Source organism: Flavobacterium sp. SOK18b (assembly GCF_014156605.1).
Classification (GTDB): Bacteria; Bacteroidota; Bacteroidia; order Flavobacteriales; family Flavobacteriaceae; genus Flavobacterium; species Flavobacterium tiangeerense.
This window is the reverse complement of record NZ_QKNZ01000062.1, coordinates 1-44918: the sequence shown is the minus strand read 5'-3', so window position 1 is coordinate 44918 and position 44918 is coordinate 1. Positions and strand designations below refer to the sequence as shown.

Genomic DNA, 44918 nt, shown 5'->3' with positions numbered 1-44918 from the left:
AACATATTATTAATATAAGTTGTATTGTAGATTAATTTAAAAAACTGTAATCTCCTGAATTTAAATATTTTAATTCACTTAATTTCTCTGTATAAAATATCTGTGTCATCATAAAATTTAAAGAATTAAAATGCCTAAATTTAAAATTTTCCATTTCTTTAATACTTTCCTCTACATCAAATAAGATGTTTTTAATAATACCTTCTGTCCAACTCTCTTTTTCACCATCAAGTAACACTGTTAATACTATATTCTGATCTTTTTTATCTTCAAATTGTGGCAAGTATGTAATTATTACTACAGCTTTTTTACTATTTATGGAAGCTTCGTAAACTTCAACAAACCCATTTTCATATTGACCTCTATCTGTAATTTTATTCCAAGTATAATTCATATTTATTTTTTTTAAAAAATTTATTTCTTTTTAAACCAATTTACCATCAAATGCTTTTTTCAATATACTCTGCCTCAATGCCTCGGCTTGTTGCAGACTTTGAGTAATACTTTCCTCCATTTTATCTGCTACACTCAAACGGCTTTCAATTTCTTGAACGATTTGGTGTTGTTCTTCGAAAGGAGCAAGAGGAATATTTACTTTTTCTAGAATATCAACATTTATATTTTTTTGTGCAGTTGCTGGCGCTAATTCTTCTAACTTTTGCTTAAAAGAAATAAAGAAATAATTAAGGTATTTATTAAATAGAATATTTTTTTTTGAAAGTAAACCAACAACACTATCAGGGAAACAAGCATCAAAATTTAATATAGCTGTTTCTCCAATATTGGCGGCAATAGTAATACATAAAGTGCCTTTAGGCCAAAGCTTACTTTGAGCTAACCCTATTTCACTGTAAGTTTGAGAATACTTTTTGATATAGCCACCATTTGCATTTCTAATATCTCCCGTTTGTATAAAAGGATAATTTCCACCATATAATTCCGGAGCGTTTCTAGGTCTATTTTTTGATTTTCCTCTTTTGACTTCACAAACTTCTTTTAAGCTTACATTCTCCCACCCCTTCGGCAACACTCCATCCTTAACTTTCTCATTCGTCAATTTCCCTTCAAAAGCCCATTTTAACACACTTTGTCTGTAAGTTTTAAGTTGTAGTTGCGCGGTTTTTAAATCTTCAATGCCTTTGTCTAACTCGCTAAACAATTCTTCTATTTTAGAGATAATGGCTCGTTGGGTTTCGAGTGGGGGAAGAGGTATTTCATAGTTCAAAATAAATTTTGTAGAAACCCTTGGAAGATTTACCCCTGAGGTGTTATCCGACATTTTATTGACAAAAGTTGTACTAAACATAATAGGATGCAGATATTTTCCTATGCATTCTTCAGATAATTTTAAAACTAAAATATCTGTAGAGCAAACACCTTCTTCTTTTGATAAATATACTTTATTTAAGTTTGGCCTTAATTTACCATAAAGTATATCACCCTTAGAAAATTTATTTTTAATTGTTATAATTTTCTCTAAACCTACTTTTGAAGTTAATTTTCCGGTATGCTTTTCAATATGTTCAAGTCCAATGTAAAAAATGTCTTCTGGCTTAACAGGAGCATGTTTTTGAGTAGATAATGTTACAATATCTCCTAGTTTCACCCATTTCCAATCCTTCGGTAATTTATTTTGTGACATAATTAGTTTAGCAAGATATATTTAAGAATAACTCCCAACAAAATAGTAACTCCATAACTCGCCATCGTGCCCAGTAATACATATTCGCTCCTAACACCTTCATTTTTGGCCGAAAAACGAATGATACTTTTTCCGGTGATTAAAAATCCAATGGCTTCGTATTGTTCCAATAAAACAAAAGTCAAGATGATGATGCGCTCAAAAATCCCTATCCATAAGCCGTTTCTGTCGCTCTTGGGTTCTGTGTTTTGTTCTGGATTAGTGATGTTATCGTCAGGCGTTTGGGTTTGTATTTTTTTGGTCGCCAGTCCTATTAGATAACCTAAAGGTGTCGTTACAAGTAGGTAGCCCATAAGGATGACGCTCCAATTGTATTGTAAAAAAGGAAGTTGCAGGGTTTGCAGTACTTCGGCAAAAAGGTTTTGGTTCATCGTCCAAACAAGCACGATAGTCACAAAGTGAACGCCTTGATCGGCAAGATACAAATAGGTTTCTTTAATTTTTGCGGTCTTTTTTAGACTAATCTTTATGCCATCTGTCACATAATGTAAAAAGGTCAAAAGTAGTGCTAATTTCCAATTTGCCGTGAAGGCTATGGTCAAGATAAAAACAATTCCAATATGCTGCATCATTGCTTTGGAAAGCCATTCTTTATTTTTCACCATTTTTTTAGTTTGGAATATAAAATCGGCCAATAAATGGGCAACAATAAGGCGTACCAATAAATTACCTTCAGTGGCGGTGAACAATTCAATACTATTCATTTGCATATAATTTTTCAAAAAAGTTAGTATATTCGGTTATGACAGACCAGTTTGCCGCATTTGAATGTTGGTTTATAGTAGATTGTGAAAGTCGAAGCTTTTCGGCTATTTCGTTTTCGGTTAAATCTAAAAGTTTATAAAACAACACGATACTTTGCATAGCAGTCATTTTATCTATAAAAACATCCAGCATACGACTTTCAATTTTTAAAAATTCTTTATTCTTATCATTGCTATCAATACTAAAGGTCTGTTTTGTTTTTTTAATAGTTTCTAAACCTCTTCCCGAAAGATGATAGGCTTCTCCATCAGATTCAGCCATTGTTTCTTCTTCAAAATCTTCTTCGCCTATTCCTATCGACATTCTAATGTCATATTTTTGTTTGCTTGTATTGTAATCTATTGACTTTACCCAAAGTTTAATTAGTAATCCAATTATACAGGCTTCCTTAATTTTAGTGATTTTCATTTGAAATTCATCTCCTCTATTTCTTTCAAAATTAAAGTCAAAAGAGCTTTGAATAAATTTGATTCCTTCCGTTATATTTTTGTACAAATTCAATCTTTCTGTTGCTTCTTTTTTAGAAGAAAGAATAACATCTGCTGTAATGATAGCTACTTTAGTTTTCATATCAAAAAGGTTTTAAAGCTCAAATATCGGTAAAAAAGCCGATAAATAAAAAATATCGGTAAAAAAACCAATAAAACCAAATTATTGGTAAAAAAGCCGATAAATGGTTAAGCAGCTAACACTTCATTTAATTCATTAATAATTGCGTCCGTTTCTTCACCAAACAACTGCCACATTTTGCTTAATCCGCCTTCTGCATTAAAAGGGCTTAAATCAAAATCGTCTCTGTCTATACTAAAACTATTGGCTACATAGTCTTTCATCATACGTAACCATTGCATTTGCGCTTCAGTAAACTTTAAGGTTCCCGCTTGTTTCTTGAACACCCAATCCTGAAAATTCTTGTCTACTGTTTTGTCATAGCTAGTTACCATACTGTCTATACCCACCACACGGCGTATCAGGGAAACCAAAGCAATCAATTCACTTTTGGTCGAGCCATTGGTTTTTTCTAGTTGTTCATAAGCACGCCAAACGGCTAATGGTGCCAACAAGGGTTTTTCGGTTTTTAGTTTTTCGCTTAGATCTTTTATCATTTTATAGGTAAAAGTACGGTGGCGGTAGTCTTGGGCATAGAAAATTTGCAAAGCCGTGATTTCATCTTTGTTGCCTTCTATCCAGTTCTTAAAATCGGTTATGGTGGTAGTTGCCGCTTCGTCTTGGTCTTTTACCCAACCTATATTACTAATCGTATCCATATTGACCACATCAATAATCTGGTCGTATTGTTTGCGGATATCCACAATGAAATCACGCAAATCAGGATTATGAAAAACAGCAACCGCATCATCAATCAGCTGCTTTTTGCCTTTGGCTATAGCCGCATCAATTTCTACAGGAGGAAATCCTCGCATAGCGCCTTTGGTTGTTTGTTCTACTTTTTCAATTGTATCTGGATCATAGGCATGAAGCAATTGTTTTACAATATGATTGATTGTAAAACCATTGGCTTGCTCAGCAAACTTGAGTTTGTCTTTTTCGGATAGTTGGCGTTCCAAACGAATCAGTCGATTGGCAAGGGTAGTCAACATATCCTCGGAAGTGTTTCCCATTGCCACATTGGCCAAAACATCCTTCAACGAAACACCGGGCGCTTTTTCTAATGGTCGGCTATCGGTTTTTTGAGAATTTTCGACACCAATGGCATCAATAATCACAAAATGGTCTTTACTAAATTTTGCCGAAGGGGTTCCCTTGGCTTTCAATTCTTCTACAGAACAGGTTCTGGTCCCACGGCCTTTCATTTGTTCGTAATAAGAACGGCTTTTTACATCTCGCATAAACAGCAACACTTCAAGCGGTCTTATATCCGTTCCGGTAGCAATCATATCTACCGTTACCGCAATACGAGGGTAATAATCGTTACGAAATTGCTGCAAGACTGATTTAGGGTCTTCCTCACTTTTATAGGTTATCTTTTTACAGAATTTATTTTCTTCTCCAAATTCCTCCCGAACCATTTCGATAATGTCTTCGGCATGGGAATCGGTTTTGGCAAATACCAATAGTTTAGGCACTTCAAAGACACCATTTTCATCCACACGATCGGGAAACATAGCGGGTAAATTGTCTTTGACTGCTCTTATAATGGTGCGAATGGTACTTGGGTTTACAATGTCATTGTCTAATTGTTTGCCTGAATAAACTTCGTCTTCATCTATGGCTTCCCAGAATTTCTTGCGGGTAAGTCTTTTTCGTTTGTCTACTTTTTCACCCAGTTTGATGACGCTGCCTTCTTTGGTAATTTGAGTTTCAACCGTAAATACATTGTAGGGCACTAAAACACCATCAATCACCGCTTTTTCATAACCATAATCACAAACCAAGTTTTGGTTGAAATAACCAAAGGTTCTGTTGTCTGGCGTTGCCGTTAAACCTATTTGAAATACATCAAAATAGTCCAAGACTTGTTTCCACAAATTATAAATACTACGGTGGCATTCGTCAATCACTACAAAGTCAAAGAACTCAATAGGCACTTTTTCGTTGTAACCAACAGGAACAGCCGTTTTGGTTTCAAAAGTTCTTTCGTTAGGATTTTCTTCTTCGGCACTTTCGTCTAAGTCAGTTTCTTTCAAAATAGAATACATCCTTTGAATGGTACTGATATAAACCTGACTGTCGTTAGGAATAAACGAACTACTCAAACGGGTTACACCATACAATTCTGTAAACAAACGGTTGTCTTCACTGGCAGTATAGGAGCGGAATTCGCCTTCGGCTTGTTCGCCTAAGTTTTTGGTATCCACCAAAAAGAGAATGCGTTTGGCTTTGGCATATTTCAGTAAGCGATACACAAATGATATTGCGGTAAAGGTTTTACCGGAACCCGTTGCCATTTGAATCAAGGCTTTTGGTTTTTGCTCTGTGAAAGATTGCTCTAAATTGGTGATAGCAGTAATTTGACAATCACGCAAACCATCAACAGGCAAAACAGGAAGGTCATGTAAACGCGCTCGAAGTGTTTTGGCTTCTTTCGACCATTGCTGAAATGTTTCTGGACGGTGAAAGGTAAATACATTTCGAGAACGAGGTTTTGGATCTCTATAATCGGTAAAACGAGTCACTTCACCTGTGCTTTCATACACAAAAGGCAAAGGATCGTTGTTTAATAATCGGAGTTTTGCGTTGGCATATTGAGACGATTGTTCTTCAACAGAAGTCAAATGAATGCCTTCTTCTTCTCGTTTGGCTTCAATAATTCCAACTGCATTTTTATCAACAAATAAAACGTAATCAGCTGGGCCAATATCCGTTTGATATTCCCTGATGGCAATTCCCAAACCAGCGGCTAAGTTGATTCTTTTCTTATCCTGAATAATCCACCCGCAAGCGATCAACTGTTTGTCGATATTATCTCTGGCAATTTGTTCGGGGTTTTGGTTGATCATTAAATTGGTTAGAATGTTAATCTGGTTTAAAGATAAAAAAAATGTTGGTTTATGAATTATAAACTGTCTTTAAAAGTACGAATATTCATTAAAGCAATAATACTATACATTGTTAAATACCCTTCATGTGAAACCGTAAACTGATAAATTATCGTAATTACATTGTGCAAAATTTAATTTATTTAGAAGTGTTTTAAGCAAATAAACGATTTTTTGTACATTTTTACCATACCCACTTTTAGTGATATTAAGTCACAGCTTTTAGTCTCAAAAAAACTGAAACTAAATCATAACAAGATGAATATTAGTTATTTGATTAATGAAAATGAGAATTAATCCTAAAACAGATAATTTTTTTATCTGTTTTTTCAAATTAGGAATTCTATATTTGAAGTACAACAGATTTATAATTGCACAAATCACTAGCTGCTCTATTGAAAACTGGAAACCAAAAAGTATCTAATTATTGAACCATCAAAATAATTTGAGGTGTTATTTTTACAAAAAAATGCATTCAAACATTAAATCTGATTATCTTTGTAAGCAGAAAAACAAGTTGAAATTATTACTAATTTTTGTTTTGATACTGAACACGAAATTGAACACGATTTTATAAAAAACATATGGTTTTATGGCTCGCAAGCCCAGTAAATACGTTGGAATTTTACGGTCTGCGCAATTCATAACCCTGAGGTCCCGAGTTCAAATCTCGGTCTCGCTACCAAAGCAAAAACCCTAACATCAACATGTTAGGTTTTTTTGTTGGAACTATATTTCGAAAATACAGACTTTAAAACTCTCAAGTGAGGAAAGGGAGTGAGGAATTTTAGAAAAAAATAACTAAATATTATAATCTAGTAAACAGAAAAGGTGTAAATGAAAGTAGTCTTCCTTTATACCTTTTTAACTTTAGTTAAATTACTTTGTATTATGCATCTATTGAAGAATTTAACAATCAAATTAATTACAAAAATGTACCTTAACTTAAACTGCAGGTTTTTTTGCATATCCTGTTTTTAACAACCAAGTTAACTTCAAAAGGAAAAGCTAATTCTTCTATAGTTTGATTTCCCATAAATTGGTTGCCAGTTTTACCTTGCATTCGGAATTAAATTCTTGTGCAGAATTTTCTAATGAAATTATTTCGGGTGGATTGAGCATTTAGAGTTTAATATTTATCTCAAAAATATCTTGTTTTTTTACCGATAAAAAGAAATTTTTCCATTTTTTGGAAATAATTATCAACGCTGAGTAAGTTAAAAACCTAACAATAAAGCCTTTACAACAAAGGCACGTGAATTGATTTCAAGATTTTTATAAAATTATAAATTATGAAAAAAAATCTATTTATTTTAATAGGCCTAATTTTAGGAGTAACTAATATGTATGCGACTGGCGAACCATCCACGTATTTTCAAATTTATGTATCACCTAATAATGATCCCGTAAAAAGAGATGTCTGTCTTATTGTTACCGCCATTTATGATGATACTCAATTTGAAATTATTGATGATGGTGCTGATGGAGATACTGATGACAGTAAAACAGGTACATTGAAAGCTGGTCAAAGCTACATTCTATATATCAAGGACAATGGTATAAACGACGATGCTCGATATGCCTCGGGTGGTGTCCTTAAATGGGATGGAGACTACTTTATTATAAAGACAAACAAGCTGGTTTATGCTTCGCAAAGTACAAACAGTGACTGGCAACACGATTGGGTTCCTAGCGTTGATAAAAGTTCTATAGGTCAAAAATTCATTGTTTATGCTCCAATGATCAGTTCTTCAAATAGGGATATTAATGTATTTGCGTATCAAGACAACACGGTGGTACAATTTCATAAAATATCGACTCAAGCAAAAATTAATACCGGTTTTACCGATGTAGATTCCGAAAATCCAACTTTAATTTTTGATAAAACATTAAACATTGGTCAAGATTTAATTTACAGTTCTGCACTAGGAAGAAATGTTATGATATCTGGCGAAACTTATGTAATTACTTCCAACAAGCCTATAACGGTTCAGTACGGTGCTTTGTTTGGCAACGAAAGAGATGGTGGTGGTTATGTTCCTACTTCAAATGGAAGTTCGTCGGGTGATTTAATGTATTTTGGTGTTCCTTATCAATCGGGAGGTGAACAGGAAATTAGGATTGTGAGCTGGGATGATACCAATACCGTGAAACTAGACCGATACCTCAACGGAAGTTGGGTTCCAGTAAAGAACTTTACTTTAAACAAATCAAAAGCGGGAGATTGGGTTGGTAAAAATGACGGAAATGTTTCCTATAGTACTGTTTTCAGAATTAGCTGTGGTTCCGGTAAAAAAGTTTCTGTTTTTGAAGGCAATTGGTTTGAAACTGGAGCACCAGGAACTTCAGATATGGCAACTATGGTGTCGTCAGATAACGGAACATCGGCAGGAAAAAACTTTTTAACTTATATTCCACCTCCAGGAAATGAAGCAAATGCCGTGAATCCTTTTACAAAATTAAATTTTGCAGGTCAATTTTCACACCTTTATTTATTTTCTAAAAATGGAGCAACAGTTACAGTAAAAGATGCCAACAGCAGCGGGTTAAAGTTCAACAAAACCTATACAATCCAAGCGGGACGTTATGTGGATTGCACTATAAGTTTGGCAGAATGGAAAGCTATCTATAATGGAACAGGTACAAATGTTGGCCCAGACAAACCTTATTTATCGGTGACTAGTGATGCCGATATTTCAGTGATGAATAGCAATTTTAATGATAATTGGATGTGCTATTCAGGTAGTTCCTTGGGACATTCTTTTACGCAAACTAGCACCATCAATGATGATTCGCTAATTCCTGCAGAAAAAGCAACTGTTATTTCTACAATAAAAACCAGCGACGAAGTAACGGAGCCTTCGATAGAGGTTATCGTCCAAGATGGATTAAAAGTTATTGAATCTAAAATTATTGATTCTGACCAAAAAGCCATAGAAGGCAAAATTCAGGAACTTGCAGACAAAACCACTGTAGTTTTCAACGATTTGGCTACACTGAAACCCAACTCGGAGTATAGAGTAGTGACAACTGTAGTTGCAACGGTTGGTGCCAATGATGGTGAGATTTTAAATCAAACCTTAAATTCAACTATTGAAACGATAATTACAGGGAAAGTTAACGGGGAAATTCAACAATCTACGATAGCAAAATCAGTTTCTGTAAACACGAAAAACACGACTAATTTAATCTTCTCCCATTTTGAAGATGCGGTTTTCAATCAAAACACGACCAATTCCTGGACAATCAGTTGGGTTGACATCAACTCCGACGGCTGGGACGATTTGTTTGTCACCGACATGGGATTAACAGTTCCAAATTCTATTTTCATGAACAACAAAAAAGGCGGTTTTACTGCTGGTCAAGTTTTGCCAGAAGCTGGAATTTCGATGAGCAATACTTGGGCAGATGGTGACAATGATGGTGACCCAGATTTATTGGTATTAAACAATACAAGAACTCCAAACAGTTTTTATAGAAATGATAATGGAACCTTGGTTTTAGACGCTTCAAAATCATTTTCTAAAGAGGTTTCCTATTATCACGGTGGTGCTTTTGCAGATTACGACAACGACAATAAAGTCGATTTATTAATGTGTAATTATTTTCCAACGAGATATAATGAATTGCATAAAAACGGAACCAACGGTTTTACCAAAGAAACGGCAACTGCAATTCCGTTAGAAGCGAATTCTTCATTAGGACCAACATGGGCCGATTATGACAAAGACGGATTCATGGATTTATTTGTGCCAAATGGTATTGGAAAAAACAATTCCCTATTTCATAATGACGGAAACGGAACTTTCTCAAAAGCAGATAACATCGTAAATTCTGAGGGAGGAAAATCTGTTGGAAGTTGCTGGGGTGACATAGATAATGACGGTGATTTAGATTTATTTGTAACCAATTCAAACACTTCTAAAAACTTTTTATACAAAAACGTAGGAAATGGAACTTTTGAAAAAATCACGAATTCTATCGTAAATCAAGGCGGAAGCTCACACGGTTGCAGTTTTGCAGACATTGACAATGATGGTGATTTAGATTTATTTGTAACCAATGACCGAATTAGGAAATTCCTATATTTGAATGATGGACTGGGGAATTTTACCGAAAACAGAGACGAAATGGTGACCTACAATTTTGGATTGTCATTTGGTCATTCTTGGAGTGATTTTGACCACGATGGTGATTTGGATTTGGCAGTAGCCACACATTCGAATCAAAAAAATCATATTTTCATCAATAATGGAAATTCAAAAAAATGGTTGGAAGTAAAGTTAAAGGCTACTGTTAGCAATGGTTCTGCTATTGGAGCAAAAATTACTGTTTGGGCCAATAACAAACTTCAATTTAGAGAAGTAAACAGCCAAAGCGGTTTTGGTGGACAAAGCAGTTATACCCAACATTTTGGAATGGATGCTGCAACAATAATCGATTCTTTGGAAATAAAATGGCCAAGCGGAATTGTTCAAATCATCAAAAATGTAGCCTTGAATCAAATTTTGGAAATTTTAGAACCACAGCAAATCAAAGTAAATGGAGTAGTCTATTTCGATGCGAATAATGACGGAATAAAGCAAACTGATGAAACTGTTATTTCTAGGGCTGCAGTCAAAGTATTGCCAAATGAGATGAAAACATTTACAAATACTGAAGGAAAATTTAGTTTTTATACTTCAGAAAACAACATGCAATTAGCCGTTTTAGCCGAAAACGGATTAACAGCTAGTGTTGCGCCATTGAACTTGGATGTTACAACTTATAAAGTTTCAGATGTTCTTGAAATTGCAGCAATTCCAGTTTGTAATGGGACTGACTTGAAATTAAGCATGGGCGGAACTGCTATTAGAAAAGGATACAACAATGGTCAATTTAGAATTGTAGCCACGAATCAATCCCGAAATGTGGCGGAGAACTTCACGATAAATTTTGTTGTTCCAGCGCAAATAACAATTCTAAATCCTTCAATTCCATTAACACAACAACAGTCTTTCGTTGAAAACGGAAAAACTTACATCAAATACACTTGGTCAATAGCCTCCTTAAATCCATTCGAAAATAAGGTGATTACATTCTCGCACGGCAACGATGCTACGGTACTAATAGGAGATTTATTTACCTTCAAAGGAGAAATACTAGCTAATAATCAAGATTGTACACCATTAGACAATACTCTTGAGCAGACCTATTTAGTGTATGGAGCAATCGATCCAAATGACATTTTGGTTTCGCCAAAAGGGTATGGAGAAGAAGGATACATTTTGCCAACGCAAGCATTGACTTATACCATTCGTTTTGAAAATTTTGGTAACTTTCCCGCCCAAAAAGTAGTTGTTATTGATGATTTGGCACGTGAACTAGACATCAATTCCTTTAAACTAATTTCGTCAAGCCACGAAAATGTAAAAACCGAAATCGAAGGACGTACCATAAAATTTGTTTGGGAGGATATGTTTTTAGTGCCATCAAATGACAATGCAATAGACAGTCAAGGATATGTTAGCTTTTCAGTTTCGCCTATTGCAGGTATTAATGCGGAGACAAAGATTGTCAATAATGCTACAATTCAGTTTGATACGTACTTGCCAATAGCTACAAATTCAGTTTTAAATACAATTCAATCTAAATCAGAGGAAATCGAGATGGTGGAATTGCGAACTTTTCCTAACCCGGTTAATGACGTAGTTTACATCAGTTTAAATCATAAAATGGGAGATGAATTCACAAGAAAATTAATTACTAAAGCTGAAATAATATCTTTGCAGGGAATAATCGTTTTAGAAAAACAATTCGATAAACAAGAAGAAATTCGAATAGATTTACCTACTGCTTTACGAGGCATTTATCTAATTAAAATCACAGATAGTGATGATAAAATTTACATCAAAAAAATTATAATAAAAGCCAGGCTCTAAGGCTTGAACTTCTCCATTAAAAAGGGCGCTATTTTAAAAATAGCGCCCTTTTTTGAATTTAAATTAAAACTTTACAATTAGAAATTAAAAAACTTAATATAAGCTTTATTTTTGTTGTACATTGGTAGTCATTAGTGTAAACTTCTCAAACACAAACAACTTATGACCTCCTTAAAAATTTTCTTGATTGAAGACGATCCTTTTTTTGGAGAAGCTTTAAAATACCATTTGAAGCTAAATCCTGATTTTGATATACATCTTTTTAAAACTGGAAAAGAATGTTTGAGTAATTTGTATTTAAAACCGGATATTATCTGTTTGGATTTCGGTTTACCAGACATTACAGGGGATAAACTGCTAAAAAAGATTCAGGAAACAAATAACAAAATCCCAATTATTATCATAAGTGGTCAAGAGGAGATTGAAGTTGCTGTCGACTTTTTGAAATCAGGTGCCAAAGATTATATTATCAAAAATGAACACACCAAAGACATTCTTTGGAATTCTATTCTTAAAATTAGAGAAAATCTTGAATTAGTTCACGAGGTAGCCGATTTAAAAGAACAACTGGAACAAAAATTTAGTTTCGAAAAAACAATCATCGGGCAAAGTGAAGCTATAAAAAATGTATTCAACAAAATAAACAAATCCATTAATACCAACATCAATGTTTCGATAACCGGAGAAACAGGAACGGGTAAAGAAGTAGTTGCCAAAGCCATTCATTATAATTCCGAAAGAAAGAATAAACCTTTCATAGCCATAAATATGGCTGCTATCCCCAAAGATTTAATGGAAAGTGATTTTTTTGGTCACGAAGCCGGGGCATTTACGGGAGCCAATACCCGAAATATTGGAAAATTTGAACAAGCCAATAGTGGAACCATCTTTCTGGATGAAATTGCCGAATTAGATTTGAATCTTCAAAGTAAATTGTTGCGGGTTTTACAAGAAAGAGAAGTAGTTCGTTTAGGCGGAACAACTAAAATTAAATTCGATGCTCGATTGATAATTGCTACCCACAAAGATTTAGCCCAAGAAGTAAAAAATGGAACTTTTAGAGAAGATTTATATTATAGAATTATAGGGCTACCTATTGAATTACCTCCCTTGAGAGAACGTGGTAATGACACCTTGTTGTTGACTAAACATTTTATGGATTTGTTCATAAAAGACAATAAAATGAAACCAATTGCTTTATCAAAAGAAGCAAAAGACAAGTTGTTAAAATATCCTTTTCCTGGAAATATTCGAGAATTAAAATCGGTTATGGATTTAGCTTGTGTAATGTGCGAAAACAACGAGATTTTGCCAGATGACCTTACTTTTAACAGTATCAATAACACCGATTTTTTCCTGTCTGAAGAAAAAACTTTAAAAGAATATACCGCTGAAATCATCTTGCATTATCTAAAAAAGAATCGAAATGACGTTTTAAAAACGGCAAAAAAACTAGACATTGGCAAGTCAACCATCTACAATTTAATTCAATCCTCCGAGATTAGTAAAAAACTTCCATGAAAACAATATCTACCTTATATAAAGACCAATCGTTTTGCAAGGAAAAGAATGAAGAAAATTTGAATTTCGAAGAAGCCCAATTAGTAATTGGATTTGGTTCAAGCTCTTTAGTGTCTCACGAAAAATCATTTTCCGACATAAAAAAAAGATTTCCAAATGCCAATATTGCACTTTGTTCCTCGGCTGGTGAGATTTATGAAAACGAAGTTGTAGACGACACCATTTCACTTGTGGCAATCCAGTTTGAATCAACTACCATGAAAACTTCTGAAATAAGTATTGAGGATTTTGACTCTAGTTATGAAGCGGGAAAAACCTTGGTACAACATCTGCTCCAAGAAAATTTAAAATTAATTTTTGTACTCTCGGACGGCGGAAAAGTAAATGGTAGCGAACTTGTAAAAGGAATGAATTTTTCAAAAAGGAAGGATGTGCTCATCACGGGCGGCTTGGCCGGTGACGGTAAGAATTTCGAAAAAACTTTTGTAGGTTTAAATAAAGTTCCAGAATCGGGAAAAATAATTGCCATTGGTTTTTATGGTGATAAATTAGTCTTATCGCATGGATCGGTTGGCGGCTGGGAATCCTTTGGAATGGAGCGTACAGTTACAAAAGCAGAAGGAAATATATTGTTTGAGATAGATAATAAAAACGTACTTACTTTATACAAAACGTATTTGGGGAAATATGCCAATGAACTGCCGGGTTCAGCACTGCTTTTTCCTTTGTCAATAACACTGGATGACAACAAAGAACCTATCGTCAGGACGATTCTTTCCATTGACAATGAAAAGCAATCCATAACCTTTGCAGGAGATATTCCAACAGGAAGTAAAATCCGATTTATGAAGGCTAATTTTGACCGATTGATTGATGCCGCAAGCGATGCTGCAAATTCCTGTTTAGAAATGGAGAAAAACAAACCAAAACTAGCCTTTTTGATTAGCTGTGTGGGTAGAAAACTAATTATGCCCAACAGAATTGATGAAGAAGTTGAAGCTATTTCAGAGGTATTCGGCAATGGCACAATGCTCTCCGGTTTTTATTCGTATGGCGAAATTTCTCCGCTTAATCCAATGGGCAATTGCGAGCTCCAAAACCAAACAATGACCATAACCGGTATAAATGAAATTGTATAACTATGGATTATCATAAACTTTTACAAAAACAAGTAAAAAAACATTTAACAACCGACCAAATTGAAAACCCTTCATTTAAGGCTTTTTTTCAATCATTAAACACTTCTTATTTGGCTTTTGAAAGAGATAAGGGAATAATGGAACACACTTTTAAAGAAAGCGAAAAAGAGTATAACGAAATAAATGACCAATTAAAAAAAGAAATTGAACTTAAACAATTAGCTTTTAATAATTTATACAAAAGCATAAATGAGGACGATTTAAATATTGATATAAGTTACGAACATAACGATGATTTGCTATTTGTTTCTGAGTATTTACGAGCTCAAATTAGCCAAAGAAAAGAAATCGAGGATCAACTTTATCAAAATAATGAATTACTAAAAACACTGCTTTCCAATTTACAATCGGGAATAATGGTCGAGGACGTAAATCGAAAAATAATCTTTATTAATCAACTATTTTGTGATTTGCGTAATATAGAACGCTCTCCTGATGAACTGATGGGAACCGATTGTATCCATTTATTGAATGAAACTAAATCGTTTTTCAAAAACTCAGAACATTTTGTTAAAGTAAAAAATAAAACATTACAAAACCAAAAAATTGTTCTGGGGGAACTCCTAGAAACAGTAGATAATAGATTGATTGAAAGAGATTTTATACCTATTCTCATTAACAATCAAAATAAAGGAAATCTATGGAAATATACCGATGTAACCTCGAAAATACAAACACAAAAATTATTGCAACAAAGCGAGGAACACAATCGTTTAATAATGAACGCTTCCTTAAACGCCATTGTAACAATAGATATTAATGGACTAGTTACGTTTTGGAACGATCAGGCGGAAATTATTTTTGGATGGAAAAAAGAAGAGGTTTTAGGAAAAGAATTGTCTGAAATAATAATTCCCCATCGGTATGTCGAAGCTCATCATAGAGGAATGAAACATTATCTCAGAACAGGTGAAGGACCGGTGCTTAACAAACCTTTAGACATGATGGCTCTCAATAGAAAAGGTGTTGAATTTCCAGTAGAAATGTCAATAATTCCTGTCAATGAAAATGATCAAGTTTTTTTCTGTGCCTTTATCCAAGATGTTTCAGAAAAAAAAGAAGCAGAAAACAGTCGCAAAATTCAAGAAGAAAAATACCAAAATGTAATTGCCAATATGAATCTTGGATTGCTTGAAATCGATAATGAAGAAATTATTCAATATGTAAATCAGAGTTTTGCTTCTATGTCTGGTTATGAAAGAAGCGAACTCATAGGTAAAAACCCATCTGAACTCTTTGTTTTTGGTGAAAATTTTGAAACTATTCAATCTAAAAACGACTTAAGAAAACAAGGTGTCTCAGATATTTATCAACTCCCAATAAAAAACAAAAGAGGAGAACTAAAATGGTGGACTATAAGTGGCGCTCCCAATTATGATAACAAAGGAAATGTAATAGGTTCAATTGGAATCCATTTAGACATTACAGGACAAAAACAATTAGAAATTGATCTTGAAAAAGAAAAAACAAATGCATTAGAATCATCAAAAGCCAAAGAAATATTCTTAGCCAATATGAGTCACGAAATTAGAACACCTCTCAATGCAATTATTGGTTTTTTAAGAGAATTAGAGAAACAAGAACTCACCGAAATTCAAAAAAAACACATCGTTAATAGCTCCATTGCTTCGAAACATTTGTTAGCCATTATCAACAATATTTTAGATATTTCAAAAATTGAAGCCGGTGAAATGTCACTTGAAAATGAAGATTTTGCATTAGAAAAATCAATTATAAATGTGACAAAGGTACTTCAACCAATGTTAGAACAAAAGGGACTGAATTTTAACATTACAATCTCAAAAGAAGTTGCAAAAGTATTAAAAGGGGATAAGCTAAGACTACAGCAAATTTTATTCAACCTAGTTGGAAATGCTATAAAATTTACAGACCACGGTAGCATTTCTATAAATTGTGAAGTTGTAAATGACACGCCAGTTTCTCAGGAATTGAAAATTTCAATATCCGATACAGGAATAGGAATGGAAAATAGTTTTATTGAGAGTGTATTTAATAAATTTTCGCAAGAAGATAAAGAAATAACCCGAAAATATGGAGGAACAGGCTTAGGATTGTCTATCACCAAAGAATTAGTAAAATTAATGAACGGTCGAATAGAAATTGAAAGCGAAAAAAATTTTGGAACAACAATTTCTATTTACCTCAGTTATCCTAAGGGAAGCAAAGAGTTTATTGAAGAACTTGATATTAACAAACCCATCACCCGACTAGACAACATCTCAATTCTTCTGGTAGAAGACAACTATTTAAACCGAATGGTGGCTCAAAATTCTCTACAGTATTATAATTGCGAAGTTGCCGAAGCTGAAAATGGTCTGCAAGCTATTGAAATACTAAAAAATCAAAAATTTGACCTTATTCTTATGGACATTCAAATGCCAGAAATGGGAGGTATCGAAGCAACCGAAATTATTAGAAAAGAACTCAATCTTACAACACCCATAATTGCACTTACTGCCAATGCCTTTAAAACAGAAATTGATAAATGTAAAAAAGCAGGTATGGATGACTATGTTACCAAACCTTTTGATGAAGATATTTTAATAGAAACCATTGCAAAGCATACCGTAAACAAAAAGATATCCCCTCCAAAACTTAAATTTTCAAAAAAATCTTCAATAGAAAAACTCTATAATTTGACTTCTTTACAAAATTTAAGCAGAGGGGACAATGAATTTATAGTTAAAATGATTTCAATTTTTATCGAGCAAACAACAGATGTTATCAAAGAAATAAGAGAAGCCATTCTTTTAGATGATTTTTTAGAAGTAAACCGTTTGATTCATAAAATTAAACCAAGCGTAGAAAGTCTAGGAATTACATCGATAATTTCAGAAATAAAACTTCTTGAAAAAGCAGATGATAAAGAACAAATTAGGATACTTTTTGCAAAAGTAAAAGAAGTTTTAGAACAAACTGTGTTGCAACTTTTAGATTATATCAAAAAGGATTAATTCAGATTTATCAAATTGTGTTTTGGAAATCTTTTCCAAATTTTGGAAAAAACAAATAACAAAATAAAACTTAAATTACTGTAAATCAATAATTTATTTTTTTGGCTTGACTTTAGAATATCCATTTGAAAAAAATATAAAATAGTATGGAAAATCAAAATCAATTCAAATTTTTTATCGTTGACGACGATAATTATTGTGCTACAATGCACGAACAGTTCTTAACAAATATGGGATATAATGACATTAGCTATTTTAGTAATGGAGCAGATTGTTTGAGCAATCTAAATCAAAATCCAGATATCATTTTTTTAGACCACAACATGGATGATATTTCAGGATTTGAAGTATTAAAAAAAATAAAACGCTTTAATCCAAACATCTATGTAGTTATGGTTTCTGGCCAAGAAACAATAAAAACTGCTGTTGATGCCCTGAAATATGGTGCCTTTGATTATGTTATCAAAGACAATAGCGTAGAAGAAAAGATGAATCTTATCATAAATAAAATTATTATGGTAAAAGAAGAGCTTAAAAAATCAAATCCAAACTTTTTACAACGATTACTGTTCTTATTTTAATTTTTTTTAAAAGTCCCTAAACAACAAAATGAAAACAATTTTAAAATTCCTGCTCATCATTATTCTTTTTGCTTCTTGTAAAAGTCAAAACATATACGAAAGTAAAGTTGAAACCCATGATAATTCAACTTTTAAGTATGATGCCAATTATCAATATAGAATAAGAAAAGATGATAAAATATCTATTTCAGTTTGGGGCGAAGACAATTTGAGTGTAGGCTCGACATATGGTATTTATAATTCTAATGAAGTCTATGGAAAATGGCTGATGGTAGATGCCTACGGGAATATTGAAGTTCCTAAAATAGGAACAAAAAACGTTTTGAATAAAACAGTTCCAGAACTAAAAGAAGAACTTAAAACTGATCTAAAAAAATGGTTGGTTAACCCTGTTCTTGATATCAAAGTGCTCAATAAGGAAATTACCATTCTTGGTGAAGTAAAATCTCCAAATTCAATTAAAATTGATACTGACAATGTAACGCTTCTACAAGTAATTAGCAAAGCTGGAGGTTTTGATTCGTATGCCAATATAAAATCTGTAAAAGTCTTAAGACAAGAAGGTGAAAATGTTCACGTTACTAATCTAGATTTGACCACTGATGCTACTATTTTGACCACTAATATTATGCTTCATCCCGGTGATGTAGTCATTGTTCCGTCAAAAAAGAATAAAGAATTCGATAAAAGAATATCTGTAATAATCCCTTTTACCACAGCAATAAGTGCCGCTGCAATTATCATTGGATTATTCTAAATAAGTACCATTATGAATGAAAACCTTAGATTACTCAAACCCTTTTTTAGAGGATTTCCCATTATCATTTTGGTTATGTTTTTGGCCGTTTTGTCAGCCAAAAAATACTTGAATTATGTAACTCCTATGTATGAAAGTACCGCAAAACTAAAATTAGCAGATACAGAAGAAGGTGTTCCGAGTGCCAATTTATTCAAAGATTTAGATGTTTTTGCTACGGCAAATAAAATAGCCACCGAAATTGAGGTTTTAAAATCTTCTAAATTGATGGGGAAAACCATTGCCGAGTTGCCATTCAATAAAGAAATATATAGAAAAGGCGATATGCTAACGGTAGAATTATTTGGAAATTCGCCCATTACAATCGAAGGTACTTTCCAATCCGAAAAGGCTTTAGACAAACGTTATGGTTTGGATGTAATTTCGAAAAAGGAGTACCAATTTTTTTATCCAGATTCAAAAACTGGCATTTCAGGAAAATTTGGAAAACCTCTAAAAATAAAAGAAGGAACGCTATTAATTGGTTTAAACGAACCTTATCTTGAATCCAAAAATGATGCTAAAATCATTGATAAATATGAGTTTGAATTTCTAAGCAATCAAAAAATACTAGCTAAAATTGATAAAGATCTTGACATTGTTTCAGTTGATAAAGATGTTCCAGTCATTCGAATCAATTTGAAAAGTAATGTTCCAGAAAAAGCGGCTCTTTTTGTCAATAAACTGGCCGAGATGTACATAAAAGATTATATCGAAAGCAAATTTAAAGCGGCAAATACAACTGTTGATTTTCTAAAAGAGGAAATAAACAATTCCAATAAAAAACTTTCGGCCTCAGAAAATAATATTCAAGATTTCAGGGATACGAAAAAAATTGTCAACATTAGACAAGAAACCGAAACTGATTTGCGAAAAATTTCACAGTTGAAAATTGAGCAAACCAATATAAAAATGAATCTTGACGCTATAAAAGAGTTGAATAGATACATCGCTTCTGGGAAGAAAAACTATCTTGATTTGGCTCCTAATTTCGAGGCATTTACGGATTTGCTTTCGACTGAAATGGTCAAAAACATGAAGAAATTACAAGCTGATAAAAAGGATTTATTACTAACCTACACTCCTGAAGAAGAAAAAGTAAAAATTATAGATGCTAAGTTGAAAGACTTGATTGACTACCAAATAGAAAGTATCAAAAACACTGAAAAGAGTTTACAAACAAAGTACAATGGACTTTCTAATGACATTACTGAGTTCGAAAAAGTATTTATTGGTTTGCCCGAAAAAGAAAAAGAACTGACAATTTTGAATAGAGAATTCAATCTTTATGAAACGAATTATAACTTTTTGAATAGTAAAAGAATCGATGCAGAGATAGCTAGATCCGCAAAAATTGCTTTTCACAAAATAATTACGCCCGCAGAAATTTCAAAAACACCAGTATCTCCAATTCGTTCGATTATAATTGTTGTGGCAGCAATTTTAGGAATGTTCGGCTCTATAATTTTAATTTATTTGGTTCACTTTGCTAAAGCAAAAGTAAATGATGAATTTACCATCGAAAAAAATAGTACGATTCCTATTGCATTAACAACACCGTTTATCAAACTAAAAGAAAAAACAAAAGACAATTTTTTAAAAGAAGCCATTCAAATGGAGCTGAAAGGAATGATACAAGAAAAAGCCATTCTTGTCATTAGTTCTTATGATAAAGCGGCAGACCATTTATTTCATTCCAAAAATTTAGCGAATGCCTTCAAGAATCAAGGACGAAAAGTATTAGTGATTGATGCCACAACACAACTAGAAGGCGATTTCGATACTCAAGATTATCTTAACTTTGCGCATCCAAAATACTTGAGTCATACTAAATCTGTTTTTCAAAATGAAATTCAGGAAAAAATGAAAAACTACGATTTGTGTGTCATTCACAATCAATCCATAAAAGAGGATAAATTGGCTTTACTTTTTATGAGTTTGGCAACACAAAATTTAATTGTTTTAGACAGTAGAAAAACGGCTGAAAAAACAATTATCAACATGGAATTGATCAAAGACGAATTCCAATTACCTAATGTTTGGTTCGTATTAAACAAAGCAGGTTACAACCCAAGCGTATTTGCTGAAATTAAAAACCTTTGGAACAAATACATCAATAAAACAAATTCTTAGAAATGAAGGCCATAAAAAAAATAGTGTCTTCACCTTCAGTTCTGGTTCTTTTTGACCAAGCTGTCTTTAGTGGAACAAACTTTTTACTGACACTGTTTTTAGCTCAAAAATTGGACATTAAAGACTTTGGATTGTTTTCAAGTAGTATTCTTTTTACGTATTTAGGAATGAGTATTACAAACGCATTAATAATCCAGCCTTTTCAAGTTTCTATTGGAAAAGTTTCACAAAAGAAAGAATATTACGTTTTTTTATTTTTGGGACAAATTGCTTTGCTGTTTATTTTGATTCTATTAGTCAAATTGATGGTGTTATTTATACCAATACCGATAGATTATAATGAACTGATCAACAAATTTTTGTGTTTTATAGTTGGCTATCTTGTGCAAGATTTTTTTAGAAAATTACTATTGGGAATTGGTCAAATACTTCATGTAATCCTTATTGATATTTTGTTTTTGGTATTAATTATAGTCTTCTTTTATTTTCTAGCTGACAAAATCTCACTGACTAATACTCTTTGGATTATAGGGATTTCAAATCTCGTTTCATCATTTGTGGGTTTGTTTTTTATTGTCAAAAATTACCAAAAACCAGTTTCTTGGAAAGGGTTTGCGCAAAATCATATTCTCCAAGGAAAATGGTTACTTAGCACAGCTGTTTTACAATGGTCATCTAGCAATTTTTTTGTTTTGGTTTCGGGAATATACTTGGGAATTGAAGCATTAGGAGCACTGCGATTGGTTCAATCTTTTTTCGGTGTAATCAATATTGCATTGGCAACAGTTGAGAATTATTTTTTACCAAAAGTAGCCTTGTTGTATAATGAAAATGTCGCTCAAGCAAAAAAATACCTTCTGGAAATTACATTATTTGGAGCAGTATTTTTCGGGGTTTTGCTTTCGATATTATTCCTTTTTTCAACAGAAATCATTGTGCTGGCAGGTGGAGAAAAATATCAAAATTATGATTATGTAGTGAAAATAATTTCAGTATTATATTTCTTTATATTTCTAAGTTACCCAATTAGGATTGCAGTGAGAGTGCTAGTTCTAAATAAAATATTCTTTATTGGTTACCTGCTTTCATTTGTATTTTCGATCCTTTCTTTTCATTTCTTATTGAAATATTCGGGGCTTTATGGAGCTGTTTCTGGACTTATCATGAATCAAATAATTATGATCTTATATTGGCAAAGTCAACTGAAAAAAAATCAATTTCAATTATGGAAATAATTCATATTGTTCTCGGAAAAGCCAATCCTGAAAGAATGAATGGCGTGAATAAAGTAGTCTATCAATTGGCCACAAAACAAGTCGATTTCGCACTAAAAGTGTCTGTTTGGGGTATTACAAAAGATAAAGAAAACAATTATGGTAAACGTAATTTTGAAACACAATTGTTTTTAAAGCAGCGCAATCCTTTTGGTATTTCAGAAGAATTAAAAATGGCTATAATCAGAAAGAAAGATAAAGCTGTTTTTCATCTTCACGGAGGTTGGATTCCTGTTTTTTATTCGATAGCAAAGTTGATGCATAGATACCAAATTCATTACGTTTTAACGCCTCACGGTGCCTACAATACCATTGCAATGAGACGAAGTTCTTGGAGCAAGAAATTCTATTTTTTGCTATTTGAAAAAAAAATACTCAATAGTACTTCTAAAATTCATTGCATCGGCAAAAGTGAGGTGAATGGACTAAAGAAAATTTTTGAAAACAAAAAATCAGTTTTATTGCCTTACGGATACGAAAATGATAAAGTAACTATTATTGAGAAAACCGCTAATCCAACTATCGTTTTCGGATTTATTGGACGATTGGATATTTACACAAAGGGACTAGACACTTTACTAAAAGCTTTTGCCAAATTCACAAAAAATCAACCCGAAGCACAGCTTTGGATTGTGGGTGACAGCAAAGAAAAAATCATTTTGGAACAACAAATTAAAGCCAAATCTTTAGAGAAAAACATTATACTTTTTGGAAGTAAATTTGGCGTGGAAAAAGAAGCATTATTGCAAAAAATGGATGTTTTCGTTCATCCTTCACGAAATGAAGGATTACCATTGTCTGTTATAGAAGCGGCTAGTTTTGGCAAGCCTTGTATTGTAACCGATGCGACTAATATAGGTTCTCAAATAATGAATAGCAATGCTGGAATTACGATTTATTCCCAAAGCAGTACCCAACTTTACGAAGCAATGCAAAAATTGTTTTCAGTTTGGGAAAATCCTATTGAATTTAAAGAATTACAAGAAAATGCCATCAAAATGGTAAGTGAAAATTACAACTGGAAAAAATTAATTGCACAGTTTAACACCGATTTATATACTATATAATGAATCTAATAACCCCTAATCATGATGCGTTTTTAAAAAAAATAGACAATTATATGTTTATTATTTTACTGTTGATGGTGGCTTGTTTTTTTACTTGGAGTGAAAATATCAACATCACAAGAGCGATTAAAGTGGTGGGTAGAATGGGTTTAATGCTGTCTTCTATTGGGATTTATTACAAAATAATTCGGTATGGTGCAGCTAATACTATGGGTTACAAAAACATATTTTCACCTTTATTTTATTTAGTTTATATGGGTTTAGGGTTTATTTCTTTTACTTGGAGCACTAATCCTGGATTTAGTAGTTTACAGTGGTTTATGACTTTTCAAAGTTTAGTTTTTGCCTATTTTTTCATCAAAAGCATCAAGCTTTTAGATAGTTTTTTTGAAGGACACAACATTCGATTGTATCATTTATTAGGAAATTCGGTTTTTGTATTACAACTAATATTTGTGCTTGGCATGTGGATTGATCCCGACACTTTTTTTCGATTGACAAATGGCGGAGAAGAAGCGCGTTTGGGTGGAGTGATGATGAACCCCAATGAACTCGGAATGCTAGCTGGTGTTGGTGTAGCTTGTTTGATTTTTGATTTATACAGAAAGCAAAACAAAGCTTGGACGGTTATCAAAATCCTTGTTATTTTTTATGCCTTATTTATGACCGGATCACGATCCTCCTTAATTGGAGTCTTATTAATTATCTTTTTTCATATTAACCAAACCAAAAAGCAAGGATTAAAATTAGCAATTATGGGTTGCGTTTTATTGGTAATTCCCTTTGCAATTAACCAAATCATACTCAAAGGCGGCGATAAAGAACGAATGGAAGAAATTTTGACCTTGACCGGAAGATTGCCTTTTTGGCAAGCACTTATTACTGAAGGATTACCACGGGAACCGCTACTGGGTTTTGGATATATGAGAATTGATTACAAAGAATTTTTTCAAAGTGTGCATACGTATCCTGGCAAAATGACGCACAATACTTTTATGCAGGTCTTGATGAATTTGGGTTTTATAGGATTGTGCGTGGCCATTTTTCAGATGTTTTTTACTTTCCACGCCTTTTTCTCGGAGAGCAAGGAAACAAGGCTAATGTTGATTGGAATAGTCATTCCGGTTTTTATTAATTCATTTACCGAATTTGGTATTTTTGGCGAAAGTAACTATGGAATTTTGTTCTATCAAATGATTATTTTCTCCGTTTCATTTAAGAATACGACACATTTAACGTCTGTCCAAAAACTACATTTAAAGAAAAGAAGACCAGAACTCTCGGTTTAAAATCGTTCCAAAATTCAGCAATATTCCATAATATGGAATAAAATATAATTCAGATATACCGTAACAAACTGATAATCAGTTAAAAGTTAATTTGGCACGATTGTGTAAATAGGAAAAGAAAAATAAAACCTTTTCCTATGGAAAATATTTTCGCCAAAATAGGCTTTTCACTATTCTCAATAAAAAATAATTCGACCGATATTGTTTTTGATATGCTTTTTATTAAAAATCCCGATGGTTCGCCACGATGGATTTGGAATGCCAATTGTGACACTCCCCTATTTCTAAAATTTTATAACATTGGAAGTTTTAAAGCTTGGATATTTGCCACGGCCATCAAAACAGTTTTTATTTTTAGATTACAAAAAATCGTTTTCAGCAAAAAAACAGTATTCGCCACAAAAAATGACAATACAGTTCTAGATTACAAAAAGGATTGGGCATTATTTACGGGAACTATTGGTCCAAATAATAAAGCGATTTTATATGCCAATAACTCTTTTTACAAAATAGCGACAACTCCAAATGCCCAAGAATTAATAAACCGAGAACATTCTATCTTAGAAAAAATAAATAGTAATCAAAATTTGTTCATTACACCAAAATCGAAACAAATTTCGAATGAAATTATTCAATTATCGGATGTTTCAGAAAACGGAACAAGATCAAAATCAATAACTACGAGTCATTTAAACGCATTGCTGGAAATGAGGAACCTTGAACCACAAACCATTAAAGTTAGCGAATGGAACTTACTAAATTCCTTTAAACAGGATTTAAATAGCATTGATGACAGCAGAATTCCAAGCAATATGCTTCGAAAAATCAAAACCCTGATTGGAAACATTTCGGCGAATGAGAAGGTCAATCTTTCACTTTCCCAAGGCGATTTCACGCAGTGGAATATGTACGAAAGAAACGGAAAAATTGCTTTGTACGACTGGGAATTGGCGAGTTTCGATAAACCAATAGGATTTGATTATTTCCATTTTATTATACAACAAGGCGTTTTGGTGGATCATAAATGTTGGAAAACCATTTATACATATATTAAAGAGGAATGTAACGGTAACTTTGGAAAACAACTCTTTAACAATGATTTAGATAAATTAAATGACTATTTAAAATGGTATTTAATCACTAATTGCATCCATTATTTAAAGATTTATTCAAACCAACCCAAATGGCATGTTCAAATAGATTGGCTGTTGCAAGTTTGGAATGAAGGCTTGAATATGTTTATGGTAGAAGAAAAAACTTCAAGAGAATTAGTTATAATGGATGTGCTCGATTTATTACAAAATCAAGAATATGCAGCATTAAAATTCAAGAATGAATTTCCAGAAAAACTTAGTATCAATTCCGATATTGATTTGATTATTAATGAAAAAGAAAACCAATTGATTGTTTCCTTTTTGAAAAACCACGCACTGGTTTCGAAAATTACATCAAATAAAAAATCATTTATGAATTCCATTCAATTATTTCTGAATGATGGAAGTGTATTATCGTTGGATTTGATTTGGCAATTAAAAATAAAAACCCTAGAAATTTTAGACGCAAATCAGATAATTGCATCCAATATTTTAAATAATTATGGTGTGAAAAATGCTTCTTCGGTAGATACAGCACGATTTATCGCCCTTTTTTATACCCTAAACAATTCCGAAATTCCTGCTAAATATTTAGATTATAAAAATGCCATTCAAAACTCGAATGAGCCCTTGGATTTAATTCTCAAAAATCATTTTAGAAATACTAAAATTAGCGAGGCAAACTTGCTCAATATGATAAAACAGAACCCGGAAAACAAAGGTATTTCAAAAATCAAAAACACATTAAGGTATTACATAGACACGATGAGGAATAGCCACAAAAGCAGAGGATTTATTATCACTTTCAGCGGAGTTGATGGTGCAGGAAAATCGACAGTTATAGAGAATATTGCTACAAGAATCGAAAAACAACTCAGAAAACCAGTTGTGGTTTTAAGACACAGACCATCAATTTTACCTATTTTGAGTGTGTGGTCAAAAGGAAAAGAACAAGCACATCTCGATGTAATTGAAGGTTTGCCAAGACAAGGAAAAAACAAAAGTTTGTTGTCTTCGATTATTCGATTTTCATATTACTATTTCGATTATCTTTTTGGACAATTTGTAGTTTATTTCAAATATATCTTGAGAGGAAAAGTAGTTATTTATGATCGTTATTATTTTGATTTCATCAATGATGGTAAGAGAAGTAACATCATTTTACCAAAAAAAATCACTTCTTTTTTCTATACATTTCTTTTGAAACCGGAATTTAATTTTTTCCTTTTTGCAGATGCTAACATCATTTTAAAAAGAAAAGAAGAGCTGAGCAAAGCCACAATCGAAAAATTAACAGCCGATTACCACGGTCTCTTTGAATCACTTCAATCCAAAAGTAAGGCTTCGGTTTATCAGTCTATCAACAATATTGAACTTGAAGTAACACTAAATCAAGTGGTAAAAACCATCTTACTTTCGAAATAATGAAAAAAGCAATTGTCAAAATTATCCAATTACGGAATCCATCATTTGAATTTGATGAAGCGCTGAATATGGCAGCTTTATTTCAGTTTGTTTGTATACAAATCAGTTGTTTGATACGAGGTTTCAGGGTGTGTTTTTGTTTTAGAAAACCAAAAGGAATGATGCTGGGAAAGGGTGTTAGCTTGTTTAATATTTCTAAAATCGAATGGGGAAAATTTCTCCGATTGGGTAATCAGGTTTATGTTTCAGCCTTAAGCAAAAACGGAATTCATTTTGGAGATAACGTCAGTATTGGAGCATTTAGCAGAGTAATTGTATCTACTTCACTGAATAATATTGGAAATAAAATCGTGATTGGAAACAATGTTGGAATAGGAGAATTCGCTTATTTAGGAGGTGCTGGTGGATTAGAAATTGGGGACGAATGCATCGTTGGACAATATTTTAGCTGCCATCCCGAAAATCATAATTATGACGATTTAGAAATATCCATCAGACATCAAGGCGTTACTAGAAAAGGAATAACAATTGGAAAAAATTGCTGGATTGGAAGCAAAGCCACTATTCTAGATGGAGTTATAATTGGCAATGGAAGTATCATTGCTGCTGGAAGCGTGGTTACAAAATCATTTCCTGAAAACAGTATTATTGGAGGCATTCCCGCTAAAATTATAAAAAACAGAAAAAATGACTAACAAAACTATTTTAGCGACCTGTTATGCAGTGAACCCTTATAAAGGTTCAGAAGATGCAATGGGGTGGAATTTTGTATATCAAATTGCACGTTTCAACAAAGTTTTTGCAGTTACTAGAGAAAACAACAAAACCGCAATTGAAAAATATATGGCTCAAAATCCTGACTCCATCTATAATAACATCACATTTTTGTATTTTGATTTACCCTATTGGATGCGTTTTTGGAAAAAAGGTGGCCGTGGTGCAATGCTGTATTACTTCATGTGGCAACGAGGAATTGTGAATTTTGTGCGAAAACGAAATCTAAATTTTGACATTACCCACAATGTAAATTTTCATAACGATTGGACTCCAAGTTTTCTATGGAAATTAAACAAACCAATGGTTTGGGGACCTGTTGGCCATCATCCACAAATTCCTAAACAGTATTTAAAACCCTATTCTTGGAAATATTTATGGAAAGATAGAGCCACATGGATGGTAAAAAATTATTTTTGGAACTGTTCTTTTTCTTTAAATAAAACGGTAAAAAAAGCTGCTCATATTTGGTGTATGAATTCGGGAGTTCCTTCAAAATTAAAACTAAAAGGGCAATCGTTTTCTGTTTTACCATCGGTTGCTACTGAAGATTTCGCCATTAATGCTAGACCTGAAAATAAAAACTTTAATATCATAAGTGTAGGTCGTTTTGTACCTCTTAAAGGGTTCGATTTAACGCTACTTTCTTTCATAAAATTCATCCACTCCTTACCTATTCACGAAAGAGAAAATTGTAAACTTACTCTAGTGGGGTCCGGTCCAGAAAAAGAATTGTATAAACAAATAATTTATGAAAATGATGTGGAATCTTATGTGGAAATTATAGAATGGATTGACCGAAAAGATTTGATGAAAATCTATGAAAAATCATCCATTTTTCTTTTTCCATCGCACGAAGGAGCAGGTATGGTGGTTGCCGAAGCGTTGTCTTTTGGTTTGCCCGTGGTTTGTTTAGATAATGAAGGTCCTGGGCAATATATTAATCCCAATTGCGGCATTACAATTCCTAAATCTAGTTATGAAAATACAGTAAATGAATTGGGTGATGCACTTATAAAACAATATTCTGATAACACTTTTTTGCGTCAATTGAGCTTTGGAGCCAGAAAGCACTATGAAGAAAAATTTACCTGGAATAGTCGTGGCGAACATTTGAAGAATATTTATAACCAATTGTAATTATGAGAGTTTTTGCCATACATTTATTAAACGATTATAGTGGAAGCCCGAAAGTTTTGATGCAACTACTCAAAGGTTGGACTAAAAATAATATCGAAACCCATTTATTTACAAGTGGTGGAAAAGAAGGTTTTTTATCAGATATACCTAAAGTTCAGCATCATTTCTATTGGTATCGTTTTATAGAAAATAAGTTTCTGAGATTACTTTTTTTATTCGCAAGCCAGTTTATATTGGCTATGCAATTGTTGTTTATTCTAAAAAAAGATGATGTTGTCTATGTAAACACCGTTTTGCCTTTCGGAGCAGGAATTATTGGAAAATTAAGAGGTTGCAAAGTGATTTATCACATTCACGAAACCTCAATGAAACCCAAAATATTAAAACAATTTCTTTTTCGCATTGTAAAATGGTCTGCTACAGAAGTCGTTTATGTTTCGAATTTTTTAGCAGCTCAAGAGCCATTAAACATTAGAAAAAATATCCTTTATAATGTTTTAGAAGAAAATTTTGTAAAACAATCCCAGTTGCATCTGAATACGAAAAAAAATGCTAAAATTGTTTTGATGATATGCTCTTTAAAAGCCTATAAAGGAGTAAACGAATTTGTAAAACTGGCTCAGATGAATCCAAAATTCACATTTAAACTAGTTGTAAATGCCTCTCAAATTGAAATCGAAACGTATTTCAAAGAAGAAATATTACCATCAAATTTAATACTATTTCCAACTCAAAAAAATACACATCCTTTTTATCAAGAAGCAAGTGTGGTTTTAAATTTATCTGATACAAAACTTTGGGTAGAAACATTTGGATTGACTGTTCTTGAAGCAATGGCTTATGGTTTGCCTACGATTGTTCCTCCTGTTGGAGGTGTGATTGAGCTGGTCGAAGAAGGCAAAAACGGATTCTTGATCGACAGTAAAAACGTAAATTTAATCTCTGAAAAATTGATTCTGATACTCCAAAATGAAACCATTTACCATAAAATGAGTGAAGATGCCTTAAAGAAAAGTAAAACTTTTGGTGAAGATTATTTTGAAAACGAATCAATACGAATTTTATCCAATTATTGAAATGTTTCCAAATATTGGAATACTTATGTTGACTAAATACACATAAATATTTGATTATAAGCATGTTAATTTTTTAGCATTGTTTTTGGCACAAGACTAAAAAAATAACATAATAAAATGGATAAGAAAAAAATAGCCATCATAGGAACTGTAGGTTTACCAGCAAAATACGGAGGATTTGAAACATTGGCAGATCACCTAGTAACTCATTTATTTGAGAAATATGATTTCACAGTCTATTGTTCTAAAAACAAGTATACTAAAGAAGAACGTATTCAAACTTACAAAGGGGCTGCGCTAAAATACATTCCACTGGATGCAAACGGTGTTCAAAGTATTCCTTACGATACGCTTTCAATACTTCACGCTTTATTGAAAAATGATGTTCTACTTGTACTAGGCGTTGCAGGTGCTTGGATTCTGCCTTTTGTAAGGCTTTTTACAAATAAAAAAATAATTATTTCTATAGACGGTATCGAATGGAAAAGAGACAAATGGTCGCTTTTTGCAAAACTATATTTATGGTGGGCCGAAAAATTGGCCGTCAAATATTCCCATATTGATATTTCTGATAATGAATCAATCCAGGATTATACGGCACTTCGCTATGAAACATTGAGTAGAGTAATTGAATACGGTGCAGACCATACCTTAAAAGTAAAACCAGAAGAGGTTGACTTTATAAAATATCCTTTTTTAAAACAAAAATATGCTGTAAAAGTGTGCCGAATTGAACCCGAAAACAATGTGCATTTAGTATTGGATGCCTTTGTAAAAACATCAAGAATGCCTTTAGTTTTAGTGGGAAACTGGAACAATAGCGAATACGGAAAGCAACTGAAAGAGAAATATGCTAAAAGTAACAATATTTTTCTTTTTGACCCTATTTACAACCAAAGAGAAATTGATTTAATTAGAGGAAATGCAGCTATGTACATTCATGGACATTCTGCAGGAGGAACAAATCCATCGCTGGTTGAAGCGATGTATTTAGGACTTCCCGTGATAACTTTTAATGTTTCCTATAATAATACAACCACCGAAAATAAGGCGATTTATTTTTCTACATCAGATGAGTTGTTAGAACTTTTGAATACAGTTTCAGCTACTACTTTAGAAAATTTGCGCAAAGAAATGAAGTCCATTGCCATGCGAAGATACACTTGGAGTACTATTTCTAGACAATATGAACTATTGATAAAAGAAGCTCTTTCAACTTCAATAAAAACAAGTGTTTTTGCCGAAACAAAGAAACTAAGCCCTTCTTTTTTAGAAGAATATCAATTATCACATTTATTAAACAACAACTTATTTCACGAAAAAAGATAGGTATGAAAACAACCATAGAATTTCTGGCATTTGGAACTTTAGCTTTGCTATTAACCCTAATATTTATTCCGATTATAAAAAAAATTGCAGTGAAAGTAAACTTAGTGGATAAGCCCCATTATCGAAAAGTCCATAACACTCCAGTACCTCTTGTTGGAGGGATTTCAATAGCTTTTTCGGTAGTACTGGTAATATTGTTATCTGGAAACAGACTTCCATTTTTGATGGAATATCTACCCATCATTACATCTGGATTTGTATTATTGATTGTGGGTGTTATTGATGATAAGAATGATGTGAGTGCCAAATATAAATTGGCCATTCAATTGCTATTGTCTCTCATTATAGCTTTTTCTGGAATTCGAATTTCCTCGCTTTATGGATTATTTGGAATATATGAAATTGCCGTTTGGGCCCAATATATATTGACCTTAATTGTAATTACAGGTGTTGTAAACGCCTTCAACTTAATGGATGGTGTAGACGGTTTAGTTGGAGGATTATCAGTGTTGGGTTTTACAATGTTTCTTTTGGCTTCCATCTACTTCAATAACTATTTTTTAGGAAAGATAAGTGTCATATTTTTAGGAGCCATTATTGGGTTTTTAAGGTTTAATTTGTCTAAAAATAAAATCTTTATGGGAGATTCTGGCTCTCTTTTTTTAGGATTTGTTTTGGTAACTTTAGGCATAAAATTTATGGAAGAACAAGAGGCTTCTCAAAAAGGATACACTTATGGATTTTTATTGCTTGTTTCGTTTTTTTCTATTCCGGTTTTAGATTCTTTACGGGTGTATTTTGGCAGGATAAAACAAGGAAATTCTCCTTTTAAAGCGGATAAATCCCATTTGCATCATTTATTGTTAACAGCTGGATTAACCCACAAAAAAGTTGCCGTTTCAGTAGTTGCCTTTAGTATGATATTGTTTTTTATAGGTTTTGGATTAATATCTTATCAATCTATCTCAATAATAATTTTGTTGATGATGATTGTGTTTTGGGGAATTGTTCGATTATTATTGATGATAAAAAGCTTGCACGAATGGAGGGCAACATTAAAGAAATTAGAGCACAGATAAAGAGATAATTTGATGAATAACAAAAATTAAATGAATTGATTAAGTCACGATTATTAAGAAAAGGTATAAATATAGTACTGGCAATATATTCAATAATAGCCTTCTGGGCACTTTATATTGGGTCATATTCTCGACAACTTTTAAACGAATTTAAATATAACTTATATCCGTTTAAAACAATTTTTAGTTACATAATTAACTACAATAGTAATAACTCGACTCCATTTATTATGAATATCTTTGGAAATATTGTCGCATTTATACCGTTTGGATTTCTGTTGCCAATAACATTCCACAGACAATTAAATCGTTTAGATAAAGTGGTATTCGCTTCTGTATCAGTAATTTTTATAGTTGAAACATTGCAATTGTTGTTTAAATTAGGCGTATTTGATATCGATGATATCATTCTAAACAGCATTGGTGTTCTAATTGGATTTGTGATTTTAAAAAAAATAGAATTATCAAACCCGTATTGCTGAAAATCTCCGTTTAATTTCTAAATTTTTTTTTTGCAAGTCTGAAATTCTATTTTTTAATGATTTAATTTTAGAGTTCTTTTAAAATTGTATTGACATCCTATGAGGTTGTGGTTAGTGAATTACTAGGCCACACAGAAATTAAAATTACAAAGGTTAATTTTAATAATCACCTAATAAGAAACTTGACAACAAATATTTATGCTATACGAACCTAACTTATAACTTATAACTCTTCCTGCACCTTCTTGTACTAAAATCCCTTAGAGCAATATCAGTAGAAACACTTGTTATCGTTGCATATATAGAAAGGTCCGTTTTCCAAAAAAAGTAGCAAGTAACATTTGAGTAAACTTCAGTTGGCAATGATTAAAATCAATATTTTGATCAATTCCCCAAAATTGCGCACGCATTAATGTCATGGCAATAGTTTGATCTGCTTGCTTCACAGGTTAAAATTAAGATTGTTTCTGAGCTTTATTAGATTGCTAAATTGGCATGTCCAAAATAGTACTTAGAAGCAATGTTTTATATTTTTTGGTTCTATTTCGTTCATTTACTTTTTTTAAATTATATATTAAAAATTTGTTTTTAAAATTAAGTAATCACGTAGGTGACTAATTAAAAATATCCTTTACTAGGAACGAGGAAATAGCATGAAGAAAACTATAAAAATGGATTTTTTTTAAAAAAATTAAAGTATGTAAATCAATTATTTAAAAAATAAAAAAAGTTGAATTTTAATTTCCTTAACCCATATGTCACGAGTTCAAATCTAGGTCTCGCTACCAAAGCAAAAACCCTAACATTTTGATGTTAGGGTTTTTATTGGAATTAATTTCAAATACACATTTTAAAATACTACAGTGAGGAATTTTAGAAAATAATATATTAATATTATAATGTAGTAAACAGAAAAGTTATAAATCAAAAGTTGTTTACATTTATAACTTTTGAACTTTATCCAAATTGCTTTGAATTATGCAACTATTGAAAAAATTAACTGTGGATTATTTACCAAAATATAACTTAAATCATACGTTAGTTTTTTCTATCCACATTTATAAAATAAAATTGTTCGAATTTTGAAAACCAAGGGTTTTTGTTTAAAAATTAAATTTTGCTCCTTTTTGAAATTGCTTTGTAATTATTAATAAGTATACTGGCTCCATTTGCAGAAGACAATTCCTCTAAACTTGTTTCACAAAGAGCATCTATCCTAAACATTTGATCTATTGTAGAGAGTAATTTTCCAGAGGTTTCATCAAAAATAAAAATGTTTTCAATTGCGCTTTTAATCATTTTAATTAGTTGTTTAAAATCATCTTGGGAAAATTCATTCTCTAAAATATAATTTTCTAATCTAGCTCCTTTTCTGTATTTAGGATACTCCTCAAGCCCCATAAATTGCAACATCCATGACTTATTGTAATATCCAATTGTTTTTACAATTCCTATATAATCTGCAATTAACTCATCGTGTAAATTATTTGATGCTATCCCATATTTTTGAAGGGTATATAAATGTGTACATTCATGTTCTTCTCTTATCGAAATGGAATAGGATAACCATGCATCTTCCGTCAAACCCAATTGTTTTGGTGCTACATTACTATAGGGTTTTGCACTCAAAATAATTAACTTATCCTTATATAAGTTTTTATTAGGCAACACATTACAAGTAAACTCTTTTGTCCAATTTCCAAATGAATTGGTTGATAACCATTTGTTTTTTAAAATGGTTAATCTATCCCAATTATTGATCCCGTTTATTAACACGGCACCCATAGATTGGGGAACATGGTTAGGGTTATTTTTATATAAAAGTGACTGTATAATCGTTGTGAAGTCTTCAATATTTGAAACCGTTACTATGGGTATTGAACCAGAAATACTTTTATGAATTTTAAATGTGATATTTTCAAAATCGTTTAAATGTAGTAAAAAAGGAAAATTCATATCGACTGTTTTTCCTCTTAACACTATATCTTTATAAAATTCTGTTTTTTCTATGCCTAACTGTATTGGGAAATTCAATTGAGGATAGCATTTTTTTAATTCATTAAACACCATTTTACCTTCTGAAACTCGTGTTAAAATCCCTCTCCAATATTCAAGATCAATCTCATCAAAAAAAGGTGATTTTACGTTTTTTTTTACTAAAAATTTATTCTCCAAGTAGTTTTTAAGTCCTGCAGAAAAACAAATGCTGTTAGTGTGGTCAACTTCCTTTACCATAACTTAAATTTATTAAAAAGTATTAAGCAATTTGACGTTTAGCAAGTTCTGTAAACAATCCGTCCTTTTGAATTAATTCTTCATAAGTTCCTGACTCTTTAATTTCCCCTTTATCTAATACAAAAATACGATCAGCATTTTTTATAGTACTCAACCTGTGTGCTATGACTATACGAGTAGCTTGAAGTTTATCTAAACTTTCTGCAACAATATTTTGAGTTTTATTATCAAGAGCACTTGTAGCCTCATCCATAAATAGTAATCTTGGCTTATGCGCAATTGCTCTTGCAATCATTAATCTTTGTCTTTGACCTCCTGAAAAGGTTCCTGCTCCTTCACTAATAAACGTATGCATTTCCATTGGCATATTCTTTATATCATCTTCCATACCAGCCATTCGTGCTGCATCCCAAGCATCATCTAATGTTAATTCTGAATTTCCAACAATATTTTGATAAATACTACCTGACATAAGCGCTCCGTTTTGTAATACTACCCCTATTTGTCGTCTTGTCAGCTCTTTATTCATTGCGTCAAATGTATTACCATCATAGAATATTGAGCCTAACTCTGGATGTTCAAATCCTAAAAGGAGTCTCATAATAGTAGATTTTCCAGAGCCGGAAGCACCTACAAAAGCAACCATCTCACCAGGTTTTATTTTAAATGTAATATTTTTTAAAATTAAAGGCTGATCTTCATAATACCTAAAAGATATAGAATTCAATTCAATTTCACCCATTAATTCACCTGGATCAATACTTTCCGCTATCGATTCTGGTTTTTCCTCTAGAATTGGCTTAACCCTTTCGTAAAGAGGGATAACACTTAGTGAAGAAATAAATGCCATACTTAATCTTAAACTATCATTTAAAAATTTGTTGAATGAAATGATAAAAGCCATAAATGAGCCAACAGACATCATTGCCGTATCTTTAGAATTTAAAACCGTATAATATATGAATGAAAAAAATAATATACTTGTAAAAAGTGGGTAAGAACTATTAAAAACCTCCACAAAATTTTGATAACTACCTGAACTAAAGCCTAATTTTTTTAATTTTGAAAACTTTTCACCCCACAGAGAAAAAATTCTTTTTTCACCACCTGTTATCCTTATTTTACTAATTCCTGATAAAAATTCGAAAAGAAAACCTTGAATATCTCCTTGGTATTTTGACACCTCTCTATCGTACTTGAGTTTAAACCAGCCCATCAAAACCATAAAAGCAATAGCAATTAAAGCAAGCGCAACTCCTACCAATGCTAAACTTGAATCATAATAAAAAAGAAGTAATAAATTAACACATGAGAATGCCCCACTAAGTACAACAGTCATCAATGTATTAGATAAAATTTGTTTAATTGAATTAATGCTTAAAACTCTATTTGTAAGATCACCAGCTGTATATTTTTTATAAAAAGTTACTGGTAAGCGAAGGATATAATCCATCACTCCTACTTGAAGGTTAATACTTGATTTTGACTCTAACCTCATTTGCAAAACTCCTTGCGCAAGTTGCAGTCCAGCTGATACAAAACCGATAATTATCATGATAATGAAAATTTCTAAATGTATAGATTTATCTGCAGTGGGTATTACATCATCATATATCATTCCTGATAAAATAGGAATTAATAAACCTATTAAACTTACAAGTAAGGAAGCAACTAGTAATAGTCTGACATCTTTTTTTACGCCATTCATAGCGAAATTCAATACTTTTTTTATGGAATCCATTTTTACATCAAATCCAGAAAAAAACATATACCCAATAGGTTCTAAAGTATCGGCTATTTCATTATTAACTATAGTTTCGGTACCCTTAGAAAAGTTTTTAATTAAATAAGTGGTAGAATTTTTCTGAATGAGAGCTACAGATTCATTTGTTTCTTTTATAAATGCTAACAAATGTCCATTTTCATCTTTCCACCACACATCTCGTAAAATAATTTTTCGTATTCTTACTTTAGAACTCTGAGCAATTGCATATAAATAATTATTTGTATTGTAATTATCTGCCTCAAAATATTTAGGTTCTTCAAATTTAAAACCTGTTTGTTCTCCAATTAATTGGCATGTCAAAAAAAGTATATTTTGCTTTTTTGCCTTATCTTTCTTTAAGTGATGTAACTCTTTTTTAGAACCAGTAACTATAGATTTTATTTTTTCTAAAGTGCTTTTTAATTCTTCTTCTTGATAAATTAATTTATCATTAAGAATATCACTTTCTGATAAACTACTGATCTCTATATTCTTGCAAAGTTGATTGTAAAAATGACCTTGTAGTTTTTCTAATGAAATTAAAAAATTAATCTCATCCTCTAGAACTTCTCTGGTACTCATAGATTTCAACTCAGAACTTTCAGATAAGGACTTAACCCATAACTTATTACAAACAGGAATAGGGAATTTAAGTCCATCATTATAATTAATGGTCTCATGATCTGAAAAAATAGAAAGCTCTCCATCAATTAAGCTTATCCAGTTTATTCCATGAGAAGGGTATGCAATTGTATTTTGATTTAAAACAAAGTAATTATAACTATCAATCGTTTTGTAAGTTTTTGGAGTATTACTTGAATTGATTTTAAATGAAGTTTTTAGTATCCATTTATCAATCATACCGGCTAGAAAAAAATGATCAATAGCAATAAGTTTATGTTTATCTATTGATAACAAAGTTGCATCGTTTGAAAAAACAATTAAACGAGTATCATTTTTACAGTCAGTAGAAAGCAAACTAAATAATAAGTCTCCTTTTTTAGCGGAGTATAAATATTTTAACGCACATAAATAATCTCCTTTTTCATCAACTCTTACATAAAACACATTTACCTCACCAGAAACTACCATCCAGAGTTTATCTGTGTTATTTAGTATCAATGGTTCTTCAACTCCTATATATATTTTTTCTTTCGTTGACATATCTTAATTTTTATTTTGTTTCAATCAATTTAGCATAAACACCATTTAATTTTAATAATTCTTTATGAGAGCCTCGTTCTACGATTTTACCAAACTCCATTACAATTATCTCATCACAGTCCATTATAGTGCTTAATCTATGGGCAACAATTAAACAAGTACATCCTCTTTTCTTAATATTATCCATCACAATTTTCTCTGTGGTTGAATCCAAGGCACTGGTAGCTTCATCCATAATTAAAATTGAAGGGTTGCAAACTAGAGCCCTAGCAATTTCAATTCGTTGACGTTGTCCACCGCTAAAATTTGAACCACCCTCTAAAACAGAGCTATCGTAACCTTCATTTCTAGCCGCAATAACATCATGAATATCAGCGTCTTTTGCGGAATTTATAATGTTTTTTTCTGGGATCATCACGTCCCAAAAAGAAATATTCTCTTTAATTGTGCCATTAAACACTAAAACTTCCTGATCAATTACTGCTAATGATTCTGTAATGACATGTCTAGGAATATCTTTTCTATTTTTATTGTCTAACAATACGTCACCATCCCATGGATCATAAAGCCCTGAAGCTATTCTTGCCACAGTAGACTTTCCGCTTCCAGAACCTCCTACTAGTGCTACTCTACTTCCGGGTTTTAACTTTAAATTAAAATTCTCAATTAACGCTGGCATTGTAGGACTATATCCAAAAGTCACATTCTTCATTTCAAAATATCCAATTAATTTGTTATTAATGGATTCCTTATTGGGCTGCTGGATATTTTCATCTTCGTTTTTTATAAATTGTTTGTCAATTTCATAGTTCATTACATCATCAATACGCGCCATATCGCTTTCTGTTTCGTGCAACATAGCTCCTACTGATACTAATTGATTTACTGGTGTAATAAAATTGTTCATTAAATAAGTAAAGGCAACTAAAGCTCCTAATGTCATCTCTCCTTCCATTATCCTCAAAGCCCCTAAACCTAAAATTAAAGTATTTGTTAAAGATGAAATTAGGTTTGGGAGTATATTAAGCCTTATAGTCAACCACCCAAATTCTTGTTGAGCATTCATTACTTTAGCCAAATAACCAATCCAATTCGTGAAAAAATCATTTTCTCTACCAGAAGATTTTAATGTTTCAATCATGCTAATTCCAGAAGTAGTAGTTCCTAATAACTTTCCAGTTTCATTGCTCAATCTTCGGCTTCCGTCTTTTCTAACAGTCGAAACATATTTTAAGGCAACCACATTTAATAGTGCCATAAAAACACCTATTAAAGTCAGGGTAACATCATAGGAGAACATTAAAATTGCATAAAAAATTACAACAATAACATTTAATGCCGCATTTGCTAAATCACCACTTAAAAGTTTTGCTACTTTGTCATTCAATGAAACTCTATTACCTATTTCACCACTATATCTCTGAGTAAAAAAAGCAATAGGTAAATGAAAAACATGCCAAAGAAATTTACTAGATGTTACTAATGCAAGTTTTGTTTCTAATTTAAGCAAAAAGTATTGCTGCAGATAGACTAGAGATGCATTAACAATAAGAAGGCCACCCATAATTAATAAAAGCGGCATTACAAAACCTGAAAAATTATTCACTAGATATTTATCTATAAATATTTTAAGGAATGATGGAATTACTAAACCAGGAATTACTAAAAACAAGCTTGCAATAATAATGTAGGTTATACTCAATTTAGAATTTGTAATTCTTGAAATTAGCGATGCAAATAATCCTTTTTTCTCATTTCCTTTTTCAAAATCTTTTGATGGACTAAAGGTTAAAACAACTCCTGTGTAAGAATCATCAAATTCTTTGTGAGTTACAAAATACCTACCTTGAGCTGGATCACTAAGATAAACTCTGTTTTTTGTAAAACCCTCAAGTACCAAAAAGTGATTGAAATTCCAAAAAATAATCGATGGAGCCTCTATTTGCATTAACTTTTCAATAGACTTAGCGTATCCTTTTGCCTCTAACCCAAACTCTTTAGCCGCTTTTAGAATATTTGTAGCCTTTAATCCATCTCGTGATACCCCACAAGCTATTCTCAATTTTTCTAATGGAACAAATTTTCCAAAATGTCCTAAAATAATACTTAAAGCAGCAGCACCACATTCAACGCTTTCCATCTGAAGAACAGTAGGCACTTTGACAGGTCTATTTTGTTTTTTTAAAAGTAAGTTTATGATATTTTTCATTTTGATGGATCAATATAAGTCAAAAAATTTCTTGAACGCTGGAACAACTAATGTTACAGGAGGCTCTCGTTTGATTGTGATTTTACCCAAACATGATGTCCCTTCTTTTAGAAAAATATCTGGTCCTTTTGCAGAAGTCCACTTATATCCACTATAGGATACTGGGTCTTTCTCAAAATCTACGTATACTTCAAATAAAGGACCACCTACTAAAAGTTGCTTTGTAAGTTGATCATTTTTAACAGATGTGAGCATTCCTTGTTGGGTTATCGGAAAATCTGATACATAAGTAACTTTTCCTTTTATAAATCCATATTCTTCAGGCTGGACAGTCGAAGGTACAATTAAAGCTTCCATTCCTTTTTTGATTTTTTTTCCATCTTTTGAAGGAATATAAAGAATACCTCTTAATTGAGATTGTTTTGTTTTAATGGTATTCTTAAGTTTAAATAATGGAGACCCTACAGAGACAACAATTCCAGCATCGGTTAAAACCTCAACTACTTCTCCACTATATGGACTTTTTATATTTCTTTGATTGTCATACCTTTCAGTTAAAAACTGAAGATTTCTTTCAGCTTCCGCAATTCTTTGCTTTTGTAATATCACTTTCTGTTGCATATCAAAACCTAAATCATTTTGTTGACTTGAGGTTTGAGCTATTTGTCCTTTTAATCTTTCAATAGTATTTTTGGCTACTTCAATTTGCTGTTTCGTATTTGCAACTTGCGATTTAGTTATTAAACTTTTATCCAATAAAACATTCTCTGATTCTAGTTGGTTATTCAGAAAAATAATTTTCTTTTTTTCTGATTCAATTTCACCTTTTATACTTACACGGGATTGACTAATTATTTCACCTTGTAGTTGAGTGCCTTGATTCCCGTAAGACATTAGCTTTTCCATTTCAAATTTTCTATCAGATAGAACCGCTTTTGCATCTTCTATTTGTTGAAAAAGTTCTGGTTGTCGTATTGTAGCAATTATGTCACCCTCTTTAACGGTACTCCCTATTGCTACTCTCAACTCAACTAATTGCCCTTGTGCTGTAGCAACTACTTCATGAACGTCTCCGCCCAGTACAACTCCTATTACATCTAATTTTGTTTTTACGGTGCCCATAAAAGACCACATTATTGCTGTGAAAATTGCTACTATAATTGTAATTAAAGCTATCCAAGCTTTTGTACCAGTGACCTTAATTAATTGATCTAATTTTTCTGGAGTTGAAAGTTTTTCTAATGCCGATTTTCTAAAAAAAGGTGCTGACATAATTTATGTATTTTTAATTTTCTTTGTTAGGAATAGTATAAAATGCATTTTGAGTTATTTTAAACCCAAGATCTTCTTTTGAAATAAGCGTACCTGTTTCGTGCCTAAGTATTAAGATTGCATTTGAGAATTGTTGCTGTGCGTTTAGATTCTCTAATTCTGAAGCAGTAAGTCTTTCTTGAAATAAGATTAAATTTAAAAGAGTAGTTAAACCGGATTGAAACTTAATCTGTTCATTTTTAAATGCATTTTGATAAAAATCAAAAGATTCTTTTGATTTTTGAAGAATTAAAACACTATTCATAAGATTATTAACTGCTATGTCAATATTCAATTCAATATTTCTATGAATGTTTTCATTTATTACGGTTTGATTTTGCAAAGCAATTTTACGTATCGAATAATTCCCTTTGGCCAAATTGTTATTCAACGGAAAAGAAAATGAAAGTTTGGCTCCACCTCCTAGTTCTTGACCTTGATTATTAACAAGAGAAGACCATGATTTATCAACTCCGTTTCCTGCGCTTGCACTCCCATAAAAACCAAAAGCTGATAAGTTTAATTGAGGCCTTAAATTATTAGTTGCTACTAAATATTGAAGTTCTAATGCTTTATATTCTTCTCCTATTGCCTTAACATCACCTCTTTTACTCTTAGCAATTTTAATTAGTGCATTTTTATCAATAAATTCATTGTAGCCAGATTCTAAAACAGTGGGGAAATCATTAACAGGAATATCTAGTCTTTGACTTTCTTCATCAATTAAACCAATAACTCTTCCTAAATTAATTCTTGAATTATACAAATTTTGTCTAGCAACTGCAGTTAGCCTTTCTTGATTTCTTATATCTGCATTGACTTGATCTAAATCACTTAGCGGTTTTTTATCCGCTTTTACAAGTTCTGTAGTCATATTTAACACCTCTCTCACTCTATTCTCATTTTGAGTATAAATTGATAGACTTTTATATGCCGTATAATAATCCCAATAAGCAATGCCTATTTGCTCTATTTCAAGAGAATTTGCAAACTCATAGTCATATTTACTTTTATTGATGTAAAAAACAGATGCTTTTTCTGAAGCTGTAACTATCTTAGCTCCTCTTCCTCTTAAAAGTGGTTGAGTTAAAACAAGGTTAAGCGTACTAGAATGATTCCCATAAAAACTGCCAACAAGTTCATTGAAAGTATTGTACGGAAAATTTGAATTATTGTAATTATATTTTAAACCTATATCAATTGATTGTCCAGTTCGTAGTCTTTTTTGTGAACCAATTGAAAAATCAAATGAATTATTTCTAAGCGTTTTATCGACGAAATCATTTCTAGGATCTGCATCAAAAAGATTGTATTTTCTATTTTGAAATGTAACATCAGAGTTTAAGTTAAAATCAAAAATACTTCTTTGAACTTGTAAATCAGCTTCTGCATTTTGAATGGAGTAATTAGCACTTCTAATCGTTGGATTTTTATTAAATGCAATACTTGAAACCTCAATTAAATCACACTTGATTTTAGCCTGACTGTATAAAAGACTATAACTACCAAATAAAATATAAAACAAAAAATAATTCCTCATATTGAACTTAATAATTAACACTTAACTTTACTTCTGAAAATCTATTTAATATTTGACCAAAACGCGCACCTGCTTGTGAAACAACATCTAATACTTTTGTGTCAATTAAATCCTCTTCCTCTGGTACTCCATATCCCAACTGATCTGTAGTTTTTCTTAATCTATTTGAAAGAAATAAGGCTAATGAGTAATAAAAATTAGCTTTGAAATCTGGGTTTGATGAAAGACGTGCTTCTATTACATTTCGAGATATTTTATAAACTACAGCTGATTTTTTTGAAATAACAGAAACTGATGGAGGTCTAGATTCTAAAAAAGACATTTCACCCACAATTTCACCTGCTCCTAAGGTGGCTATTTCCTCATTCTCAGTCTCATCTGAAAAAATTGACAGCTGACCTGATAATAAAATGTATAAATTATCCACATAGTTTCCTTTTTGGATTAATTTATCTCCTGTTTTCAGTTCTATTTTTTGGCCGTTTTGGATCATCCATTCCACATCTCTGTCGTTTAATTGGCCTAAGAAAAAAAGTACTCGTTTCATAGTATGTATTTTTAAGGTTATGGTTATTTAGTTGTTCTTTTTTAAAATAATTTTTATTTTAACTACAAGTTTTGATAGCACTTTATCAACAGTTTCGTTTTCAAGACAATGAGTTTATTAATTCTTTGGGAGATATATTATATTGATTACTAAATAACTTAGAAAAATAATGAGAATCATTATAACCAACAGAATATGAAACTTGAGAGATCGAATCTTGAATATAGTTTTCTATCAATTGCTTAGCTTTATGCAACCTTAAAACACGTATGTATTTATTAGGAGTTAAAAAAACTAAATTCGAAATTTTTCTATGAAGTTGCCTTTCACTAACAGCCATTTTACATGATAATTCATATAAGTCAAGGTCACTTTTAGAAATAGAATTATAAATTTCTTTTTCTAAATTGATTAACCAATTTTGATCATTTTTTGTTACTTTTTCTGGAGTAATCTTATTAGAACATAGATGCTGAACATTCTTATTTGACTCATAAATATCAAAAATATCAGGACGCCTTTGAATGGTTAAGCTTACTGATTTAGATTTAATTTCATTTAATATTTCCTCAATAAGGTCATTAATTTGCTTACTACTAGAAAAAATTATTTCATTTGTTATCTTATTCTCAACTGAACTAGGGGTGCTAGCAGTCATAATAGTATCTAATGGGTTCTTTATGTGTAAGAATAAATGATTTAAAATATCCGGCGAAGACCAATCTATTGTAGTTTTTTTTACTGTTGCATTCATGACTTATAGCGGTAATTAATTCTATTGATTACTAAATTTCAAAATTCAGATACTAGCATGTTCGTAGGCAAACTCAAAGTCTATTGACTTTCATTATTTTTCAATTACATCAAACTATTAGTAAAATGAGATACCTATATTGCTATGTAAACATTCTATTTTGTTGGTTTTATATCCTTCAAAATGTTAGCTAAAAATGATTCTTAAGAAATTCTATATGCCAAAACTACAACTGAAGTTTAGTGAAGTTTTACACTTAAAGTGTAAATAA

The 44918-nt window shown here is 31.8% G+C and carries 30 protein-coding genes; 17 read left to right on the top strand and 13 right to left on the bottom strand.

Translation table 11 applies throughout. The features are described from left to right. Positions 1-31: 31 nt before the first annotated feature. The 5 genes from DNC80_RS10250 to DNC80_RS10230 form a co-directional block, all read right to left on the bottom strand. On the bottom strand, positions 32-394 hold the full coding sequence (locus DNC80_RS10250; RefSeq protein ID WP_182651139.1) for a hypothetical protein: 363 nt from the start codon (positions 392-394) through the stop codon (positions 32-34). A gap of 30 nt (positions 395-424) precedes the next feature. Then, positions 425-1642 (bottom strand): restriction endonuclease subunit S, encoded by a 1218-nt coding sequence (locus DNC80_RS10245; RefSeq protein WP_182651138.1) that lies wholly within the window; start codon positions 1640-1642, stop codon positions 425-427. Positions 1643-1644: 2 nt separating this feature from the next. Beyond that, positions 1645-2406, bottom strand: coding sequence for a DUF3307 domain-containing protein (locus tag DNC80_RS10240; RefSeq protein WP_182651137.1), 762 nt, complete (start codon positions 2404-2406; stop codon positions 1645-1647). After that, positions 2399-3037 carry a hypothetical protein gene (locus DNC80_RS10235; RefSeq protein ID WP_182651136.1) on the bottom strand — a complete coding sequence of 213 codons (639 nt, stop codon included), beginning with the start codon at positions 3035-3037 and terminating at the stop codon, positions 2399-2401. The genes DNC80_RS10240 and DNC80_RS10235 overlap by 8 nt, the downstream gene beginning before the upstream one ends. Positions 3038-3144: 107 nt before the next feature. Then, the gene (locus DNC80_RS10230; RefSeq protein WP_182651135.1) at positions 3145-5928 is read right to left on the bottom strand and encodes a DEAD/DEAH box helicase family protein; all 2784 of its coding nucleotides are present in this window, start codon (positions 5926-5928) and stop codon (positions 3145-3147) included. A 1331-nt stretch (positions 5929-7259) separates the two neighbouring features. Between DNC80_RS10230 and DNC80_RS10225 the strand changes: the two genes are divergently transcribed. From DNC80_RS10225 to DNC80_RS10145, 17 genes are all read left to right on the top strand, one after another. Then, on the top strand, positions 7260-11888 hold the full coding sequence (locus tag DNC80_RS10225; protein WP_182651134.1) for an FG-GAP-like repeat-containing protein: 4629 nt from the start codon (positions 7260-7262) through the stop codon (positions 11886-11888). A gap of 162 nt (positions 11889-12050) precedes the next feature. Continuing rightward, complete coding sequence (locus tag DNC80_RS10220; protein ID WP_182651133.1) at positions 12051-13409, top strand: sigma-54 dependent transcriptional regulator; 1359 nt, start codon at positions 12051-12053, stop codon at positions 13407-13409. Next, the gene (locus DNC80_RS10215; RefSeq protein ID WP_182651132.1) at positions 13406-14548 is read left to right on the top strand and encodes an FIST signal transduction protein; all 1143 of its coding nucleotides are present in this window, start codon (positions 13406-13408) and stop codon (positions 14546-14548) included. Before DNC80_RS10220 ends, DNC80_RS10215 begins: the two co-directional genes overlap by 4 nt. A gap of 2 nt (positions 14549-14550) precedes the next feature. Continuing rightward, positions 14551-17583, top strand: a complete 3033-nt coding sequence (locus tag DNC80_RS10210) for a PAS domain S-box protein (protein ID WP_182651131.1) — start codon at positions 14551-14553, stop codon at positions 17581-17583. A gap of 146 nt (positions 17584-17729) precedes the next feature. Continuing rightward, positions 17730-18164: a response regulator gene (locus tag DNC80_RS10205; RefSeq protein ID WP_182651130.1), complete on the top strand. Its 435-nt coding sequence runs from the start codon at positions 17730-17732 to the stop codon at positions 18162-18164. Between the two features lie 28 nt (positions 18165-18192). After that, positions 18193-18921: a polysaccharide biosynthesis/export family protein gene (locus tag DNC80_RS10200; protein ID WP_182651129.1), complete on the top strand. Its 729-nt coding sequence runs from the start codon at positions 18193-18195 to the stop codon at positions 18919-18921. Between the two features lie 12 nt (positions 18922-18933). Beyond that, positions 18934-21093, top strand: a complete 2160-nt coding sequence (locus DNC80_RS10195) for a Wzz/FepE/Etk N-terminal domain-containing protein (protein WP_182651128.1) — start codon at positions 18934-18936, stop codon at positions 21091-21093. 2 nt (positions 21094-21095) lie between these two features. Continuing rightward, the gene (locus DNC80_RS10190; protein ID WP_182651127.1) at positions 21096-22328 is read left to right on the top strand and encodes a hypothetical protein; all 1233 of its coding nucleotides are present in this window, start codon (positions 21096-21098) and stop codon (positions 22326-22328) included. Then, on the top strand, positions 22319-23434 hold the full coding sequence (locus DNC80_RS10185) for a glycosyltransferase family 4 protein (RefSeq protein WP_182651126.1): 1116 nt from the start codon (positions 22319-22321) through the stop codon (positions 23432-23434). The genes DNC80_RS10190 and DNC80_RS10185 overlap by 10 nt, the downstream gene beginning before the upstream one ends. Continuing rightward, complete coding sequence (locus tag DNC80_RS10180) at positions 23434-24723, top strand: O-antigen ligase (protein ID WP_182651125.1); 1290 nt, start codon at positions 23434-23436, stop codon at positions 24721-24723. The genes DNC80_RS10185 and DNC80_RS10180 overlap by 1 nt, the downstream gene beginning before the upstream one ends. 137 nt (positions 24724-24860) lie before the next feature. Then, positions 24861-27242 (top strand): hypothetical protein, encoded by a 2382-nt coding sequence (locus DNC80_RS10175; protein WP_182651124.1) that lies wholly within the window; start codon positions 24861-24863, stop codon positions 27240-27242. Then, the gene (locus DNC80_RS16095) at positions 27242-27937 is read left to right on the top strand and encodes a DapH/DapD/GlmU-related protein (RefSeq protein ID WP_182651123.1); all 696 of its coding nucleotides are present in this window, start codon (positions 27242-27244) and stop codon (positions 27935-27937) included. The genes DNC80_RS10175 and DNC80_RS16095 overlap by 1 nt, the downstream gene beginning before the upstream one ends. Next, on the top strand, positions 27930-29156 hold the full coding sequence (locus DNC80_RS10165; protein ID WP_182651122.1) for a glycosyltransferase family 4 protein: 1227 nt from the start codon (positions 27930-27932) through the stop codon (positions 29154-29156). Before DNC80_RS16095 ends, DNC80_RS10165 begins: the two co-directional genes overlap by 8 nt. A gap of 2 nt (positions 29157-29158) precedes the next feature. After that, a complete protein-coding gene (locus tag DNC80_RS10160) occupies positions 29159-30232 on the top strand; it encodes a glycosyltransferase family 4 protein (RefSeq protein WP_182651121.1) in 1074 nt (357 codons plus the stop codon). A gap of 117 nt (positions 30233-30349) precedes the next feature. Further along, on the top strand, positions 30350-31561 hold the full coding sequence (locus DNC80_RS10155; protein WP_182651120.1) for a DUF1972 domain-containing protein: 1212 nt from the start codon (positions 30350-30352) through the stop codon (positions 31559-31561). Positions 31562-31563: 2 nt separating this feature from the next. Beyond that, positions 31564-32640, top strand: a complete 1077-nt coding sequence (locus DNC80_RS10150; RefSeq protein WP_182651119.1) for a glycosyltransferase family 4 protein — start codon at positions 31564-31566, stop codon at positions 32638-32640. A 35-nt stretch (positions 32641-32675) separates the two neighbouring features. Then, complete coding sequence (locus tag DNC80_RS10145) at positions 32676-33122, top strand: VanZ family protein (protein ID WP_182651118.1); 447 nt, start codon at positions 32676-32678, stop codon at positions 33120-33122. A 287-nt stretch (positions 33123-33409) separates the two neighbouring features. Here DNC80_RS10145 and DNC80_RS10140 read toward each other — a convergent pair whose 3' ends face one another. From DNC80_RS10140 to DNC80_RS10105, 8 genes are all read right to left on the bottom strand, one after another. Beyond that, the gene (locus tag DNC80_RS10140) at positions 33410-33568 is read right to left on the bottom strand and encodes a hypothetical protein (RefSeq protein ID WP_182651117.1); all 159 of its coding nucleotides are present in this window, start codon (positions 33566-33568) and stop codon (positions 33410-33412) included. 664 nt (positions 33569-34232) lie between these two features. After that, entirely contained in the window at positions 34233-35357 is a 1125-nt protein-coding gene (locus DNC80_RS10135; RefSeq protein ID WP_182651116.1) for a hypothetical protein, read from the bottom strand. Between the two features lie 22 nt (positions 35358-35379). Then, complete coding sequence (locus DNC80_RS10130; protein WP_182651115.1) at positions 35380-38286, bottom strand: NHLP bacteriocin export ABC transporter permease/ATPase subunit; 2907 nt, start codon at positions 38284-38286, stop codon at positions 35380-35382. Between the two features lie 10 nt (positions 38287-38296). Continuing rightward, positions 38297-40495 (bottom strand): NHLP family bacteriocin export ABC transporter peptidase/permease/ATPase subunit, encoded by a 2199-nt coding sequence (locus tag DNC80_RS10125; RefSeq protein WP_182651114.1) that lies wholly within the window; start codon positions 40493-40495, stop codon positions 38297-38299. A gap of 9 nt (positions 40496-40504) precedes the next feature. Further along, positions 40505-41767 carry an NHLP bacteriocin system secretion protein gene (locus DNC80_RS10120; RefSeq protein ID WP_182651113.1) on the bottom strand — a complete coding sequence of 421 codons (1263 nt, stop codon included), beginning with the start codon at positions 41765-41767 and terminating at the stop codon, positions 40505-40507. Between the two features lie 13 nt (positions 41768-41780). Beyond that, positions 41781-43346, bottom strand: coding sequence for a TolC family protein (locus DNC80_RS10115; RefSeq protein WP_182651112.1), 1566 nt, complete (start codon positions 43344-43346; stop codon positions 41781-41783). A 7-nt stretch (positions 43347-43353) separates the two neighbouring features. Next, positions 43354-43893 (bottom strand): cyclic nucleotide-binding domain-containing protein, encoded by a 540-nt coding sequence (locus tag DNC80_RS10110; RefSeq protein ID WP_086454579.1) that lies wholly within the window; start codon positions 43891-43893, stop codon positions 43354-43356. A 100-nt stretch (positions 43894-43993) separates the two neighbouring features. Continuing rightward, positions 43994-44647, bottom strand: coding sequence for a helix-turn-helix transcriptional regulator (locus tag DNC80_RS10105; RefSeq protein WP_144888997.1), 654 nt, complete (start codon positions 44645-44647; stop codon positions 43994-43996). Between the last annotated feature and the right edge of the window lie 271 nt (positions 44648-44918).

Bases quoted from the DNA above. Each gene is read 5' to 3' on its own strand.
- DNC80_RS10250 (WP_182651139.1), bottom strand. From the start codon at position 394: ATGAATTATACTTGGAATAAAATTACAGATAGAGGTCAATATGAAAAT.
- DNC80_RS10245 (WP_182651138.1), bottom strand. From the start codon at position 1,642: ATGTCACAAAATAAATTACCGAAGGATTGGAAATGGGTGAAACTAGGA.
- DNC80_RS10240 (WP_182651137.1), bottom strand. From the start codon at position 2,406: ATGAATAGTATTGAATTGTTCACCGCCACTGAAGGTAATTTATTGGTA.
- DNC80_RS10235 (WP_182651136.1), bottom strand. From the start codon at position 3,037: ATGAAAACTAAAGTAGCTATCATTACAGCAGATGTTATTCTTTCTTCT.
- DNC80_RS10230 (WP_182651135.1), bottom strand. From the start codon at position 5,928: ATGATCAACCAAAACCCCGAACAAATTGCCAGAGATAATATCGACAAA.
- DNC80_RS10225 (WP_182651134.1), top strand. From the start codon at position 7,260: ATGAAAAAAAATCTATTTATTTTAATAGGCCTAATTTTAGGAGTAACT.
- DNC80_RS10220 (WP_182651133.1), top strand. From the start codon at position 12,051: ATGACCTCCTTAAAAATTTTCTTGATTGAAGACGATCCTTTTTTTGGA.
- DNC80_RS10215 (WP_182651132.1), top strand. From the start codon at position 13,406: ATGAAAACAATATCTACCTTATATAAAGACCAATCGTTTTGCAAGGAA.
- DNC80_RS10210 (WP_182651131.1), top strand. From the start codon at position 14,551: ATGGATTATCATAAACTTTTACAAAAACAAGTAAAAAAACATTTAACA.
- DNC80_RS10205 (WP_182651130.1), top strand. From the start codon at position 17,730: ATGGAAAATCAAAATCAATTCAAATTTTTTATCGTTGACGACGATAAT.
- DNC80_RS10200 (WP_182651129.1), top strand. From the start codon at position 18,193: ATGAAAACAATTTTAAAATTCCTGCTCATCATTATTCTTTTTGCTTCT.
- DNC80_RS10195 (WP_182651128.1), top strand. From the start codon at position 18,934: ATGAATGAAAACCTTAGATTACTCAAACCCTTTTTTAGAGGATTTCCC.
- DNC80_RS10190 (WP_182651127.1), top strand. From the start codon at position 21,096: ATGAAGGCCATAAAAAAAATAGTGTCTTCACCTTCAGTTCTGGTTCTT.
- DNC80_RS10185 (WP_182651126.1), top strand. From the start codon at position 22,319: ATGGAAATAATTCATATTGTTCTCGGAAAAGCCAATCCTGAAAGAATG.
- DNC80_RS10180 (WP_182651125.1), top strand. From the start codon at position 23,434: ATGAATCTAATAACCCCTAATCATGATGCGTTTTTAAAAAAAATAGAC.
- DNC80_RS10175 (WP_182651124.1), top strand. From the start codon at position 24,861: ATGGAAAATATTTTCGCCAAAATAGGCTTTTCACTATTCTCAATAAAA.
- DNC80_RS16095 (WP_182651123.1), top strand. From the start codon at position 27,242: ATGAAAAAAGCAATTGTCAAAATTATCCAATTACGGAATCCATCATTT.
- DNC80_RS10165 (WP_182651122.1), top strand. From the start codon at position 27,930: ATGACTAACAAAACTATTTTAGCGACCTGTTATGCAGTGAACCCTTAT.
- DNC80_RS10160 (WP_182651121.1), top strand. From the start codon at position 29,159: ATGAGAGTTTTTGCCATACATTTATTAAACGATTATAGTGGAAGCCCG.
- DNC80_RS10155 (WP_182651120.1), top strand. From the start codon at position 30,350: ATGGATAAGAAAAAAATAGCCATCATAGGAACTGTAGGTTTACCAGCA.
- DNC80_RS10150 (WP_182651119.1), top strand. From the start codon at position 31,564: ATGAAAACAACCATAGAATTTCTGGCATTTGGAACTTTAGCTTTGCTA.
- DNC80_RS10135 (WP_182651116.1), bottom strand. From the start codon at position 35,357: ATGGTAAAGGAAGTTGACCACACTAACAGCATTTGTTTTTCTGCAGGA.
- DNC80_RS10130 (WP_182651115.1), bottom strand. From the start codon at position 38,286: ATGTCAACGAAAGAAAAAATATATATAGGAGTTGAAGAACCATTGATA.
- DNC80_RS10125 (WP_182651114.1), bottom strand. From the start codon at position 40,495: ATGAAAAATATCATAAACTTACTTTTAAAAAAACAAAATAGACCTGTC.
- DNC80_RS10120 (WP_182651113.1), bottom strand. From the start codon at position 41,767: ATGTCAGCACCTTTTTTTAGAAAATCGGCATTAGAAAAACTTTCAACT.
- DNC80_RS10115 (WP_182651112.1), bottom strand. From the start codon at position 43,346: ATGAGGAATTATTTTTTGTTTTATATTTTATTTGGTAGTTATAGTCTT.
- DNC80_RS10110 (WP_086454579.1), bottom strand. From the start codon at position 43,893: ATGAAACGAGTACTTTTTTTCTTAGGCCAATTAAACGACAGAGATGTG.
- DNC80_RS10105 (WP_144888997.1), bottom strand. From the start codon at position 44,647: ATGAATGCAACAGTAAAAAAAACTACAATAGATTGGTCTTCGCCGGAT.